Source organism: Fibrella aestuarina BUZ 2 (genome assembly GCF_000331105.1).
GTDB classification, from domain to species: Bacteria; Bacteroidota; Bacteroidia; order Cytophagales; family Spirosomataceae; genus Fibrella; species Fibrella aestuarina.
Window position 1 is genome coordinate 4,554,614 of sequence record NC_020054.1, and the last position, 57,671, is coordinate 4,612,284.

The 57,671-nt window shown below is 57.0% G+C and carries 45 protein-coding genes and 1 pseudogene (2 of these 46 running past the window's edge); 22 read left to right on the top strand and 24 right to left on the bottom strand.

Going from position 1 to position 57,671, the window contains the following annotated elements; translation table 11 throughout:
• Positions 1-65, top strand: partial view of a hypothetical protein gene (locus FAES_RS18680; RefSeq protein WP_015332789.1) — the 3' portion only. The gene continues 397 nt to the left of window position 1, outside the view; only the last 65 of its 462 coding nucleotides appear in the window; its start codon lies off the left edge, out of view; the stop codon is at positions 63-65.
• Here FAES_RS18680 and FAES_RS18685 read toward each other — a convergent pair.
• The 4 genes from FAES_RS18685 to pepT form a co-directional block, all read right to left on the bottom strand.
• Complete coding sequence (locus FAES_RS18685) at positions 62-922, bottom strand: M90 family metallopeptidase (RefSeq protein WP_015332790.1); 861 nt, start codon at positions 920-922, stop codon at positions 62-64. The two genes, FAES_RS18680 and FAES_RS18685, sit on opposite strands and share 4 nt — an antisense overlap.
• A gap of 581 nt (positions 923-1,503) precedes the next feature.
• Positions 1,504-1,740, bottom strand: a complete 237-nt coding sequence (locus tag FAES_RS18695) for a hypothetical protein (protein ID WP_041258102.1) — start codon at positions 1,738-1,740, stop codon at positions 1,504-1,506.
• Positions 1,741-1,787: 47 nt separating this feature from the next.
• On the bottom strand, positions 1,788-2,366 hold the full coding sequence (locus tag FAES_RS18700) for a GrpB family protein (RefSeq protein ID WP_041258104.1): 579 nt from the start codon (positions 2,364-2,366) through the stop codon (positions 1,788-1,790).
• A 148-nt stretch (positions 2,367-2,514) separates the two neighbouring features.
• A complete protein-coding gene (gene pepT / locus FAES_RS18705) occupies positions 2,515-3,765 on the bottom strand; it encodes a peptidase T (RefSeq protein ID WP_015332792.1) in 1,251 nt (416 codons plus the stop codon).
• 560 nt (positions 3,766-4,325) lie between these two features.
• Here pepT and FAES_RS18710 point away from each other — a divergent pair.
• The 3 genes from FAES_RS18710 to FAES_RS18720 are packed head-to-tail and all read left to right on the top strand — an operon-like array spanning position 4,326 to position 6,167.
• Positions 4,326-5,006, top strand: a complete 681-nt coding sequence (locus tag FAES_RS18710; protein WP_041258105.1) for a dCTP deaminase domain-containing protein — start codon at positions 4,326-4,328, stop codon at positions 5,004-5,006.
• Positions 5,003-5,536, top strand: coding sequence for a dCTP deaminase (locus FAES_RS30830; RefSeq protein WP_041258106.1), 534 nt, complete (start codon positions 5,003-5,005; stop codon positions 5,534-5,536). The genes FAES_RS18710 and FAES_RS30830 overlap by 4 nt, the downstream gene beginning before the upstream one ends.
• A 10-nt stretch (positions 5,537-5,546) precedes the next feature.
• The gene (locus FAES_RS18720) at positions 5,547-6,167 is read left to right on the top strand and encodes a hypothetical protein (protein WP_051054212.1); all 621 of its coding nucleotides are present in this window, start codon (positions 5,547-5,549) and stop codon (positions 6,165-6,167) included.
• Here FAES_RS18720 and FAES_RS18725 read toward each other — a convergent pair.
• The 9 genes from FAES_RS18725 to FAES_RS18765 form a co-directional block, all read right to left on the bottom strand.
• The gene (locus FAES_RS18725; protein WP_015332793.1) at positions 6,157-6,738 is read right to left on the bottom strand and encodes a MarC family protein; all 582 of its coding nucleotides are present in this window, start codon (positions 6,736-6,738) and stop codon (positions 6,157-6,159) included. The two genes, FAES_RS18720 and FAES_RS18725, sit on opposite strands and share 11 nt — an antisense overlap.
• A 147-nt stretch (positions 6,739-6,885) precedes the next feature.
• Positions 6,886-7,902, bottom strand: coding sequence for an aminotransferase class V-fold PLP-dependent enzyme (locus tag FAES_RS18730; protein WP_015332794.1), 1,017 nt, complete (start codon positions 7,900-7,902; stop codon positions 6,886-6,888).
• A 73-nt stretch (positions 7,903-7,975) separates the two neighbouring features.
• Positions 7,976-8,401, bottom strand: a complete 426-nt coding sequence (gene aroQ, locus FAES_RS18735) for a type II 3-dehydroquinate dehydratase (protein ID WP_041259170.1) — start codon at positions 8,399-8,401, stop codon at positions 7,976-7,978.
• Positions 8,402-8,499: 98 nt separating this feature from the next.
• Entirely contained in the window at positions 8,500-9,714 is a 1,215-nt protein-coding gene (locus FAES_RS18740) for a DUF3179 domain-containing (seleno)protein (protein ID WP_041258108.1), read from the bottom strand.
• A gap of 30 nt (positions 9,715-9,744) precedes the next feature.
• Complete coding sequence (locus tag FAES_RS18745; protein ID WP_148289400.1) at positions 9,745-11,919, bottom strand: TonB-dependent receptor family protein; 2,175 nt, start codon at positions 11,917-11,919, stop codon at positions 9,745-9,747.
• Between the two features lie 86 nt (positions 11,920-12,005).
• A complete protein-coding gene (locus FAES_RS18750; RefSeq protein ID WP_015332798.1) occupies positions 12,006-13,541 on the bottom strand; it encodes a phosphatase PAP2 family protein in 1,536 nt (511 codons plus the stop codon).
• An 80-nt stretch (positions 13,542-13,621) separates the two neighbouring features.
• Positions 13,622-14,512: a hypothetical protein gene (locus FAES_RS18755; RefSeq protein WP_015332799.1), complete on the bottom strand. Its 891-nt coding sequence runs from the start codon at positions 14,510-14,512 to the stop codon at positions 13,622-13,624.
• A gap of 169 nt (positions 14,513-14,681) precedes the next feature.
• On the bottom strand, positions 14,682-15,806 hold the full coding sequence (locus tag FAES_RS18760; RefSeq protein WP_015332800.1) for a hypothetical protein: 1,125 nt from the start codon (positions 15,804-15,806) through the stop codon (positions 14,682-14,684).
• Between the two features lie 277 nt (positions 15,807-16,083).
• Positions 16,084-16,641 (bottom strand): hypothetical protein, encoded by a 558-nt coding sequence (locus FAES_RS18765; protein WP_015332801.1) that lies wholly within the window; start codon positions 16,639-16,641, stop codon positions 16,084-16,086.
• Between the two features lie 78 nt (positions 16,642-16,719).
• Between FAES_RS18765 and FAES_RS18770 the strand changes: the two genes are divergently transcribed.
• Both FAES_RS18770 and FAES_RS30650 read left to right on the top strand, forming a co-directional pair.
• Positions 16,720-17,529, top strand: a complete 810-nt coding sequence (locus FAES_RS18770) for an SDR family oxidoreductase (RefSeq protein ID WP_015332802.1) — start codon at positions 16,720-16,722, stop codon at positions 17,527-17,529.
• Positions 17,530-17,544: 15 nt separating this feature from the next.
• Complete coding sequence (locus FAES_RS30650; RefSeq protein ID WP_015332803.1) at positions 17,545-19,044, top strand: hypothetical protein; 1,500 nt, start codon at positions 17,545-17,547, stop codon at positions 19,042-19,044.
• Between the two features lie 6 nt (positions 19,045-19,050).
• Here FAES_RS30650 and FAES_RS29650 read toward each other — a convergent pair.
• A pseudogene (locus tag FAES_RS29650) lies at positions 19,051-19,563 on the bottom strand (NTP transferase domain-containing protein); the annotation flags it as partial.
• A complete protein-coding gene (gene moaC, locus FAES_RS18780; RefSeq protein WP_015332804.1) occupies positions 19,466-19,948 on the bottom strand; it encodes a cyclic pyranopterin monophosphate synthase MoaC in 483 nt (160 codons plus the stop codon). The gene moaC and the pseudogene FAES_RS29650, both read right to left, overlap by 98 nt.
• Before the next feature lie 185 nt (positions 19,949-20,133).
• Between moaC and hisC the strand changes: the two genes are divergently transcribed.
• The 7 genes from hisC to FAES_RS29155 all read left to right on the top strand — a co-directional run bounded on the left by hisC (position 20,134) and on the right by FAES_RS29155 (position 28,946).
• Complete coding sequence (gene hisC, locus FAES_RS18785) at positions 20,134-21,204, top strand: histidinol-phosphate transaminase (RefSeq protein ID WP_041259174.1); 1,071 nt, start codon at positions 20,134-20,136, stop codon at positions 21,202-21,204.
• 92 nt (positions 21,205-21,296) lie between these two features.
• Positions 21,297-21,830 carry a hypothetical protein gene (locus FAES_RS18790; RefSeq protein ID WP_041259175.1) on the top strand — a complete coding sequence of 178 codons (534 nt, stop codon included), beginning with the start codon at positions 21,297-21,299 and terminating at the stop codon, positions 21,828-21,830.
• 123 nt (positions 21,831-21,953) lie between these two features.
• On the top strand, positions 21,954-25,409 hold the full coding sequence (locus tag FAES_RS18795; RefSeq protein WP_015332807.1) for a UvrD-helicase domain-containing protein: 3,456 nt from the start codon (positions 21,954-21,956) through the stop codon (positions 25,407-25,409).
• A gap of 47 nt (positions 25,410-25,456) precedes the next feature.
• Positions 25,457-26,317: a phosphatase PAP2 family protein gene (locus tag FAES_RS18800; RefSeq protein ID WP_015332808.1), complete on the top strand. Its 861-nt coding sequence runs from the start codon at positions 25,457-25,459 to the stop codon at positions 26,315-26,317.
• A 178-nt stretch (positions 26,318-26,495) separates the two neighbouring features.
• Positions 26,496-26,714: a glycoside hydrolase family 97 C-terminal domain-containing protein gene (locus tag FAES_RS29655; RefSeq protein WP_083891525.1), complete on the top strand. Its 219-nt coding sequence runs from the start codon at positions 26,496-26,498 to the stop codon at positions 26,712-26,714.
• Positions 26,715-26,740: 26 nt separating this feature from the next.
• Positions 26,741-27,700 (top strand): methylenetetrahydrofolate reductase, encoded by a 960-nt coding sequence (locus FAES_RS18810; RefSeq protein ID WP_015332809.1) that lies wholly within the window; start codon positions 26,741-26,743, stop codon positions 27,698-27,700.
• Positions 27,701-27,911: 211 nt separating this feature from the next.
• The gene (locus FAES_RS29155; RefSeq protein WP_015332810.1) at positions 27,912-28,946 is read left to right on the top strand and encodes an AlbA family DNA-binding domain-containing protein; all 1,035 of its coding nucleotides are present in this window, start codon (positions 27,912-27,914) and stop codon (positions 28,944-28,946) included.
• Between the two features lie 271 nt (positions 28,947-29,217).
• Here FAES_RS29155 and FAES_RS18820 read toward each other — a convergent pair whose 3' ends face one another.
• The 5 genes from FAES_RS18820 to FAES_RS18840 all read right to left on the bottom strand — a co-directional run bounded on the left by FAES_RS18820 (position 29,218) and on the right by FAES_RS18840 (position 38,659).
• Complete coding sequence (locus tag FAES_RS18820) at positions 29,218-30,591, bottom strand: curlin associated repeat protein (RefSeq protein ID WP_015332811.1); 1,374 nt, start codon at positions 30,589-30,591, stop codon at positions 29,218-29,220.
• A 63-nt stretch (positions 30,592-30,654) separates the two neighbouring features.
• Positions 30,655-31,056 carry a curlin repeat-containing protein gene (locus tag FAES_RS18825; RefSeq protein WP_015332812.1) on the bottom strand — a complete coding sequence of 134 codons (402 nt, stop codon included), beginning with the start codon at positions 31,054-31,056 and terminating at the stop codon, positions 30,655-30,657.
• 435 nt (positions 31,057-31,491) lie between these two features.
• On the bottom strand, positions 31,492-32,253 hold the full coding sequence (locus FAES_RS18830) for a response regulator (RefSeq protein ID WP_015332814.1): 762 nt from the start codon (positions 32,251-32,253) through the stop codon (positions 31,492-31,494).
• A gap of 49 nt (positions 32,254-32,302) precedes the next feature.
• Entirely contained in the window at positions 32,303-34,381 is a 2,079-nt protein-coding gene (locus FAES_RS18835; RefSeq protein WP_015332815.1) for a tetratricopeptide repeat-containing sensor histidine kinase, read from the bottom strand.
• A gap of 225 nt (positions 34,382-34,606) precedes the next feature.
• Positions 34,607-38,659, bottom strand: a complete 4,053-nt coding sequence (locus FAES_RS18840; protein ID WP_041258111.1) for a hybrid sensor histidine kinase/response regulator transcription factor — start codon at positions 38,657-38,659, stop codon at positions 34,607-34,609.
• A gap of 379 nt (positions 38,660-39,038) precedes the next feature.
• Between FAES_RS18840 and FAES_RS18845 the strand changes: the two genes are divergently transcribed.
• The 9 genes from FAES_RS18845 to FAES_RS18885 all read left to right on the top strand — a co-directional run bounded on the left by FAES_RS18845 (position 39,039) and on the right by FAES_RS18885 (position 51,796).
• Positions 39,039-39,293: a hypothetical protein gene (locus FAES_RS18845; protein WP_015332817.1), complete on the top strand. Its 255-nt coding sequence runs from the start codon at positions 39,039-39,041 to the stop codon at positions 39,291-39,293.
• A 19-nt stretch (positions 39,294-39,312) separates the two neighbouring features.
• Positions 39,313-40,317, top strand: a complete 1,005-nt coding sequence (locus tag FAES_RS18850) for a purple acid phosphatase family protein (protein ID WP_015332818.1) — start codon at positions 39,313-39,315, stop codon at positions 40,315-40,317.
• Positions 40,314-42,182 carry an alkaline phosphatase gene (locus FAES_RS18855; RefSeq protein WP_015332819.1) on the top strand — a complete coding sequence of 623 codons (1,869 nt, stop codon included), beginning with the start codon at positions 40,314-40,316 and terminating at the stop codon, positions 42,180-42,182. The genes FAES_RS18850 and FAES_RS18855 overlap by 4 nt, the downstream gene beginning before the upstream one ends.
• Positions 42,183-42,491: 309 nt before the next feature.
• Positions 42,492-43,178, top strand: coding sequence for a potassium channel family protein (locus FAES_RS18860; protein WP_015332820.1), 687 nt, complete (start codon positions 42,492-42,494; stop codon positions 43,176-43,178).
• A gap of 6 nt (positions 43,179-43,184) precedes the next feature.
• Positions 43,185-44,192 carry a bestrophin family protein gene (locus FAES_RS18865; protein WP_015332821.1) on the top strand — a complete coding sequence of 336 codons (1,008 nt, stop codon included), beginning with the start codon at positions 43,185-43,187 and terminating at the stop codon, positions 44,190-44,192.
• A gap of 20 nt (positions 44,193-44,212) precedes the next feature.
• Positions 44,213-44,956 (top strand): LCIB family protein, encoded by a 744-nt coding sequence (locus FAES_RS18870; protein ID WP_015332822.1) that lies wholly within the window; start codon positions 44,213-44,215, stop codon positions 44,954-44,956.
• A 326-nt stretch (positions 44,957-45,282) separates the two neighbouring features.
• A complete protein-coding gene (locus FAES_RS18875; protein ID WP_015332823.1) occupies positions 45,283-48,471 on the top strand; it encodes a SusC/RagA family TonB-linked outer membrane protein in 3,189 nt (1,062 codons plus the stop codon).
• A gap of 56 nt (positions 48,472-48,527) precedes the next feature.
• Positions 48,528-50,315 (top strand): RagB/SusD family nutrient uptake outer membrane protein, encoded by a 1,788-nt coding sequence (locus FAES_RS18880; RefSeq protein ID WP_015332824.1) that lies wholly within the window; start codon positions 48,528-48,530, stop codon positions 50,313-50,315.
• Positions 50,316-50,542: 227 nt separating this feature from the next.
• Positions 50,543-51,796 carry a polysaccharide lyase domain-containing protein gene (locus FAES_RS18885; RefSeq protein WP_229364502.1) on the top strand — a complete coding sequence of 418 codons (1,254 nt, stop codon included), beginning with the start codon at positions 50,543-50,545 and terminating at the stop codon, positions 51,794-51,796.
• A gap of 111 nt (positions 51,797-51,907) precedes the next feature.
• Here FAES_RS18885 and FAES_RS18890 read toward each other — a convergent pair whose 3' ends face one another.
• The 4 genes from FAES_RS18890 to FAES_RS18905 all read right to left on the bottom strand — a co-directional run.
• Complete coding sequence (locus FAES_RS18890) at positions 51,908-52,987, bottom strand: pectinesterase family protein (protein WP_015332826.1); 1,080 nt, start codon at positions 52,985-52,987, stop codon at positions 51,908-51,910.
• 38 nt (positions 52,988-53,025) lie between these two features.
• Positions 53,026-54,087: an alpha/beta hydrolase family protein gene (locus tag FAES_RS18895; RefSeq protein ID WP_148289401.1), complete on the bottom strand. Its 1,062-nt coding sequence runs from the start codon at positions 54,085-54,087 to the stop codon at positions 53,026-53,028.
• Between the two features lie 132 nt (positions 54,088-54,219).
• The gene (locus FAES_RS18900) at positions 54,220-56,553 is read right to left on the bottom strand and encodes a glycosyl hydrolase family 28 protein (RefSeq protein WP_015332828.1); all 2,334 of its coding nucleotides are present in this window, start codon (positions 56,551-56,553) and stop codon (positions 54,220-54,222) included.
• Between the two features lie 96 nt (positions 56,554-56,649).
• Positions 56,650-57,671 carry the 3' portion of a LacI family DNA-binding transcriptional regulator gene (locus tag FAES_RS18905; RefSeq protein WP_015332829.1) on the bottom strand. It continues 7 nt past the right edge of the window, so only the last 1,022 of its 1,029 coding nucleotides appear in the window; the start codon falls outside the window, past its right edge; its stop codon occupies positions 56,650-56,652.

Genomic DNA, 57,671 nt, shown 5'->3' on the forward strand with positions numbered 1-57,671 from the left:
CCATGACCCGTCAGCGGCACATTTCGGACGAAGGAAAAGCGCGCACCAACGCAAGCTCCCGTTAGCGTTCGTCCGGTTCCTCGTTTAACGATGGTTCCGCGGTTTCCTCCACGACTTTTTCGTCGGTGAGCGGGTTTTGCCGGAAAATCTGTTCGAGTTGGGCAAATAGCTCGGGGTGCTTCGTTTTTAGCAGATCGGGCCGTTTGAAGAAATACTCTGATACCACCGCGAAAAACTCCGCTTCGTTAGTCAGCCCGTAGGGGTTGATGTCGGATTTATGACTTTCCATCTCCTGCATGGTCCGGTGAATCAGGCGAAGCCAGGGTTGCAGGTGTTCTTTGGGCATGAGCAGGTCGGGAGCGCCATCGATTTCGCCATCCACTTTGTCGAGCAGGTGTACAAACTCGTGGATGCCCGTGTTCTCCTTGCTGGTTTTATTCATGAAGCCGTTGCGTAGCGCCGATTTCGACAGGGCCATCGTGCTCTGCAACGCCCCACCCGTACCAACCTGCCCCATGATGCGCCGGTCGTCACCCTCGGTCTGATAAGCTTCGTTGAATGTCGACTCGTACAGCACCACCGTCGTCAGGTTGGGATACTGCCAGTCGTCGAAGGCGAACATTGGGATTACGGCACTGCTCGCGACCAAAACCCGGTCGATGTCATCGACGTCGGTGTCGACGCCTTCTACCTGCACCTCAGCCAGAAAGAGACTCACACGATCGGCGAACACCGCCTGCCGATCGGCGGGCAACGTGGCGTAATAGGGTACATTCTCGGCCAATAGCTCCACCAGACTCGGCGGCAGCGGCTCGGCCGGTTCAGCGGGCGTTGACCGACGCTTCCGGTTGAGAAACCACCACAGTAGTGCCGCAATCGCCAGCCCCAACACCAGCCCGAGAGCAATAAACAGATTATCCATAGCCCCTACAACCGGCTTGATGGGGAAAGGTTATCCTTCTACTGCTCTAAATGAGAATGCTCTACTCCCTTTTCACGGCAAATAAGGTTACGAATTTGGCTTTACCCTATGAGCTCTTGCCTTATCCCATAATTTCCGATTAAGCTCGTTGGCGTAAGAATCAGGATCTGCTTTGAATACCAACTTTAAATCTTCTATCAATAAGTTAAAATAAAACTCTTTACCATCTTTAAACCTGATTGAATACCCAGAAAAGGCAGTACTGTAAATCCGATCAAACATACTAATCTCATAAACTTCTCTATAGAAAAGGCTATCAAGATATATCTTTCCATCTTCATAATATACATTCCTATGCTTGGTCTTAATCAGTACGTAAAAACCTATCCCAACGGACAAGCATAGTAAAAACAATCCAGTTAGTGAAAAATCAACAATAACAATAAAAAGACAAATCACCGAAAAGAACGCATAAGCTATCAGACCTATCGTTTGAGTCACTAGGCTATTTAGCTTACTTATTTGAACACGATCGCTCACCTATATATTAATTGATTTAAAACAAGGCATTCCGGCTAAAATTAGATACTAACTTCATCTTGTTTCGCAAAACAGATTGCGCCAATTTTTAAAAATGCGTCAACTACCTCTTCCGCGTCTTGGCTTTCACCTAATGAAAAGGTAAAACACTCTCCATCAAGTAATTTATCCGTTGTTTCCTTTGCTTGCTTAAGACCCAAACTAAAATATGTTCTAAACATATGAGTGGATGATATCTTGGCAAACCCTTTCCGACAACCACAGAATTCTATTAGCATAAATTTTTCTAGTTTGTCTTCAAGTCAAAAACCCATACAAATAAACGTTAAAGCACATAATACTGCTTTGCCTCCTCCGTCTTTGTTTTGACAAAATCAGTTTTAGCAAGTCGATAAGCTACCCGGTCATTGCGATATACTTTAGCCAATTCATTTTTTAACTCAGCATATGCTTTGGCTAGCATTGGTTTCTCACGCAGGTAGTCCCGAAAGTAAAGTCGATCCCACAAAGCGTGTGTTTGCGGTCCCATGTGAATGTGGTAGGTCTGCTGTTTGGCGCCGGTCACGTTGTAGCCTTTAACAAAGACCATATACGGTGGCTCGGCATCTGTTTGCCACATAAAGTCATAGTTCTGCGCGACTAGCTTTGTGATAATATCATCATGCAGGCGCTCATCAGTCGGAATCTCGACCAGTATGTCGATCGTTGGCTTCGCTGGTAGTTCAGGGATAGACGTACTGCCAAAGTGCTCAACGCGCAGAGCTAGCTGCTCGCCCAGCGTATTGAGAATAAGTTTTCGCTCTTGATCGAACAGATCGAACCAACGTGGATCGAAAGGCACGATCTCTACGGGAAAACGCATCCCAATTTCTTCCCGACTCAGTTCATTTATCCCTTGCTTCATCTGTTGCAGACAATCACATCAATTTTACGATCGAACTATGTACAACAGCGTCTTAATACAGAGCCAAACTCGGCTAAGAGGCGGCTCTACAGCGCAATGGTCGTCTTTGTAATCAGAACTGTAGCTGTTGATTCATACCCGAAGGCAATCACTTACCCGCCCAAATCTGGGCCAAGTGCACGATCACCTCGGCGGCTTTCTGCATGTCCTGCACCGATACCCACTCTTCCCGCGAGTGAAAGGCGTGTTCACCGGCGAAGATATTCGGGCAGGGCAAGCCCATAAACGACAGCCGCGAACCGTCGGTGCCGCCCCGGATGCTGCGCCGCTGCGGCGACAGGCCCGCCCGCCGGATGGCTTCCAGCGCGTGTTCGGCCACGGCGGGGTGCTGGTCGAGTACCTCTTTCATGTTGCGGTATTGCTCCCGCACCGTCAGCGTCGCCGTCGAATGCGGGTAATTAGCCAGCACCTCATCGACGAGCGATTGCAGCAGGGCTTCGTGTTCGTGTAGGCCGTCGGTGGTGAAATCGCGCACGATAAAGTCCAGCACCACGCGGTCCTGATTGCCTTCCATGTGGGTCGGATGCACAAAGCCTTCCTTGCCCTCGGTGGTTTCGGGCGACAGGCCCGTGCGGGGCAGACCCGCCAGGATATCACCCGCGATTTTCAGCGCGTTTTCGAGTTTGCCTTTGGCGAAGCCGGGGTGCGTGCTCACGCCCTGAATCACGATCTGTACGCCATCAGCCGAGAAGGTTTCGTCTTCCAACGTACCCAGCGATTCACCATCGATGGTGTAGCCGTAGGTGGCATCGAGTTTCGCCATGTCGATGTTGGCCGTGCCTTTGCCCACTTCTTCGTCGGGCGTAAACAGGATGCGGATGCGCCCGTGGGGTACGTCCGGGTTGGCCATCAGGTAGTCGGCTGCCGCCATGATCGCCGCCACACCCGCTTTATTGTCGGCGCCCAGCAGCGTATCGCCGCTCGCCGTGATGATGTCGTTACCCACCTGCTGCGCCAGATCGGGGTGGTCTTTCTGACCGATCACGATGGGCGCGTCGGCGGGCTCGGGCAGGATAATGTCAGTGCCGTTCCACTGCCGGTGAATGATCGGTTTCACGCCCGCCCCCGTCACGTCGGGCGAGGTATCCATGTGCGCACAGAAGCAGATGGTGGGTACGGGTACGTCGCCAGGTACGTTGGCGGGGATGGTGGCGTAGACGTACCCAAATGCGTCCAGTTCGGCGTCGGTGATGCCGAGCTCGTGCAGTTCCTGCACCAGCACGCGCCCCAGGTCTTTTTGTTTCTCCGTGGTCGGGCTGGCCGTCGATTGCGGGTCCGATTGGGTGTCGATCTGTACGTACCGAATAAAGCGGTCGGTGAGCGTCTGGGCGTTGATCATCACTTAAAAAAGGTCTTAAATACAAAGTTTGAAATAATGATTTTAAGAAGATATCGAACAAAAATATGACCGATTAATAATAACCGTTTGCCTCATCGGTAAACCGTCGCTCAACAGTAAACCACAACTTAACCTCTACTGATCCTAAATATCAAAGTAACGCCGACCCAAAGTACATGATACAATATTCATGTTAATAACTACTGATTATCAACAACATGATAGATCACCCTTTTGTACCATAATCAGGATTCATATATAGTTTAACCTCCCTTAATGAAAGAATTGAGTATTAAATTCATCTCTTACCTTTGGCCCATTTGTGGACTGTATAATACAACCGACAGTTATATAGATTGATTTCTCCATCCGAATTGGAGAGAGTCACGGATATTCTATACTATCTTTGGTTTTTACTCAGAACGCAAATTGACACATAATCAATTTATAACCAACAACATGCATATTTTCAGTGAATCATGCAAGATTGTGAACAAGAAGACAGTCTTTGTAACTAAAATTTATATTTTTCATACTTAAGACACTACGAAACAGGCGAGATGGCTGTAATCGATCTAGAAACAAGGCTCACTAAAGATTGGGATAGTTATAATAGCAATCTAAAATCTAGTGACAGCTTAATTTTTATTAGTCCGCACAATTACAACATTGAAGATGGTCCTGCTTCGTTAGACTTGACCGTTGGAAACAGGTTTTTCTTTCATGATCGTGGGCAACACTACACAATCACAGATGATGGCATATATATTGAACCATTCAACTCTCTGTTGATAGAAACAGAACAAAAGGTGTGTCTGCCTTTAAACATATTTGGCATTGTAATTGGGAAGGGTCATCAAATATTTCAAGGCACATTTATCTCTTCAGGTAAGATCAACCCAGGTTTCAATGGAAAACTCAATATAGGCCTATATAATGGGAGTAGAAAGAGGATACATATAAAAAGCGGGCACCCTCTGTGCTCCTGTGTGTTTTTCCAAATGGAGTCGAACATGAATAGCCCTTTAAAAAATTATGACGCAAACAGGCAAATAAACAAGGTTTACTTAACCAGAACTCAAAAATTATTTAATGCTTACAAGGGTAATATGCAATTAGTGACTCATATTATTGCTATTATAGCCTTTCTCGTTGCTTTATTCGTTGGGTTAACCAATAGAAATTCAATCTTTAGCGCTATCGAATCTGATAGTAAATCAGGTAAAATTGACAAGAAATGATTATTGTCGGGGACAATTTAAAAAGTTTAATCACTCAACATAATATTGTTGACGATTTAGCCAGTGGATTTGATAACACCTCAATAGGTCTTACACTTGACTCTTTGATAATAAAAATCATTCCTAATGACGAAAGTGTAATTTTGACATATGGCACCGAAATTCCTGAAGAATGGATACAAGAACAAGTTATAAATATAAACGACGGTGTAGTTCTAGAACCTAAGCAATCTGTTCTCGCGTGCTCGTATGAAACTGTAAAGATTCCGATTGGCTATTTCGGCCTATTACAAACTAAAGGGTCTTTGGCACGGCTTTTCGTGTCATTACATTGCAATGACTCTCAAATTGAGCCTGGATTTAAAGGTAAAATCACTTTTGAGATATGTAATCTTTCTAATATGAGAATTCGTCTATTGCCAAGACAGAAAGTAGGAGATCTCTTTATCATCAAGGCTTCGACTAAACACGTAAATTCGTATAATGGTAGGTACCAAAACGCGACCAAACCAACGATTCAACTCCCTTAATATTAGCACAATGTCAGAAGAAGTAATTATTGCGGTTCCTAGGAAGGTCATCAATGAAACTTTGTTAGATAACCCTTTTGGCTTTATCAGCGATAATGTCGAAAATTTGTATATTAAAATACTAAGTAATTGTATACAAATGATCAGAAGCCACGCAGAAAATGACAATTCCCACAAGCAGATAATTCCATATGTTCTAATCAATTACAAAGAAAAGTTTTTTTTGTCTAGAAGAAAAAATACTCAAACCGAGAAACGACTTCACAATAAGATGTCGATTGGTTTTGGCGGACACATTAATCCAGTCGATTATTCTAGTGATTATGACCTTATCATAGGCGGCCTAATAAGAGAAATAAGAGAAGAAATTAACATAGGAGATTTTTCAATTCCGCAGTTGATTGGCTTTATAAACGATGATGTTTCAGAAGTAGGGCAGGTACATATTGGACTTCTTTTTGAAATCGAGCTAAATTACTCAGAAATAGAAATTATAGAGAAAGACAAGATGGATGGTCGCTGGGTAACTATTGCTGAAATGGAAGAAAACTACGAGTATCTAGAATCGTGGTCAAAAATCGCTTTTGACTCTTACGTGAAGAAGAAAAATATATGGCCGTTTAAAAATTAGCTGGGAGCAGGTTGCTCTTGAGCAGTTTGATGGAAATGGCGAGCAAAATTATGCCGAAAACCTTTCGCAGCACATTCAGCCCGCCCGGTCCGATCCGGTCTTCGAGCCAGGCGGCCGATTTGAGCACGATGTAAATCAGGATCAGGTTCAGGATGACGCCCACCACAATGTTGCCGATCTGGTATTCGGCCCGCAGCGAAATCAGGGTGGTGAGCGTACCGGCCCCGGCAATCAGTGGAAAGGCGATGGGCACGATATGGGCCGCACTGTCGGCCTCGATTTCCGACTTAAAGATGGTCCGGCCCAGAATCATTTCCAGCCCGATCAGAAAAATGATGATGGCCCCGGCCACGGCAAACGACTGCACGTCTACGCCGAACAGTTTCAGAATGCGTTCGCCCACAAACAGGAACGTGAGCATGAGCACACCCGAGGCCAGCGTCGCTTTCTCCGACTCGATTGTACCAACTTTCTGGCGCAGGTCGATGATCACGGGCAACGAACCCAGCACGTCGATGACGGAAAACAGAATGAGCGTGACCGAGATGATCTCTTTAAAGTTGAGTGGCATAGCGGGAAGGGGATGAACAATGTACGATGAACAATGTACGATGTACAATGCACCACAGCGGCGGACCGTAATGGGAATGAAGATGAGGTGAGTTGCAAAGGTAGCGACGCCTACACCCATTGTGCATTGTACATTCTACATTGTACATTACCCCCACCCCCTCAACCACGCCTGTAACCGGGCTACGTCGTCGTCGGTAATGGCGGGGAAGTTGGCGATGCGGAAGGTCGTGGTTTTCCAGTCGCCGTAGCCATTGCCCAGCATAAAGCCAGCGGCTTTAGCGGCCCCTTTGACCGCTTTAATATCGGCCTCGCTTCCCGTCACGGCAATGACCGTATCGGAGCGGCGTTCGGGCTCATCGATCAGCAGCCGAAAGGGTGAGCCGGCCATCGCTTCCTCAAAAAACTGATACCAGTCGGCGGCGCGCTGCCGGATATGGGCGTCGGTCTCGGCGATGGGCGGTACGGTCTGCATCACGCGGTCGAGCAGGTAGATACCCAGTCCGTTGGGCGTATAGGGTGTCTGGAACTTGCTGAAGTTTTCGTGCAGAAACAGCAGGCTGTTGTAATGATTGTTCTCGCCGATTGCCTCGGCACGGGCCAGCGCCCGGGGCGAGTAGATCAATACCGCCAGCCCCGCTGGCAAGCCGAAGCATTTTTGTACCGACGCAAACCACACGTCGGCCAGCGTCCAGTCGAAAGCAATACCCGCCATCGACGATACGGCATCGACGGCAATCAGCGCGTCGGGGAATTCCTGCCGGAACGTACCCAGCGCCGGCATACGTACCTGGGTTCCGTTGGACGTCTCATTCTGGACCACGCACAGCACATCGGCTTCGTCGGGCTGCTGCGGGGGCTTGATCCGGTGGGCATAGTCCATCCATTTTTTGCCAAAGGCGCCGCTGTACGGATGCAGGCTCGTCTGTGCCGTCAGCGATTGGGCGACGATCTCCCAGCACTCCGTGGCCGACGAAACAAAGGCCAGGTGGTAGCCCTCAGGTACGTTCAGTTTGTCGCGCACCCCGCGCATCGCCCCTTCCGTAACGGCCATAAACTCCGGGCTGCGGTGGTTCATGCTGACGATGCCCGACGTGCAGGCTTCCGCCGCCCAGGCTGCCACCTGCGGGTAAATTTTGGATGGACCGGGATAGAAGGTGATCATAGGGATGGGGGAGTAAACGATGAGTGGTAAGTGGTAAGCAGCAAGTGATGCCCGGCCTACTACTTATCGTTTATCATTCATCACTGATTAAGTAGCGTACGGCCAGTTCGTAGCCTGTCAGGCCGAGGCCGACGATGACGCCTTTGCATTTGGGTGAAAGGTAACTGTGATGCCGGTAGCTTTCGCGGGCGTGGACATTGCTGATGTGCACCTCTACGGCGGGCGTAGTGACGGCCCCCAGCGCGTCGGCAATAGCGATGGACGTGTGGGTGTAAGCCCCAGCGTTGATCACGATCCCGTCGAAATCGAAGCCATGCTCGTGAATCTTGTCGATCAGTTCGCCTTCGTGGTTCGACTGGAAATAATGCAGTTGTACGTCGGGGAATTGGGCCTCGATCGTTTTAAGGTAATCGACAAACGAGCGGTTGCCGTAGATGGTCGGTTCGCGCTTGCCCAGCAGGTTGAGGTTGGGACCGTTCAGGATCAGGATCTTTTTCACGGCGGCAAAGATACGCCCAAAGCGCACGGTGCGCTCATCAACTGAACACAGTGTCTGATCGCCAATCAACGCGTTGGTCGTCTGGTCTATCGCTACCGTTACTCGCCTTCCGTTTTTTGGGTGGTGGGGTGAAATGACCGCCACGAGTGCCAGAATTCCTGATGCGCGGGTACGTTGGTCAACTGCTGCCCCGCCAACGTACCGGTGGTAGCCAGCCCCGCTTTGCTCCAGACGCTCTGGGTTTCGCGGTCGGTAAATTGCCCGTCGGCGAGGGGCGTAAACGTGAGCACGCGCCCCGCCACCCTGCGGTCAAACGCGCGGTAGGTGAGCCGATCGGGTGCCAGCGTTAGCAACACCGGTTGCGCACCCAGCCGGGTGTTGATTGTCCGCTTTTTAACCAGCGCATTCCAGTCGACAGCGACGGCGGTTTGTTTGTCGGCCAGCCCGACTACCCACGATTTGGGGTGCCACGATGCCGAATCGCGGCCCGTCAGTTTACCCCGGCGTACCCCAAGGTCATACGTAGCGAGGCTGTCGGTCTCTTCCCGAAAAGCCGGGTCAGGCTGCATTACGAGGGTGTTGGGGTGTTCGGCGGCCCATTCGGCCAGCGTCATTTGCCGGGCGGTCAACTCGGTCAGGGTTTGGCCTTTGAGCGGTCCCAGAATGGCCTCGCCCGTCGCTTGCCGCCACCAGGAGCCCGTGCGGTCGTCTTCAAACATGGCGTTGAAATGGTCCATCCCGACCAGCCGGTAGGTCATGGGTTGCCTGCCCACGATGGGGTCAAACACACGCCCGGTGCGACACACCGTGCAGTAGGTGATCATCAGGGGTTTACCGCCCACCGTGTCGCGCACCTGATGGTGGTAGCCAATGAGTTGAATCGGGTACGCCCGCGCTTCGCCGTTGGCCACGACGCCCAGCACCAGCTTGTTGGTCCCAATTTTGTTCTGCGCCATCGACAGCATACGCTTGGTGGTCGGCTGCAAAAACATGTGGTCGGCCATCATGGTCTGGTTCACCACGTACAGCACCAGCCCGTAGGCGATAGCCAACCCACCCGCTACCCACCGGTCGCTGGGCCGGGCGGGCCGCCACAGAACCCGAACCAGCGGGTAGGCCACGAGTAGCAGCCCCATTCCCCGCAGCCAGCCTACGTGCTGATGCAGCCAGTACGCCACCGATACACGACTCAGGTTGGCGGCATCGTCGAGCTGACTACCGGGGAACGGCATGATAAAATACACCCGCGCCGCTTCGAGTAGTATCAGCAGCACCAACCCAACGCTCGCCCAGAGAAGCAGATTACGGTTCATAAAGTATGGAGAAATACGTTCACTCATTACTCACAGCCTGTACCCCACCGACAGCATGACGTTGCGGCCATCCGACGACCAGACGCCCGGCCCCGGATAGAATGTGGGGCGTTTGGTGAAATACGACTCGTTGGTCAAGTTATTCAGGCTCCCCCGCAGCGTCAGGTGCGGCCCTACGCGCCAAGTGGCGTTCAGGTCGAGCAGGCCATAGGCGGGAACGGGGCCCTTGGCGCCATTGGCCGACGGCACGGGCGTGTTGAGTGCATCGGCGTAGGTCATGCCCACGTAGCTGTACTGCACCGTCAGGCTGGCAGTTCGGTAACGCAGCGTCAGGCCGTTGCGGCTAGTGATCTGTGGAGCCGACTCGACCCGGTTACCATTTACGCTGACATTCTCCCCATTGACCGACACCCGGGCGTTGGTATATCGCGCGTCCAGAAACGACGTCGACGTAAAGCCGCTGAGGCTCCCCCCTTTCCAGCTGGCCAGTTGTCCTTCCAGTAAGACCTCTATACCCTGATTGCGGCTATCCCCGATGTTAGTACGGAGGGTGTAAGGCTGGTTGTTGCCGTCCATCAACACCAACGTACCCATGCGGTTGCGGTAGAGCAACTCAAACAGGCTGATGTTCAGATGCCCGCCCGACCAGTGCGTTTCCAGGCCCAGTTCGGCATTGTAGCCGGTAGCGTCGCGCAGGTTTTTGTCGATCTGCTCGTACACCGACGTCGGGATAATGTCTTTAAACAGCACGGGCCGATACGCCTGCGACCAGCCGCCATAGAGTCGCATCCGGTCGTTGAGCCGGTACTGCCCGTTCAGGCCCAGCAGCGCAAACCGGTGGCGGATGGTCGTAGGCAGTTCGGCCGCGTCGTAGTAGCTGATGCTGCCGCGCAGTTGCGTGTCGCCCTGTTCAACCCGCACACCAGGCGAGAGCGTTAACCGCCCCACACGGAGTTGCCCTTCCACGAATGCCGCGCCGTTGCGGGTATGATACCACAAATCGCGGGCGAAGGGGGTGGTCAGGCTGAGGTCAAAATCAGTGCCAGTGGTACCCTTTCCCAGTTGCCGCCGGTGGAGGTCGTTGTGCATCCATTGAACCCCCGCGACCAACGTACCTGCGAGACCATCTATCGTAAATTGCTGTAACAGCCGCGCCTCGGAGGTATAGCTGTTAAAGTTGTCAATGTCGACCTGCCGCGGCCGGTACTGCCCCGTCGGATCAGGCAGATCGGTGACGGTGGCAAAGGCGTCGATCTGCACGCTGTTGCGGTCACCCAGCACGGCCGACGTTACCCATTGCAGCCGCGTTTGGGGCGTCAATTGCCAGTCGAGCCGAAGTGACGGCACCCAGATAGCCGGGTTGAAGAAATTACGGCCGCGGGTTGCCTGCCGAGGGTTGGCCCGGAACATCGAGTCGGTAAGCGGACCGGGAATCTGATAGACGTAGCGCGAACGCCCGACCTCGGCGGTCAGACCCATCCGGGGATTGACCTGATACTGAAGGCGGACCAACTGCGCCTGTGCATCCGACCGGCTGTTGTCGCGGTAGCCATCCGAATGCCGCCAGTAGGCATAGCCGTAGTAGGTCAGCCGACCCACGCGCCCGCCTAGGGCATTGTAGGTGCTGCGTGTGCCGAACGACCCAATCGAGTTGACGGTCTCGAAACCAAGGTGGCGCGTAGTGTCAGCCTGCTTGGTCACGTAGTTGAGCATCCCGCCAAACTGCGCCCCATATTGCAGCGACGCCGTACCACGCACGAGTTCGATCCGCTCGATGCTTTCGGTCGGGGGTGAGTAATGGCTCGCCGGGTAGCCATACATATCCGAGTTGGTGATGATCCCGTTCTGGCGCAGGTTCATCTCCCACGACCGGTGCGGGTCGAGGCCGCGCGTGGCCACGTTGAGTTGATTGCCGGTGCCATCCATGTCGTACACAAACAGGCCGGGGATCCGCGCCAGCAGTTGCCGGGGGTTCTTCTGGGCAATGTCGGCGTCGATATCGGCCAGCCGGATCACTTCGCTCCGCCGCCCAGCCAGCAGGTACGTGCCGTGTACCTCGGGGAGGGGTAGCGTCACGCGGCTCCGGTTGGCCGTCACTTCCAACGTATCGAGGGTCGTCGTGCGCAGGGTATCGGTCTGCGCCTGAGCTACGCACGCACCACCAGCCAGCAACACGGCCGGCAGGAGGAGTCCAGTAAAATGCATGTTGCTTGTTGAGTAGGCAGACGAATACCCGCCCGGCTCCCGACGTCGATTCGTCAGTGGCATACCGGGCAGGTACTACGCCTGAATTACAGGCCTGAGCCGTCGGCTTTCCCTCTAGCTACGGCGTAATTGCCGATGTTTTTCCCGCATTTCAGTCCCATCGTGCAATCAGAGCGGAAGTGAATCAGGCCATACACGCGTGAGTCAGACGCTTCCTGCGCTTTGGCCCAGAACTCGTCGGTGCGCTCAGGGAAAATGCTGCCCAGCACGGTTGCCGCCGCGGCCGAAAACGTCGAGTGCCCCGAGGTATAACTCGGGAAGTTGGGCAGGCCGACCGACGTTTTCACGCCGTACTGTTGCGGGCGGGGGCTGTAGTAGTAATACTTTGTCTCCCAGCAGCATACGCCCGCGTCCATGAGTGTGGTACCAACCAGTGCCAGCGTGCGGGCCATGCGTACTTCGCTATATTTGGCTTCGTGGGCGGCGTTGGCGGCCGTGCGGTGCCAGTGGCCCGGCGGGGTGTAGCTACCGGCGCCATCGGCCCAGTAGTTGGCGATGCGGGCCTGCTCGCGGGTCTGGTTTTTCTGGATGTCGCGGAGTTCAGCCAGTTCTTTGTTGAACTGCTCACTACCTGGCACCGGGCCCATTTCGGGACGTAGTTTCACCTTCGTTGCCGCATCGAAGTTCCAGTTCTGAACGGCCCCGTAGTTCGGCAGCATCGGCGGCCGGGCAGGCGTTTCCTGGCTGACCCACACCTCCTTCATACCCAACCCTTTGGCCTTCTCGACCATCCCCGCCGTAAGCGTCTGGTTGTTGGCAGCGCTCATGCCGTCATTCTTGGCGCGGCCCATCACTTTCGCGCCCACCTGAGCACCCAGATCGGCACCGGCGGCCAGATCACTGGCTACGTTCATACCAGCCCACAGCCGGGCGTTGCGGTGCTCGGCCACTTTGGCGTCGATATAAGCCACTTCGCCGGGAAACATGGCTTTCAGCACCACGGCCGATGCCGCCGCCACCACCGCGTCTTCCGACGGGTAGGCGGGCAGGGCCGATACGGGCAGCGCCACCCGCACCGCCGCGTCGACTTTCGAGGGGGCCACCCGGTTGAATTTGTACTTGTAGTTCCAGGCCAACACCAGTGCGTCGTACTGCGCCACGCTCAGGTAGGCCAAGGCACGCGCCGTGTAGGGCGGGTTGGCAAATGGAAATTTCGGATCGGCCAGCGGGTTGGCTGCGTCGGGAACGGGGTACTTGCCTTCGGCATTCGAGGCGGGCGCCAGGTTGTAGCGGGCCGACAGCTCGCGGGCGATCTCGTTCCAGCGGTAGGCGGCACCTGCTCCCCAATACACGACCGCCTCCTGCTGTTGGGCGTTGAGGCTGGCCGATAGTGTTTTCAGATTCGCCAGTTCAGCCTGATACTCCGGCGAAGTCGTCAGGGCGGGCGTGGCAACGGTTACGTCGGTAGGGCTAGTCAGCACGTAGGTTTTCCACGTACCGGCTTTTTCGTCCACGCTGGCGGGCACGTACCCAAGCCGCTGTGGTTCGTCAATGGTCTTGTCGCAGGCCCAGACACCCGTCAACAACGCACTCACAATTCCTAATTTATACGCAAGTTTCATAAGTCAAAAGCTATTTAGTCTGCTCGTCACGAATCGATAATCAACCAGTAAAACACAGATTATCAAGGGCGAACGGCAAACTAGTTGAGGTTAATCTGATACAGTAGCCCCAGCGTAAACGCCGTGCTTTGGCCCATATTGAGGCCATTGGTTACGTAACCGACGCGCGCGTTAAACCCGACGTTATGGGGTTGGTATTTGCCGTACCAGCCCACCGTTGTCGCCTGCATGTTATTGGTCGGAAAGGGCATGTCGTTGCGGCGGATGTTGTCGCCCGAGAGGCAGGTAAACCGCTCCACAAACACTTCGGTCTGAAACGTACGCCGCAGGATACCCAGCCGCAGCGCCGCATCGGCCGCGTTAGGAACAGCCACTTCATTGGTGTTGTACACCCGATTGTCGGCCTGATACGAATCCTGATCGATGCGGATGTTACCCCGCCAGGTATAGGTGCCGTGCGCCGTGGCATACAGGCCCGTTTTGGTATCCCGATAGTTGGCCAGCAATCGCCCCGATACCGTGCGCGCACCCATCCCGATCGACATCGGCAGGAAGTTGGGTACGTAGCTGGACAGGGGCGTCGAGACACCCGCGATACCGTGCAGCGAGAATTCCTTCACCCGCACCGCCTCGACCTTGAGCCAGCCCGACAGATCCTGAAACCCACGTTGCCCCAGCAGGTTACCCGCGCTCGCGCTCGTCCAGACGTACGGTACGTTGACGATGAGGTTGACCCGGTTGCTCAGGCCCACCGCCGCCATCAGCGAGGCGCTTTGGGTGGTGTGCGTACCGATGTTGTAGTTTTCGCGTTTCAGCGTGTTTTCCCAGTACCAGTTCCAGTCGCTCTTGCCATACATGGCGGCTACGCAAATGGATTTTTTGGGCATGTAAATCGCGTCCTGCGGCATTTGCGCCCAGGCCCCAACCGTGCGGCTCACCACCAGCACAAGAATAAAGAGATATCGTTTCATAAAAAGAGGGAGAAAAGTCAGTTGGCTTCGCCGTCATTGGTGGTCATTGGTGGTCATTCAATTGTCATTGATCGTTTTTTACAATGAATGACCACCAATGACTATGAATGACAATCAATGACCACCAATGACGCCGAAGGCAAATGACCACACCGCCAACTGACCTTACTTAAAACCAGCGGCTTACGTTGAAGGAAATCAGGTAATCGGCAAAGGCGGCATCCCCCTGCCGCACGCCCAGCGGGTCGAGGCGATCGGAGTAGCTTTTGGTCCGGTTGCGGTAGGCAGCCACGGGTACGGTCAGGGCGGCCGCGTACTTGTGCCGCATGTAGGCCAGACCCGGCTCGACCGATACGATGTAGCCCGGCCGACGGAAGCCACTGCTGCCGCCGAATGCATCGATAGCCGGTACGCCTTCCACGCGCCCGCCCAGCATAACAGACAGGCCCGGCACCAGCCGGATCGACTCGCTCACGCCCAGGCGCGCCGCAAACTGATCGGCCACAGAGAACGTACCCGTCACCAGATCGATGGTGGTGGCTTCGGGGCTGCGCACCACGCCGTTGGTCTCGCGCGGGTTGAACAGGTAAAAGCCGTTGGCGTACACTGCGAGCTGTTTGCCCACCTGCCAGTAGCCCTGCGATTCGAGGCTCACGCCCACGCCCCCATCGCCCAGCTGAATCGACTGATCGACGGGTTTGTTGATGGTATAGTCAGCCCCTTCCTTCGTCCGTTTGTGGAAATCGTCGGTCACGGCGTAGTTCCCAGTAGGCAGCTTCACGCCCAGGCCGATGGCCAGGTTGGCTTTGGGCAGCGACGCGGGGTTTTTGAGCCAGTAGCTGCCCGAAATCCGCAGGTCGCCGATGCCCTGCGACCCCGTATGGAAGCGCTTCTGCTCGGGGTTGGTCGACACCGCGTTGCCGTAGTGTTCGTAGAGCGACGACCGGTCGTTGTATTGCAGCGGCAGATTGACCGATACCTGCCAACGCAGCGACGGCATGTAGGTAACGCCCAGGTCGATACCATGCGAAATGTTGACCACTTCGGTGCCCTGTTCGTAGCGTTGCTTTTGCTCTACATCGCCCACAAAATGCCGGTGCGAGCGGAAATACCGGTACCCCGCCGACACCTGCCAGCGGCCCGACCGTTGCTTAAAATAATCGGCTGAATTGGCCCCGCCCGGAGCCGCGCAACTCATGTGCCGAACGGCTACACAGCCCTGTGCCGTAGCCAATTGGGTAGACAGGCCAAGGCCCAATACGGCCAGCCCAATGTACTTTAGAGATACTGTCATGGAGAAAACAGCCCGAAACGCTTTCCCGCCTTCCGACAATCGATCCGTACGCTTTCAGAGTCGCCACGTGCCAAACGGAGCAACAGACACTGTAAAGCGTAGATAATCAAGCGCATAACACTAGCCGCAGACTCGCCAATAGCGGTCAACAAAGCGGCGTAGGCAAGCGCACAACGTACCCAGATCGTCGAAAAAAGAAGCGGAAACGCCTTTCCTGGCGTAAAGGTTGGTGAATGAAATCGTGTGTGTCTGACAGCCGTCAGACACCGGGATTCAGTCAACCACGTGGCGGGGGAGCCACCACCGACAGCGCGCGCGTAACCAGTTGTACGGACGTGTCGGGAATGCGTAAGCTGACAAGCCAGCTTACCAGGGAGGGCGATAACGTAAAGGGGGTTGCCAGATGGTACTCCTTCAACAGGAGCTTGAGCCATTGACCGGCTTTCCGACTCGACTCGTCGGTCGGTTGGCTGATGGTTTTCTTGACGAACGAAAGCAAATCCTGCTGCCAGAACCGGGCGGCTTTGTCTTCCATGCCGGCAATACGGAGGGTGTCGCCGTGCAACTCAACGCTGATAACGTCGTAGAATTTGTCGTGATAGGCAAAGCCATCTTCCAACGTCTGCGCCGTCAGTTGCTGCGCCTGCCCGGAGGCGGGGTTTGTGTTGCCCAGGACCACCTGAAACTCGACCATGCTATCCACCGACGAGTAGACGGTCAGGTGTTTAGACAGGTCGCGCTGATCGTGCCACCACACGCCAACCGCCACCCACACCGTTGCCAGCGTGTGGTAAAGCAGCAGGGCCAGTAAGCTCAAACTCAGCAGGCGTTTCATTGAATTCGTGTTGATTGCAGAATAGCAGGAACAAATATAGAAAAATATAGTTGCTCACTGGACTTATATCCGCAAAATATGCCTGAGTCTTTTTTTCACCAAAAAGTTGTCTGGATTACCGGCGCCTCATCGGGTATTGGCGAAGCACTCGCGCTCGAACTGGCCCGGCAAGGGGCACGGCTGGTACTGTCGGCCCGGCGGGCTGATGAGCTACAGCGCGTGGCGTCGGCAACCGGCCTTGCCCCTGCCGACGTACTCGTGCTTCCGCTCGACATAACCGACGAAGCGTCTATGCCATCGCACACGCAGGCCGTCCTACGGCGGTTTGGCCGTATCGATGTGCTGTTTTTGAATGCGGGGATCAGCCAGCGCAGTTTCGTGAGCGAGACCGATCTGAGCGTGTACCACCGGCTGATGGCGGTCAATTTCTTTGGCGTCGTGGCGCTGGCGAAGGCCGTTCTGCCCCACTTTCTGGCGCAAAAAAGAGGTCAGTTCGTGGTTACCAGCAGCGTTTCGGGCAAGATCGGCGTTAAGCAGCGGTCGGGCTATTGTGCGTCTAAACACGCGCTGCACGGCTTTTTCGATTCCCTCCGCGCCGAAGTGGCCAATGAGGGGCTGCGCGTCACGATGATCTGCCCCGGCTACATCCGTACCCCCATTTCGGCCTCGGCCCTCGACGCCAGCGGCAAGGCGTATGGCCGGTTCAACAAAGCCCAGGCGGAAGGCATGCCCGCCGACGACTGCGCCCGCCGCATCCTGCGCGCCGTCGCTACTGGCCGGGAAGAGGCCAACATCGGCGGGAAGGAATTACTGGGTATTTACCTGAAACGTTTCGTTCCCGGCTTGTTATCGCGTATTTTACGGCAACGGCCCATCGAGGCCGTCTAGTCCCGAACGTAGCCGATGCAAGAGACCAGCGTACCCCAACCTGATACTGACGTACCCACCGACACCACGCTTACATCCGACGAGCAAGCCAAACTCCGTGAACTAACCGCCCAAAGCTGGAACCTCGAACTGGCCATTTCGGGCGTGGCGATGTATGCTATCCTGCTCCTGCCTGACCTTATCGCCTCGGCCTACGGCTTCATTCTGTATAACTACCAGACCCATGCCGAGGGGCTGTTAGCCATGCTTCCCACGATGGCCTACAGTTTGTTGAAAGTGATGTGCTACGTACTGTTCGGGGCCTTTCTGGTCAACTTCATCATGCGAGCGTTTTGGGTGGGTATGGTTGGCCTGCAGGCCGTGTATCCGGCAGGCATCCGCTACGATAATTTACCCTTCATGTCGGAACAGGCCAGAAGGGAGCTGTCCAGGCAACTCGGCCCACTCGACCGCTACATCCTGAAGCTCGACAAGAAGTGTAACATCGTCTTTGCCAATGCCTTTTTCATGGTGTTCATCATGGCCATGACGATGGTGTTTTTTTTATTTATGCTGTTTCTGCTGCTTTACGTGCAGCCCAACGTACCGCCTCCGGTGTGGCTGGGCATCAAGCTTATCGGTGTATTGTTGGTTATAGCCCTCTACACGGTTATCGCGTTGCTGTCGGTCAAAAAGATAAAGGAATCGTCCTTTGGCTACCAGGCTTCCAAGAAAATGTCCGGGCTGGGGAAGGTCATGTACCTGGGTTTTTACGTACCGATGTCTTTTTTGGCAAACACCATTTCCAGCAATCAGCAGCCGGGCGAGCGGATGCGCGGCATGGCTATCTTCATGGGCATCTTCTTCGTGATTTTCTTCACCGAGTATACGGCCGACTTAAAAGCGATTGAGAAACGATCTCAGTATCTTAACGACCGACATCTGTTCTCGGCCCGCGTTGATAGCCTCTATGCTGATGCTAACGCCTACGATAACCTCCGCCCCGACGGAGAGTACGTCGATGCCGCCGCCATTCAGGCCAAGGTAGTGCGGGAACCGTATCTGATCGTATCTGTGGCTTATCCCAAGGCCCTAGACACCCTGCTAACCCGACTTGCTACTGAGCCCAACTGGTCCGATACGCTATCGAGAGGAGTGCGTAGGCAACAATACGCCAATTGGAGTAACCAGCAGATCAATGCACTTGTGTGCTTCCGTGTCAATGATTCGCTCTGTGCCAACACCGGCTTGGTTTTCACAAAGTTGGGCAGTCAGGAACAACACGGCCTGCAAACGGTACTGATTCCGGGCAATCTTCAAACCGGACGAAATACGCTTCGGGTCGGCGTTTTCGACCCAAAGCACAACACGACCGAAACCATAGCTACCATCCCTTTCTGGTACGTACCGGAATCACAACGAGCTGTTTATGTTGAGGAAAACAGAAGCGTTGGGGCTGGTCAACAGCGTAACTCCGTTGACCTGGAGAAAGCGGCGCGGGCTGCGCTCACCGCCCAAAAAGGCCGTTTGCAGTAACGTACCGGCGGCAGGTTCCCACACACTTACGAGCGGTTCGGGGCCACTATGATGGCTGTCCCAGAAGGCTGTCGCTACAGACAGCCGGTTTCGGCCGGCCAGCAACGTACCCAGCGTGTGGCTGTCGAGCCGGGGCAGGTCGCAGGGAACCATGAGCCAGGCGGCGGCTGGGTACGCGGTCATGGCCGTCAGCAGGCCACCGAGCGGGCCCGCCTGTGGGTACGTATCCAGCAGCATCCGGGGGTACGTTAGGGCGTCGAACTGGGTCTGATTAACCGACCAGTAGACCGATTCACAGAACGGGCTGAGCAGGTCGGTAAGGTGGTCACGCTGAGGTTGGCCGTGGTAGATGATCCCCGATTTATCGCGGCCCATCCGGGTACTTTGCCCACCCATCAGCACCAGTCCGTAGAGTGGTACCTCAGCCGTCATACCGGAAATCACGTTTGCCGCCCGTCTTTTCGATGAGCCGGGTTTCACGAATGACGATGTCGTGCGACAGGGCTTTACACATGTCATAGACCGTCAGGGCCGCCACTGACGCCCCCACCAGCGCCTCCATCTCGACGCCCGTTTTGCCTTCCGTCGACACGGTGCATTCAATGATAACGTCGCTGCCGTCGGTGCGGATGTCGAACGTACAGCCGTCGAGGCCCAGCGAGTGGCAGAGCGGGATAAGGTCGTCGGTGCGCTTGGCGGCCATCGTACCGGCAATGCGGGCCGTCTGGAACACGGGGCCTTTGCGCGTCTGAATATCGCCCCCGTTCAGGCTGGCGTCCAGATGGCTCAGAATCGACTCACCCAGTGTGACGATGCTGCGCGCTTTGGCCGTTCGTTTGGTAACTAATTTGGCGCCTACGTCGACCATCGACGGGTTGCCTTCGGGTGTGAGGTGTGTGAGCATGTCGGAACCTTATCGCTTCCAGAGCAACTTACACAGAAAAGAAAGAGTTTTCCGTACCGTATCTTTGTGGAGGCTTCGCGTCATTGGTGGTCATTGGTGGTCATTCATTGTAAAAAACGATCAATGACAATGAATGACCACCAATGACCACCAATGACGCGAAGCCAAATGACCCCCAATACCCAATGACGACGTTCTTATCATCGGTGCTTCGGCCCCATATTGCCACGCTGACGCCCTACTCCTCGGCCCGCGACGAATACACGGGAACGGAAGGCGTTTTTCTGGATGCCAACGAAAACGCGCTCGGCTCGGCCACTTCGTCGGGCCAGTACAACCGGTATCCCGACCCGCATCAGACGGCAATCAAGGCGAAACTGGCCCCGCTGAAGGGCGTGCAGCCAAACCAGGTTTTCCTGGGCAATGGCTCCGACGAACCCATCGACCTGCTCATTCGCGCCACCTGCCGCCCCGGTATCGACAACATTGTGCTGCTGCCACCCACCTACGGCATGTATGAGGTATCGGCGCGGCTCAATGACGTGGCCGTGCGGAAAGTGTCGCTCACGCCTGATTACCAGCTTGACCTGCCCGCCGTACTGGCCGCCATCGATGCGCAGACGAAGGTGGTCTGGATCTGCTCGCCCAACAACCCCACCGGTAACCTGATCGACCCCGCCGCCATCCGGCAGGTGCTCGACGCCGCCAAAACCGCCCTGGTGGTGGTCGACGAGGCGTACATTGATTTTGCTGGCCCCGGCTACACGTCGTGGACGGCGCAGTTGGGTACGTACCCCAACCTGGTGGTGCTGCAAACCTTCTCGAAAGCGTGGGGGCTGGCGGCGTTGCGCCTCGGCATGTGCTTTGCCTCGCCCGAGCTGATCGGCGTGTTGAACGTGATCAAACCGCCCTACAATATCTCGGCCCCGACGCAGGCGCTCGCCCTCGACGCCCTCGACCATGTGGCCGAAAAAGAGCAGATGGTGGCCGACACGCTGATTGAGCGCGCCCAACTCGCCGATCAACTGGGTACGTTGCCCAACGTGCAGCACATCTTCCCGTCGGATGCCAACTTCCTGCTGGTGCGCTTCGACGATGCCGACGCCGTTTTTGAGCAGTTGATCGAGCAGAAAGTCATCGTCCGCAATCGCTCGTCGGTGACGCGTTGCGAAGGCTGTCTGCGGATCACGGTTGGCTCACCGGCCGAAAACGCCCGTTTACTCGACGTTTTACAAACTATTGCTGTCCTGAACTGATTTTTTTAAGGCAGGCTCGCCGAATTGGCCGGATGCTGACGTTTAGAAAGCGCCCTGCCAATTCGGCGAGCCTGACCCAGAACTCCGTTTTTATGCGCCGTACTCTCCTTTCCTTCTCTTTTTTCGTGGCATTGCTGGCCGTTGCCCAGACGGCGTCTGCCCAATACAACAACTTTGCCTTTGGCTTCCGGCTGGGCGAACCGGCTGGTGTAAACGTCCGCAAGTATTTCGGTGAAAACCATGCGTTCGACCTGAATATCGGCACCTATGGCGGGTTGTATGGCACGACCCGCGATTACCGGTCGGGGCGCTACAAAAGCATCGGACTGAGCATTCAGGGACACTACCTGTGGCACGACCGGCTGTTTAGCAGCGAAGCACTCCGAGCCTATTATGGCTTCGGTGGGCAGATCAACAGCCGCCGTTACTACCCCGATCGGCTCGCCGCCATCAACGAATACGAAAGCACCATCTCGCTGGGAGGCTCGGGCGTGGCGGGTATCGAATATTTCGTTCCCAACAAGCCCTATTCGATCTTCGCCGAAGTCGGTGTGTATGCCGAAGTCATCCCTGCCCCCCTGTTTCTCAACGTCAGCACAGGGTTGGGCATCCGGTTTAATCTGTAAGAATGATGTGTTGTAAATGACGATTATGGCTTATGAAATAGATAGCTGGCTAGTGAGTACCATTTCATAATTCATAGTTCATCAGTCACGGCGCATCATTCCTCATTCACAACCCGTGTTCTCTTGTTCAAAATCTACAGCGCATCGGCCGGGTCGGGCAAAACGTATACCCTGACCAAAGAATACCTCAAACTCGCGTTGGGGGAAGGGCAGCCGTTGGCGGATACAACATACCGAGGCACGTATTTCCGGCACATCCTGGCCATCACGTTTACCAACGCGGCGGCCAACGAGATGAAAGACCGGATTCTGCGCGAACTGGCCCAGATCACGCAGATTGACCTGACCGAAGCGGGCGACATCGCGGCGATTCAGGCCCGGAAAGACGCCCAGTTTTTGCTGGTCCTGACGACCGAACTGGCGAACGTACCTGACACGGCTCAGCTGACGGTAGCGCAGGTGATAGAGGTGCAGCGGCGGGCCAAACGGCTCTTTCAGGCCATTCTGCACCGCTATTCCGACTTCTCGGTTACCACCATCGATGCGTTCACGCAGCGCCTCGTGATGGCCTTCACCGACGAACTGGGTCTTCCCTATTCGTTTGAGGTGGAAATGGAAACCGACCTGGTGCTGGAAGTGGCCGTCGATAACCTCATCGAACGCGTTGGCACCGACGAAATGGACGACATTTCGGCCATCCTGCACCAGATCTACGCCGAAACGGCCCGCGACGGTAAAAGCTGGAACATGATCGCCGACGCCCTGCGCGACTTCGGCAACGTGCTCACGTCTGATCAGCACTACGAAGCCATCGGCCGCATTGCCGAGCTCACGCCCGCTCAGCTGCGCACCATCCGGCAGCAACTGCTTCAGTTTGGGGCCGACGTCAAAAAACGCATTCAGGACGCTGGCCAACAGGCCTGGACGGCCATCACCCGCGCGGGGCTGGGCGTCGATGATTTCGCTCAGAAGTCGAAAGGGATCGGGGCGTTTTTCAAGGCCGTGGCGGAGGGTGACACCGACAAGGAACCGAACTCTTACCACCGCGCCGCCATCGACGAGGGCAACTGGATGGGCAAGAAGCCGCTGCCAGGTACGTTGGCGATCATTGAAGGCATTGCCGACGAGCTCTGCGCCTGTTTTGCGCTGATCGAGCAGGAGCGTACCGCCAACGGCAAGCTGCTGACGCTGTTCCGGGCCATCGACCCGCATTTGCAGAAAATGGCCCTGTTGCAGCAGATTCGGGCCGAGTTTGTGGAACTGCTGCGCAAAGACAACCGGGTGCACATTTCGGAGTTCAACAAACGCATCAAGGCGATTGTCGAGAGCGAGCCGGTGCCGTTTCTATTCGAGAAGCTCGGTAGTCGCTACAACCACATCCTGATCGACGAATTTCAGGACACCTCGCAGTTGCAGTTTGCCAACCTGCTGCCCCTGATCGAAAACGCGCTGGGCAGCAACTATTTCAACCTGGCCGTGGGCGATGGCAAGCAGGCCATTTACCGCTGGCGGGGCGGCGATATGGACCAGATTGTGGCACTGCACCGCAACCAACTCACCGACCTGCAACGCATTCACGGCCCCGACACCTGGACCGCCGAACGCATCGACACGCTGGGCGGGCACATTCAACCCCAGTTGCTCGACACCAACTGGCGGTCGGCGCGGCCCATCGTGCAGTTCAATAATGACTTTTTCGACTTCGTGGCGCGCCGCTACGCCGCCGACAACCGGCGCATCGACGAGGTGTACGACGAACTAAAGGCCTTTCAGCAAAAACCGTCGCCCCGCGCCGCCGACACCGCGCACCTGCAACTGAACTTCCTCAGCGCCGACGACGCGGCACTGGCCGGGTTGGGTTCGCAGGCGGGCCGCAGCCTGGCCGACGAGGTGGTGAAGCAGACGGTGGCACACATCCGGCAGGCCCGCGCCGATGGCTACGACTACGGTGATATGGCCGTGCTGACCCGCAGCCGCAAAAACGCGCAGCTCGTCGCCAATGAACTGAACCGCCTCAACATCCCGCTCGTTTCGGCCGATTCGCTGTCGTTGCAGTTTTCCGAGCCGGTGCGTTTTCTGGTGTCGTTGCTGACGATGCTGAGCCGACCCGGCCAGAAAACGCTGCATTACGAGGTGCTTTACCTCTACCACAGCGTGGTGCACAACCGCGTGCCCAACGACGAGCAGACCGAAGAGCTGCGTCAGGTGGCCGACACCACCGAAGACTGGCCTACGTTCGACTACCTGGCCCGCGAAGGCTACGCGCTTGACGCCGGGATGCTCGTGCAGCTTAGCGTATATGAACTGGCCGAAAAGCTGACGCACGGCTTCCGCCTCTTCGACCGCACCCACGACCAGCCCTTCCTCTTCCGGTTTCTCGACGAAATCCTGACGTTCTGCGGCCGGCAAAGCGGGCACCTGGCCGATTTCCTGCTGCATTGGGAAGCCGTCAAAGGCAAGGTGTCGGTAAGCGAGGGCCTTACCCGTAACGCCGTTACCATCCAGACGATCCACAAATCGAAGGGGCTGGAATACCCCGTCGTGATCGTGCCCTTTGCCGACTGGACGGTGGAGCCCAGCGCCCGCGACACGATCTGGGTCGATCTGGACGGCATCGACGCCGAGGCGCTCTACGTGCAGCTCCCCGATGGCGGCACGGCCAAACTGCCCAACGCGCAGGTGACGCTGAAGAAAGAGCTGGACGGTGCCCCGCAACAGGTCGCGGCCCAGTATGCCGAGGAAAAAAGCCGGGCGTTCATCGAAAACATGAACCTGCTCTACGTGGCCTTTACCCGCCCCACCGACCGGCTGTATATTATTGCCGAAAGCAAGAAGTTCAGCGACGCGCGGGCGCAGGCTACGGCGGCCTACTGGCTCCACAGCTTCCTGCGCGACAGCGACGTAGCCCAACAGGCCGGTTGCTGCTGGGAAGACGGGCGGCAGCAATACATCCTCTGTCAGGATGTGTCGACCATGAGGCCGTCGAAGCACGCGCTCGACTCGGCCGCGCCTGACCGCATCGACTTTCGAGCCGTCAACAGCGGCTCGCGGGCGCAGAACCTGCAACTGCGCCGCCTGGCCGAGCGGGTGTTCGACACGCGCACCTTTGAACAGCACCGCGAGCGCGACCGCAAGCTGTGCGCAGCGCTGAGCCTCATCAAAGGCATCGGCTGCATCGACAAAACGCTGGCCCGGCTCATCCGCGAAGGGGTCATTCGCGCCACCGAGCTGCCCGACCTGCGCGACGGGCTTACCGCCATTGTGACCCACCCCGACCTGACCGACGCCTTCGGCTATGACCGCCGCATCGACACCGACCGGAGCATCCTGACGCGCAACCTCGCTAAAGAGGCCCTCAAAGGCGCCCCCCACCGTGTGGTGCACCGGCCCGATGGGCACATTGTGCTCATCCAGTACGAAAGCGTCGTTGGCCCGTCGGAGTCGCACCTGGAAACGTTTATCGAACTCTACCATCAGATGGGGTACCCACAGGTCGAAGGCCGGATTGTCTGGCTCGCCAACGAACCGACCGTCGAACGAATCAGCGTGTCGGTAACGCAGGTCGTCAGCCCTGTCTAACTACGTCTCACCAATTTCGCCAGGGCTTGACCCACTGGCTATTTGTTATGAAAAACCTGCTTCTCTCGTTCTTTACGTTTACCTCGTTTACCCTCTTTGCCCAGACGCCCTATTCCCTCAAAACCGGCCGTGAGGCCGTGTTGCTGGGGGCGGGAGTCGTTTCCTACGGCGCGGCCTATGCGTTCAACAAAAACCTCGACCCGCTCACGCCCGCGCAGATTAGTCAGCTCAACCCCGCCAACGTACCCAGCTTCGACCGCAGCGCCACCACCAACTTTTCGGTGGGGGCCGATAAACTGAGCGACGCCACGCTCATTGGCGGAATTGGCCTGACGGGCGCCGTCATTGTCACTAGCCACTCGCCCAGCCGACGCAACGCATCGTTTACCGACAGCGACCTGTTTACCGTGGGTATGATGTACGCCGAGACCATGCTGCTGACCAACGGGGTGAAGAGCGCCGTCAAAAACGCGGTGGAACGTACCCGGCCCTACGCCTACAACCCCGTCGCGCCCCTGAGCGACAAGCTGGAGAAAGATGCGCAGCGGTCGTTTTATTCGGGCCATGCGGCCAACGCCTTTGCCACGGCGGTGTTTGCGGCCGAGGTGTTCCGGCATTATCACCCCAACTCGGCGGCCAAACCGTGGGTCTGGATCGGCTCCCTGGGACTGGCGTCCAGCACGGCCTACCTGCGCTACCATGCCGGGCAGCACTTCCCGACCGATCTGCTGGCCGGGGCGGCCATTGGCTCGCTGGCGGGCTGGGGCATCCCCAAGCTACACCAGAACCGCACGGGGGCATCAGCGGCGCGCTGGCGCGAGGTCACCGTAACGCCCTGGAGCAACGGACTGGCCAGCGGGGTATATTTGCGCTGGACGCTGACGAGCCACCCGACGGCCGTTCAGTAAGGTCCTGCCCACACGATGCGTAAATCACTACCCTTTCTTTTGCTGCTGTATCTATTGCGGCTGCCGGTACTGGCGCAACCCGTCGCCTCGATTCAATCGCCCAACCGCCAACTGACCCTTCAGGTACAGTCGGCCCTACCGGCAAGCTTACCTACCGGCTGCGTCATAAGCATAAGCCATCTCCGACGAAAACAGCCACGAGCTGCCGCTATTCCTCGATTTTCTGGACCCCAACCATACCTACAAAGCCATCCTTTACCGCGACGCTGATAACGCCGACTGGGCAACTAATCCGGCTGCTTACGTTGTTGAGAAGAAAACGGTAACGGCCCAGACCAACCTCACCCTGCGGCTGGCCAAAGGCGGCGGCTGTGCCATCCAGCTGGTGCGCCGCTAACTCCCTCCCCGGACTTACAGAGACCAATGACCAAGATTACCGAACACATTCGCCGGGCCAACGGCAAACCCATTTTTTCGATTGAAGTCATTCCGCCCATCAAGGGTGATACGCTCAAGAACCTGCTCGACAACATCGAGCCGCTGATGGAGTTCAAGCCGCCGTTTATCGACGTGACCTACCACCGTGAAGAATACATCGAGCAGCCCCAGCCCGACGGCACCATCCGCAAGATCGTGACGCGGCGGCGGCCCGGCACGGTGGGTATCTGTTCGGCGATCATGCACCGCTTCAATGTCGACCCGGTGCCGCACGTGCTCTGCGGGGGGTTCAACCGCGACGAAACCGAGGATTTTCTCATCGACCTGAATTACCTCGGCATCGACAACGTGCTCGTGCTGCGGGGCGATCCGGCCAAACCCTTCAAGACGTTTAAGGCAAAAGAAAACGGCTACGCCTACGCCAGCGAACTGGTGGAGCAGGTGGCCAACATGAACAAGGGCACGTACCTGCACGAGGAAGACAAGCCCATGGCCCCCACCGATTTCTGCATCGGCGTGGCGGCCTACCCCGAAAAACACTTCGAGGCCATTGACCATGACATCGACTTCGAATACCTACGCCAGAAGATCGCCCGCGGGGCCGATTACATCGTGACGCAGATGTTTTTCGACAACGCCCGTTACTTCGATTTCGTGAAGCGGTGCCGCGAACACGACATCCACATCCCGATCATCCCCGGCCTCAAGCCCATCAGCACCCGCAAACAGTTGGAAGTGCTGCCGCGCCTGTTTCACCTGCAAATGCCTGATGACTTGAAGAAGGCCATTGAGGCCTGCCAAACCGACGCCGACGCCCGGCAGGTCGGTATCGAGTGGAGCATTCAGCAGGGCCGTGAACTCATCGCCAACGGTGCGCCCGTGCTGCACTTCTACACGATGGGCAAGGGTGATAACGTTCAGAAGATCGCGCGGGAGTTGTTTTAGAATAATTACTTTTCTAATGACCTAGTCTTACAGATAGTGTATCATTCACTCTTGCATACAGTATCTGTAAGATCTAGATTCTATTCGCGCAGTTACAAAAGCTCATCCTCTACAGGCTACTCCATCAAAGTGAAATACAATAATTTGATAGTCATATTTTTTTGATATTTTTCCATAGGTAATACATGACTCACCTTTAATAATAAGTTTTATGAGTATCAGCATAGATCATATTATAAGATATGAATCTGAGAGTTCTAGGTTCGAATTTAAAAAGGAGGAGTACTTTTTAGGTAGAGATGGCAAGAAGCATGAGTTAATAAAAGATATATCTGCCTTTGCTAATCACCTTTCTGACGATGACAAATTTATCATTGTAGGGGTTAAAAATACCTTAGGCAATTACAATGAAGTATTTGGCATCCAAAATCCAACAGATGATGCACAATATCAGCAACTTATAATTGATAACATAGAACCCAAAGTTAACTTCGAATATAGAACTATAAAGCACAAAGATTATACTATATGCTATTTTAGAATATTTGATAATACTAATAGACCCTATCTAATAAAAAAAGACATCATAGGCCCTAATGGCAATAAAATAATTAGCTATGGTGATGGATTTGTGCGTGTTGGAACATCAACAAAGAAGATGGGCAGAACTGAGCTTGATGATTCCTACAATAGTATAATCAATTATATAGATAGGCGCAACGATATAATTATTTCCCCAATCATTAAGGAGGCAAACCTTGATTTGCCAAAGGCTTTATCAAAATTTAAAGAAAAGCTTTCGCTAAAACACCTTGATATTTCTATAACCAATAATTCACATAAATCAATCAATCTGAACCCTGAGATTAGAATAAAAAAGAAAGACGACTTGTCTATCATTTCCAGCTACAAATACCATAGAATGTTGTATGAAGAAAAGATAGAATCAAAATCTCAATATTCTCTATTCCAATCACCTAGTCTACAAATCCCACCAATGCCCGACATGTTTGTCAACTTTGAGGAGAACGAATCCGAGTTCATTTTTCAGAGAAACCGAATGAGTCACCAGACGTCAGCTATCAGAATAGACCAGAAAGACTCCCAAACTTCCGTTTTTGGAGATTCAATTATAGCGTTTTCTGGAAAAGGCTATAATACCATTCTATGCGAAGTTATAATTCGTAGTGATGAATTTGTAAAAGGGCCGCTGATTCAAGAAGTTTGCTTTAGTACAACTCAATAAAAAATGTAATTATCAATAATTCTGTTTAAAATCCTCAGCATACGAGAATCCAAACACTAATCAACATCGTTCTACGTACAATTTTAATTGATAAACATATGCCCGTACTGCACTTCTACACGATGGGCAAGGGTGATAACGTCCAGAAGATCGCGCGGGAGTTGTTTTAACCCGTTATAACGACAAAGCGCCCGGCCATCACAGCCGGGCGCTTTGTCGCTATGGGTACGTAGTCATCGATTCGGCTGTTCAATTAGCTGACCGAAGCCGATTAGTTGCGGCCCGTCTGCATGATCGAGGCCGAGTTGCCCGAACCCAGCTGGCTTACATTGGCGACGTTCTGTACGAACCCGCTGGCGCTGGTACCCGAATCCTGGGTGATCATCAGCGTGTTGTTGTTACCCCGTTGCGTCGCGAAGCTACCCGCGCTGCCATCGACCGACTGGATCAGGTTACCGTTGCCGACCTGCGACAGCGTCGCCGAGTTGCCGTTCCCAACCTGCAGCAACCGGGCCTGGTTTTCACTGTTCTCCTGCGTGATCAGGGCCGTATTGTTGCGCGATTGGGCACCACCCTGCTCGCCCTGGTTGATTTGAGCCGTATTGTTATCGCCATCCGTAGTCATACCCTGCCGGATCGTTGCCTGGCTACCATCTACGTTGAACTGGTTGATACCCCCGTTGTTGAAGTAGCCTTTCTGCTGAATCGTCGCCTCGTTGCTTGTTGCGTTGTATTGCTGATAGATAGACGCTCCGTCGCTTCCCAAACCCGTCTGCTCGATCGTTGCGCTGTTGCCCACGCTGTTGTCCGTCTGGTACACGTTCACAACATCGCCACGCCCGGTCTGCGTGACAGAGGCCTCGTTATTACGTGAGTCATTGCTCTGCCGCACGAAGGTATTTTCGTAGGTAGCGCCATCAATCTGCGTGATTGTGACTTCGTTGCCGCGGGAGTTGTTGTTCTGTTCAACCGTACCAACGCTTCCCTCGCCGGTCTGGGTGATGGTCGCCAGGTTGTTTCGGCTATTACCACTCTGCTGAATGTTAGCCGCTGTTCGGTACGCTTCTACATCCGGATTTCCCTGGAAGATACGGGCTTCGTTGTTTACCGAAAGATTCGCCTGTTCGATCTGTGTTTGCCGAGTCGAACGGGAATACTGGGTGATCTCGCCAAAGTTTTTACGGCTGTCGTTGCTCTGGTTGATCGAGACGTCCTTGTTGTCGGTTCCATTCTGGTAGATGCCCCCCCAGTTACCGCCCGCACCCCGGACAGCGTCGGATGAGGTACCCTCCGTAACTTGAAGCGACCCGTCGCCGCTGCCATTACTTTGGGTAATGAGCCCGAGGTTGCCCGTTCCTTCCACCTGCGTGACGTAGCCCCGGTTGCCCCGCGACCCTACATCCTGGCGAACGATCGCTTCGTTGCCCGCCGAGCCGGTGCTCTCCTGCCGCGTGGCGGCAAAGCTACCGACGTTGGTCTGGGTGGTCTGGTTCTGACTGATCGTCGATTTCAGGTAACTACCCGTTTGCTGTTGCTGAGCGGTCTGGCGTGAGCCGTTCTGGGTAAGAGTGGCCGTGTTGGTCTGGGCGAATCCGGCGGCGGCGAAGGCCATCAGGCTGGCGCCGGTAAGAAATAGCTTTTTCATGGGTTTGATTGACAGTAAGCGTTGATTGGGTGAAACGTTGATTATGCGATTGGTAAAAGCGGTTTATTGACGCCGTTTGCGCCGGTTTGGCGAAGGGGTCTTGTCGCCGTCTGGCGGCGCGCCGGGCAGGACGTTGATGGTGTTGTCGTTGGTGGCCGACGACTGATTGATGGTGGCCGTTGCCTGCCCTTCCTGCGAAATCTCGACGACGTTGGGGCCAGGGTTGGTCTGGTTGACGGTCGTTTCGGTGCCCTTGGGTACGTGCAGGCTCACCCGGTTGCCCGCCTTCCGGCCATTGGCCCCAGCGCTGCCCTGTTGGCTGATGCTCACGCTGTTGCCCTCACCCGACTGCGAGACCGACGCGGTGTTGCCCGCCCCACCCGACTGGACGATGGTCACGCTGTTCTGCCCGAATGCGGTGGCGGCCGAGAACGTAGCCAGCATGGTTAGAAGGAGTTTATCCATGACGAATTGTTGATTGATTGGGTTATCAGGTACGTGTCAAGCTGTCGGCGACGCCGCTGCCCGGTTTGCTCTGTTGCCGGGCATAACCGGCAGGAACAGCGTGTCGTACTGACCGGGGATTGGCGAATCGACGGATCAAAAGTATCCGGCTCTTCAGCGCCGTGCCGGGGAAGAGCAGTGAATGACGGTCAGGCGTATGTGAGCCGACGGGATTTGGAAGGGAATGGAAATGGGCCGTTTTCCGATAGGTCAAAACGCCGGATCGGTGGCCGTCTGGGAGCGGCAACGAACGTACCTACAGCTTGGCCGGAAGGCACAGGCAACAACAAAATTGGCCCACCCCGGCAGGGCAGGCCAACAGCAACATAACATACTCTTTGTCAAAAACTTAACCCTTTTTCGTGCGAGAAGTACACGCCCTGAAACGGCCTGCGCTTACCGATACGAAAAGCGGCGCATGAAATCATCTTTACAACTCCGGCTCAGGGGCAGCAATTGCTGGCCAATGCTGACTTCCACGTCGTTGAACGACTCGACCGAATTGATGTTGATGGCGTATGACCGGTGAATCCGGACGAGCCACGGCTGGCTGATCCGCTCCAGGATGTTGCTCAACGTCAGGCGCAGAATGTATTTGCGCGTCGCCGTCACCAGCTTGGTGTGCGTGTTGTCGGCTTCCAGGTAGAGCAGATCGTTCATGTCGAACCGTACGAACTGGTAATTCTGCTTGATGTAGAAGTAGTTGTTGATTTGCAGCAGGGCTTCGCGGCCGCCGCCGTCGCGTTCGGCGGGTGTGGGCGTTGCGCGCAGGGTCGCGTTGTGGATCGCCAGCTCCACCGCCGTTCGCAGGCTGGGCAACTGGCAGGGTTTGGTCAGGAACGCGGCCGGGTACGTTTGCTTGGCCCGTTCCAGCGTATCCCGGTCGTTGAGGGCGGTCAAATACACCACGGGCACGGGTCGCTCGGCCGTTAGCTGCCGGATAGTCTCGATGCCATCCCAGTCGCCTTTGATCCGGATATCACAGATGACCAGATCAACCGGCTGGCTCTGGAACAATTCGAGGGCTTTGCGGCCATTGTTGGCGACACCAATCACGCAATAGCCTTCGGCTTCCAGGCTATCCGACAGGTCCATGGCCAGAATGGGTTCATCTTCAACGATGAGGATATGCATTCGCTCAGGTACGTTCATGGTCATACAAAATCAGTACGGTGGCGGTCGATGGTTGCAGTCGTGTTGGTGACTGTTAGGCCGCTGCCAGCCGGGTATGTTGAATAGATAGTCGGAAAAGGGTGCCATTCTGCTGAAGCCACTCCCCTTTGCCATCGAGTTGTTCACTAAGCGACATGATCAGCCGTTTGCCAAACGAGTCGCGCCGGCTGAGTTGAGGCCAGTCGGCAATGCCGGGTCCATTGTCCTGCACTTCCAGGGTGATCCCCGTCTGCCCTTTTTGCTGGTGTTGCTGAAGCTCTATGCGCAGCAAGGGCCGCCGACTAGTCTGGTATGCGTATTTGAACGAGTTGGTCGCCAGTTCGTTCACGATCAGCCCCAGCGGAATGGCCATATCCACGTCCAGTTCGGGCAGATCGACGTTCAGCTGAAGGTCGAAGGCTTCGCGCTGATACCCGTAGGCCCGAATCAGGCTATTGGCCAGATCATCGAGGTATTCAGCCATGTTCACTGTGGTCAGCTGATCGGTCTGGTACAGGCGCTGGTGGATGAGCGACATGGCTTCGACGCGCTGCTGCCCCACCCGTACCGCCTGAATCGCCTTTTCGTCATCGAGCCGGTTGAGTTGCAGTTTCAGCAGGCTCGACACGATTGCCAGGTTATTCTTGACGCGGTGGTGCAATTCCTTCATCAGCACGCGCAGCTGATCGGCCTGGCTGATGAGTTGCTGGCTGTTGGTGGTGATGATGCCGTTCTGAACGGATAGGCGGCGGTTGGTCTGGCGGATGGTCGAATACTGAACGATCAGCCCACTCACCAGCACCAGTAACACACCCAGCCCGGCCGTCATGTACTTGATCTGCTGCGCCCGTTGCTGGTTGTGCTGATCGAGCTGGGCAATCCGATGGCTCTTCTTCTGGGTTTCGTACTTCGTCTGGATATCGGCCACGGCTCTGGTCTTTTCCACTTCCGCCGTGGCTTCGATCTGCGCAATGCGGCGGGTCTTTTCCGCCTGAATGAGGGCAATCGCGCGGGCCTTTTGCGCTTCGACCAGGGCGATTTCCCGCGTTTTGGCCAGTTCCAGATTGGCTTTGATCGTCGCCATGGTGTTGGCCTGCTGGCTTTCATACTGGCCCTGTAGCTGCGCAATCAGCCGCGTCTTGTCGAGGGTCATCAGCGAGTCTTCCACCTGCTTGTGCTTGGCCACCGCTTCGTAGGCTTTCTGGTAGTGCCCCGCGGCGGCATGCGACAGCGCCAGTTCGCCGTATACCGAGCTGGTCAGGGGCGACTCTTTGGCCGACCGCACGGCAGCCAGCGCTTTTTCGGCAAAGTAAACGGCCGAATCGGGTTGTTTCAGCCCCCGGTAGGCACTCGCCAGATTCCGGTAGTTGTGCGCCAGGCTGCTCAGCTTCTTCATCGACAGGTTGATCGCCAACGCCTGTTGCAGGTAGCCAATCGCCAGTCGGTATTGCCCCGTTACGTGGTAATTCTTGCCGAGGTTGTTGAAGAGCACGCGGTAGTCGGCCGGCGGAGCCCCCACCTGATCGTTGATGGCGATGGCTTTGAGAAAGTAGCTCCGCCCGAGTTCGGGCTGCCCTAGGTCTTCGTAGAGAATACCCGCGTTGATGTAGTTATCGACCAGTGGGGTCGAGGGGCGAAACCGCTGGTTGATGGCGATGGCTTGTTGAACGTAGCCCAGCCCTTGTTTGGTGAGGCTAAGCACGTGCTGGCTGTCGCCCATCATTTTGTAGAGCCAGCCCATGTTGTTGTATACCTGCGCGGTGGCTTTGGGCATGGCGGCTTTGTTGTAGTTCGTTATGGCCGCCTGATAATAGACGAGCGCCTCCCGGTAGAGCCCCCGGTGCATATGCAGAGCGCCCTGCAACCGGTTGTAGTCGCCCAGACCGGGCTGGTAGTTAAGCTGTCGGCTACGCTGCAACAGGTGGCTCAGGTAACGCCCGGTGGAGTCGGTCTGTCCCAGTTTGTAAAAGGCGTTGGCGATATCGTAGAGGGTGTGAATCCGGGTGGTATCCGCTATGGGCAGGGTCAGTACGCGCCTGAGGCTGTCGAGCTGTTTCTGCTGCGCGGACGCGGTCGACGTGGCCATAGTCAACAGCAACAGCGCGCTGGCGGCACACGTAAAAATGAATTTCATGCGTAGGTAACGGTTGCGAAAGTGGTCCGGTCAATGCCCCCGCCCAACCAATTCTTACCTGGGCGAGCAGTAGCAGCGGACTGCCCGAAATAAGCCAACATCATCTCCATGAGCGTGTCAAAAGACAGCACGAGCGTGCCAAAAAGGTCCGTTTGAGCCTTTTTCGGCCCTACAGGGTTCCTCCGAGGCAGTCGCTAACCATCGCTGACTATTTGGCCGGTAACGTTACAGGTAATCGATGGGGGCGCGGCCGAACCGCTGGTTATAGAGCTGGGCAAAGTGGTTCACCTGCCGGAGGCCCACCTGATGCGCGACCTGCTTGACGGTCGACACCTGACGCGTTTCGAGCAGCAGCCGGGCCTGCCGGAACCGGGCCTCGGCCAGGTACTGGGCGGGCGTCAGGCCCGTGAGGCGTTTGCACATCCGGTAAAAAGTAGACCGGCTCATCGCCAGTTCCGCGGCCAGTTCGTCGGTGGTCAACTCAAAATCACTCAACCGGGCCTTCGTTCGCTCCTCCAGTTGCTGGAGCCATTTCAGTTCGTCCGGCGTGTAGAGTGGCCCGGCGGCGGGGGCCTCCTGCGCTATGGTCGCTTCCCCCTCACCAGCGGCCAAAGCGAAGGCGGCCGCTCGCTCGCGCTGATTGTGCAGCAGGGTTGTGACACGCGCCGTGAGTTCAGCCTGCTCAAACGGCTTCAGCAGGTAGTCGTCGACGCCCAGCCGCAGCGCCCGCAGTTTGTCGGCCAGCTCAGCGCGGGCCGTGAGCATAATCACGGGAATCTGGCGATACTGAGGGTGGCTTTTCAGGGCTTCCAACAGTTGAAAGCCATCCATCGTCGGCATCATGATATCGGAAATGAGCAGGGCCGGTAGCGTGTCCATCGCCCCCAGTGTCGTCAGCGCTTCCTGGCCGTTGGTCGCCGTTTTCACCGTCAGCGATGCCGAGAGGACCGTGGTCAGGTACGTTCGCAGATCGGGGTGGTCTTCGACAACCAGCACGGTGTCGGTGGGCTGACCCGCTGATTCTGGTACCTCGGTCGGCCAACTGTCCGGGAGTTGGTCCCTTAGTGACGTGGCGTCGTGATGTTGGTCGGTCTCGGTCGGCTGAATGGGCCCGCGTTCGGCGGCGGGGATAAGCAGCGTAAATGTGCTTCCTTTCCCCCATTCACTATCAACCCACAGGCTGCCGTTCATCAACTGCACCAGTTCCTGGCACAGCGCCAGCCCAATGCCCGTTCCGCCTTCGGTGGGGGCGTCGGCCGCCTGCGACTGAAAATACGGGTCGAACACGTGGGGCAGGTCGTTGGGGCTGATACCCCGGCCCGTGTCCGACACGGCCACCCGCAGTTGGCCGTTTTCATACTGAGCCAGCACCCGCACGGTACCACCAGCGGCCGTAAACTTAAGGGCGTTGGTCAGCAGGTTGGTCAGTACCTGACTCACTTTCCGTTCGTCCAGGTCCAGGGTGAGTTGGGCTGGTATGGGCAGGTCGCCCGTCAGCGTAATTTCCTTTTGCTGGGCGTAGGTCTCAAAGCCAGCGATCTGGGTGCTCAGCAGGGCCTTCAGCGGAACGGGTTGCGGGTACAGCGCCAGTTTGCCTGCTTCCAGCTTGGTCAGGTCCAGCAGGTCGCTCACCAGCACCAGCAGTTGCCGCGCATGGCGACGGGCCAGCTGTACCAGTTGGTCGTCGCGGCGGGTCAGTTGCCCGTTGGCCAGCACGCTGTCCAGCGGCCCCAGTATCAGGCTGAGGGGCGTCCGCAATTCATGCGACACGTTGGCAAAGAACCGGCTCTTCGCCTTGTCGAGTTGCCGTAGGTCATTGGCCTGCTGCTCCCGTAGCGCAATGGTCTGTTGTTCCTGCGCCCGACGGATCCGGAACCGCACCAGCCCCAGTAGCAGTGCCAACGTACCGGCAACGTAGAAGCCGTAGGCCCACCCACTCGCCCAGATCGGGGGCGCTATCGTGATCGCCAGTTCCCGCACCTGCCCACTCCACTGCCCGAGCCCGTTGGCGGCATTGATACGCAGGGTGTACTGCCCCGGCGGCAGTTTGGTGTAACTGGCTGTTGGCTGGCGGCTCACGGTCCACCGGTCGTCATACCCGGCTAATTGGTACCGGTAGGTCACCCGGTCGGGCTGATGATACCGCAGGGCGGCAAACCCGACGGTCAGGTAGTTCTGTTCGTGCGTCAGTGGCAAATCGGCCAGCGTCGTCATCAGCGGGGCGTCGGTTGTCGGCTGGCCCCTCAAGTCTACGGGTTCGTTGTTGATCGTCAGGCCGGTCAGCGCCACCACGGGCTTCGTCGTATCGGGCCGAATGGCGTCCGGCTGAAACAGCACCCAGCCGTCGACCCCGCCAAACGCCAGCCGCCCATCAGGCAGGGTCAGCCGGTGAAACCGGTTAAATTCTTCGCCCGGCAGGCCATCCGACCGCCCGAAGGTGACCACCTCGTGCGTCGTGGTATGAAACCGGCACAGCCCCCGATTGGTGGTCAGCCACAGATACCCGTTCGAGTCAGACAGGATGGCGTATATGGTGTTGTTAGGCAGACCCTGCGCGGTGGTGAAGCGCCGAAACCCGCCCGTTCGTTTGTTGAACCACAACAGCCCCTGATAGCTGCCGATCCACAACCAGTCGGGGTGGCGTCGGTCCTGGTGGATGTCCATCAACTGGTCTTCCTGCCGGTCGGCGGTATGCGCCCGAAACCGGACCGACCAGTGGCGACGAGTGGTCTTATCGAACCGAACCAGCCCGTTGCTGACGGTCGTGACCCACAAGGCGCTGGCGTCGGCTACCACCTCGTTGGCTTGCATCGCCAGCTTGCCGAAAGGCTGCGTCCAGCGGCGCGTCGTCTGGTCGTACTGCATGGGCGTACCCGCGTTCGACACGACCCACGCCGTGCCAGCCGAATCAACGGCGATGCCCTTCAAAAAGCCATCGGTGTAGCCAGATCGGGCGGCCTGAAGCGGCGCGAGCCGGGTAAACCGGCGGGCCGCGACATCGTAATACCCCACCTCGTTATCAATCCCCATCCAGATCCGCCCCTGCCGGTCGTAGGTATGGCGAAAGATGTAGGATGAGGGCATTTTGAGGCTCTCGAAGGGCCAGTGAAACAACTCACTCAGCGAGAGCCCAAGCGCCGAACGAACCACGTCGGTACAAAACATGGTTTGGTAGCGATACGCATACAGCGGCGGGGCAGCCAGATCAATCCGAAACAGCCCCTTCGTATTGGCGCCGAGCCAGAGTACGCCCGACCGATCGATGCTCAGGCTGGTGGGCAGGAAATCGTTGAGTTTGGTTTCGATCGGTGCTACGTACTGCCAGATGGGCGTGAACCCTTTCTCCTCCGTGTAGCGGTACAGCCGGCCGCCGACGATGATGTACAGCGTGCCATCGGTATGCCGGTACAGCATGGATTCATCCGCCATTGGTGGCGACGGAAACGGCACCGATCGAACGCTGTTCCCGGTTGGATCGATGAATAACAGCGCCGTCCGGGTGTTGAGCAGTATCGTGCCGTCGGGACGAACGTAGGCCTGCATACCGGCCCCAACGAGCGCCAGCGCCTGTAACGGCATCAACGGGCTTCGGAACCGAACCGAGCGCAACGGCCCCTCGTCGGCGGCGATCGACGTAAGACCGGCGGGGGTAATGGCCCAGATACGCCCCTGCGGGTCTTCGGTGAGCACGTTGACGGTATCGCTAACCAACCCCGCCCGGTACCGGCCCGACCCGACACGCCCCCCGGCGGCGCGGCTCATGTGGGTAAATTGCGCCGACCGAACATTGTAGTGAAAAATGCCGTGGTTGAGCAACACGCCCCACACGTCGCCCCGGCGGTCTATGTGGATCTTCCGGGCGGGCGGCAACCCATGAAGCGCCCGCACCAACTGGGGGAAATAGGTACTCTGGCCCGTCTGCGTGTTCATCCGGCCCACCTGCGTGTTTATCCGGCTTCCCTCCCCGCTTTCATAAATCAGCCAGAGTTCGTTGGTCTTGCCTTTTGACAGACTAGTGATGGTGCTGTTGAGCGGCGAAGCCGGGTTAGTCGCCTGGTGATAGAGGGGAAGGATCTGCCGACCGTCGTAGCGGGCCAGCCCGCCCAGGGTGCTTATCCAGATAAAGCCATCATCATCGTCAACGACGCTGGAAACAAAGGCCTGGGGCAAGCCACGATCTACGTTAAGAACGGTCAGCGGCGGGTAGCCCACCGACGACTGCGCCCGGGCCACCGTTAAGCCCAGCCAAACGCCTAAAACAGCAAATAGCCAACTCAACCAACGAAACGGTATGGGTACGTTTAGAGACAAAAAACGACACGGTGGGCTACTGGTAGGCATATAAGCAAGCTAATATACCGGCTTAATGGATTATAAGCCTACACTGGCCCAAATCGATTCGTCGGCTTTTCTAGAAGCAGCCGCTCTTTCGTTTGTTTCCATTTGGTGCGGATATTGATTGGGCGTGGCGCAACCCAAAGACGAGGTTGGGTAGCTCTCGTGGCTGGCTGGTTACGTTGGCAACAGACAGCCAATGGCAAAGTGGGAGCCTCTCCCAACCGGTTACGAACCTTAACCTTGCCTTAACAACCCTTATAGAGCAACCCGCTAGCTTTGCGGTCGCTAATGGCGCCCGACTTCCGCGCCCTTCCGACCGATGGGACACCCTGTCTTACGACTCACTACCGCGAACATTATCAGACTCTGGTTTGGCGCCGATACGCCCATTCGGCGGTACAAAATCCGGATGAATCCCCGCTTATGGGCTGCCTGCAAACAGGTGGCAGCCGACTTCACGCCCCCATCCGGCGCGCCGTCGCCCGATCGGTACCGAAAAGCTGACCGCGTCCGGTTTGCGCAGGTTGTGCAGCAACGCGTAGAAACCAACGTACCTGACGCTTCACTCGCTTAGCCACGCCCCACCCTGTTTAATGCGTTCACTTCGACCACCGCTCCAACTCCTGCTTCTTTTTCTGGTCTTCGTAAGTCGTCAGGCGCAGGCACAGCGGCCAGCCGATTACAGTGCCCAGCTTGCCGCCGGTTACGAACTCGGGGTGATCCCCAAGCTGCAAACGCTCGACAAGGCGTTGCACTTTGCCGTGGTTGGCGATTGGGGACGGCAGGGCGAGTTTCATCAGCGCGACGTGGCCCTGCAAATGGCCAAAGCCATGGCCGGACTGGGTGGTAGCTTCATCATCTCGACAGGCGACAATTTCTACCCCAGTGGCGTGAGGAGCACGCAGGACCCGCTCTGGCAGGGCAGTTTCGAGCAGATTTACCACTACGCCTGGCTCCAGCGCGACTGGTACGCCATTCTGGGCAACCACGATTATGCCGGGAACGTCGAGGCGCAGATTGATTATTCGAAGATCAGCCGCCGCTGGCACATGCCCGCGCGCTATTACTCGCTCAAAAAGAAACTGGCGGGCAACGGCTGCGTGCAGTTTGTGTTTCTGGATACCAACGGCCTGGAACCGGATTACTATACCAACGACGAACTGGCCCCGGCCCTGAGCCAGCAGGACACGACGGCACAATTACGCTGGCTGCGCGAAACCCTCAGCGACCCCGACCCTACGATCCGCTGGCGCATTGTGGTGGGGCACCATCCCGTCTACACGGCGGGGAAGCGAACCGCCATCACCGGCCCCGTTCGGCGCAGCCTGGAACCGATCCTCAACCAATACAACGTCGACCTGTACATCTGCGGGCACGACCACGATTTACAATACAACAAGCCCGCTGGACCGACGCACCATTTTCTGTCGGGGGCGGGTTCCGAGCTGAGCAACGTACCCCACAAGACGCCCGAGAATGTCTTTTATCGGGGGGTCAATGGCTTCATGACGTTTTCTGTGCAGCCCACCCAATTTCTGGTGCAGATCATCGACGGAAAAGGAGCCATTCTGTTTTCACGCCTCATTCCCAAGTCATGATCCGCTTCCCGATTACGGTCCGCCGGAGCTGGCTGATCGCCCTCACCGGGCTGATCGGCTACTCGGCTGGGCTGGCGCAGCCCGTTGGCCGCTACACCACCGCCCAAGCCCATTCGCACAACGATTACGAGCAAAACATCCCCTTCTGGACGGCTTATTACGCCCGGTTTGGCTCCATCGAAGCCGATGTGCACGCCCAGCAGGGAAAGCTCTACGTCGCCCACGATGCCTCGGCCATCGACAGCAGCCGCACCCTCGACAACCTGTATATTCAGCCCATTCTCCAGAAAATCAGGGAGCACAAGGGGCAAATCTACGAAGGGGGCGAACCGCTGCAACTGCTAATCGACCTGAAAACCCCGGCGGCTCAGACACTGCCCCTGTTGGTCAACGCGCTGGCGGCACACCCGGCGGTGTTCGGCCCCAACGGGCCCGTGCAGGTGGTGGTCAGCGGCAACGTACCTGCGCCCGAGCAGTTGGGCCAATACCCCGACTGGCTGCGCTTCGACGGCCGGCCGGGCGTCGCCTACACGCCCGAGCAACTCCGGCACATCGGCCTCATCAGCCAGTCGTTTCTGGCCTTCAGCCGCTGGAACGGGAAAGGCCTCGTCGTTAAAAAAGAAGCCGAGGCGCTGCGGGCGTTCGTCGCGCAGGGGCATCGGTTGGGCAAAAGGGTTCGGCTTTGGGCTACGCCCGACAACATTAATACCTGGAAAGCGCTCATCAACCTGGGTGTCGATTACATCAATACCGACCAGATTGGGCCACTCGCGGCCTTCCTCAATACCCGGTCGACGGCGGACTATGTACAGCCGGCCCCGCACCCGCTCTACCAGCCGACGTACCGCAACAACGACGCCCGCAGCCGGGTCCGCAACGTGATTCTGCTGATTGGCGACGGCATGGGGCTGGCCCAGATTTACGCGGGCCTCACCGCCAACCGGGGTCAGCTCAACCTGAGCCGGATGCTCAACATCGGTTTCTCGAAAACCAGCGCGGCCGACACTTACATCACCGATTCGGCGGCAGGTGCAACGGCCATGGCGACGGGGCAAAAAACCAATAACCGCGCCATCGGTGTCGACACGCTGAACCGCCCGCTGCGGGCCATACCGGCGCTGGTGAAGCCGTGGGGCATGAAAAGCGGGCTGATCTCGATGGGTAGCGTGACCGATGCCACCCCGGCGGCGTTCTTCGCACACCAGCCCGACCGCGCCTTCGAGCGGGAAATCGCCGCCGATTTTCTGGCCAACAACACCGACATACTCATTGGGGGTGGGTTACGTCATTTTCAGGAGCAGCACCTGCTCGATTCGCTGCAACGGCGGGGCTACCGCATCGGCACCCAGTATAGTCAGCTGGCGCAGTTGAAAGCGCCCTTCGTGCTACTCGACGATAAAGCCGTAGTATCGGTCGAGGCTGGCCGGCCGCAGGTGCTGACTGGCAGCCTGCAAAAAACGCTGGCCGAATTAAGCCCCAACCCGGCCGGTTTTTTTATCATGGCCGAAGGCGCCCAGATCGACTATGGCGGTCACGCCAACAAGCTCGGGTACGTGGTGCGCGAACTGCTCGATTTTGACGAAGCCATTGGCGCGGCAATGCGCTTCGCCGACGCCGACGGGCAAACGCTGGTGGTCGTGACGGCCGACCACGAAACCGGCGGCCTGACCTTGCTGGATGGCAACCTGCAAAAGGGCTACGTCGACGGGCAATTCAGCACCAACGACCATACCGGCGTGATGGTGCCCGTTTTTGCCTACGGCCCGCACTCGCTGGATTTTCGGGGTGTCTACGAAAACACCGACATCTTTGCCCGGATCATGGCCATTCTCAACCAATACAAGATAAAGCCCGCTCAGAAATAGACGTTTCGGCGTCGGTTGGTTCCGTGCGGCTCCCCATAGCGGGCGGTTCAGTCCGTCCGCTATGGGGAGCCGCACACTTTTCCTACGGTTGACACCCGGCGATAGCCTCTGCCTACTCGCGCCGGTCTGAGTATGTTGCTACCGCGGGGGGCATTGCGAGGCTGCAACGCTTTCGTATATTTACTTATACTTTTTCTATAGAATAATACCGATTCATCAAGTTTTTCTTATCCTTATGCACTCAGGCTTGGCGATGAGAGGATCAGCAGGCCTTTACCGCTACCAATCGGTATCTCCGTTTCTGCGACCATGCGTTCTACAGCTATCATGACTGTGCATCAACTGATACAGCCCAGAAAATATGAAGTTCTGCTGGCAGCCCTGATTCAACATTTGTTCGTCGGTATTTTTCTGTCCAACTTATCCATTTACACGCGCATCATCTGGCCCATCAATATGTTGGTACTCGGCATTGCCAGTATTGGCATTTTTAGTGAAAAAAGGCGATGGAAAAACCGCGTCAGAGATATATTATTCCTGTTTGTTTTATTGTTACCCATTGGCCTGCCTTTTTTCGGCTACATACCTGCCTACTTTTTCGCGCTAAATGGGCTTTACGTAGCCTTCTTTATCTTCATTTTTCTGGAGGTTATTAACTTCCTGATCAGGCCCAGTTATATCAATACGGATATCATATCGGCGGCCGCCTGTGGCTTTTTTCTGTTGATTGAAATGGCTGTTTTTCTTCTGCAAGCTTTTCAGTACGTCAACCCAGGCTCATTTAGAGGGATTGATCGCAGTAGCCCAGCCAGCACGTTCATTGATCTGGTTTATTTCTCCTGCATAACCATTACCAGTATTGGGTTTGGCGACATTACACCCAATACCTACCAGACCAAATTAATCACCTCGCTTTTTGGTGTAGTCGGGCAGTTTTATACCGTCGTTCTGGTAGGTATTCTGATTAGCAAATTCACCTCAAAAACCACAGAATAACGAAGTATGCATGCAGGACGATCGTACCGCTTTTCGGAGTTTCTACGCTGGACCCGCCGCACCATCTATTGGTTATTAGGAATCGGAATACTACCTACTTTATTGTATCAGGTAGCGGGGCTGAAGTGGCTGGCCATTCCCTGGACGGTGGTTGCCCTCTTGGGTACAGCTACGGCCTTTATCGTTGGTTTTAAAAATACCCAAACCTACAATCGAACCTGGGAAGCCCGACAGATTTGGGGTGCCATCCTGAACAGCAGCCGGTTTTGGGGCACCATGTGCCGTGATTTTCTGCACGACCCCGACGCCTCTAAAGAGCTGATTTACCGTCATTTTGCCTGGCTCACCGCCCTTCGCTATCAGATGCGGGACAGCCGTATCTGGGAAACCACCAGCAAGACATACAATGCTGAATATCAACAGTTCTATTCAGTTCCGGAAAGAGAAACACCGCTGCAAACGGAACTGTCCAACTACCTGCCACCCGACGAGTTAGCGTATATCCTGACGACCAAGAACCGAGCAGCCCAGCTGATGAGTTTGCAGAGTAAAACCACTAAACAGCTTTTCGACGACGCTCGAATAGACAGCTACCAGTTTGTGGAAATGCAACGGATGATCAAGGATTTTTTCGATCAGCAGGGCCGCAGTGAACGTATCAAAAACTTTCCATATCCACGCCAGTTCGCGACGATCAACGCGCTGTTCATCAAGCTTTTTTGCGTCCTGCTGCCTTTTGGTATGCTGAGGGAGTTTGACAAACTGAACGATGGCATGACGGGTATTATGCAGGGTCACATGGTCTGGCTGGTGATTCCGTTCAGTGTGCTTATTTCGTGGGTATATACCTCGCTGGAACAGGTAGGCGAAAGCACCGAAAACCCGTTTGAAGGTAGCGCCAACGACGTACCTATCTCGCAATTGAGCCGCACCATCGAAATCGACTTGCGCGAGATGCTCGGTGAAACGGATCTGCCTCCCGCTCTGCAACCCAAAAACGATATCATTCTCTAACACGATTACCAGCCAATACCATGCTAAAAAAACAAAAACTGGCCATCATCCGAGCGTGGTACCCGAACGCGATGACGACCATCGACAGTGTAAACAGGCTCATTGACTTTGTCGAAGAAACGCTCGAACTCGAGCCTACGCAGGTTATGCTCGCCGATAGCATTTGTAGCGATGATGTCAACAGCATCCAATATCCGGCCAGAGCTATGGAGTTTTTGGGGCCCTTCAAAATGGGTGGGTTGGATGGTTTTCCCTTTACAGGACTGACCGGCATGGGCGCTTTTGCCAGCCACGTACCTGACAGTGGCGCCGTATTTATTTATTATGGCCCGCATATCGGCATCACCAAGACGGGTGTTATTGGCGAAATTCACCGGCTGGGGCAGCACCAGAATAGCGGCTGCTGCGGGGCCGCCAAAGGTGCGCTGGCCAAATTATTGACCAACCAGATCGTGGAGGGCAACATCACTGAGCTGGACTATCAGATGAACACAATCGAACAGATTCTGTGGAAACAGAAAGACCGGATTGTACAGGCCGAAACACCGCTTTTTGAAGCCACAGAAGTCATCTACGAAGCCATTGACAAGCGCATCAACGAGTTGGTAGCACAGACCAGCTACACCTGTAAATATGTCATCCTGATGGGTGCCGTACTGGTCAATAGCGACAGCGACATGGGTTCTTATACATCAGCCAAACGCTTTGATGTCATCGACCTGACCACTAACGAACGGCAGGATCTACTGGCTCATTTCAACTAAGCGGGTTCCATTAGCGGGCGGTTTAAACCACCCGCTAATGGAATAAGTCAATTTTTCCTACGGATAGCCACTACTCGACACTGGCCTGCCGAAATGCCCAACTGCCCGCTTGCAGCCCCTTTGTAGGCCGATCGGTATTCGGAGTCTTTCGTTGATAACGTTCCCGACAACGATTGCGTAATTAATCTAGCGTGTTCGCTTGGTAATCCTCCGGTTGCCCGGCTACTTCCCCTACCGATATCGGCAGGGGTTTATTTTTTTTATGCCGTGCCCTCTTCGGATAGTGCAATTCCAATACCCTGTCACGTCTTCCAATCCGTTTCTTTATGAAGTACTTCTACCTGTATCTGATGTTGCTTGGACTCACAATGGCGGCTCAGGCACAGTCGACCCGTCAGCTCACGGGACAGATCAACGACGGGAGTTCCAACAGCGCCCTGCCCGGTGTCAGCATCGTGGTTCAGGGTACGTCCGTCGGCACCACCTCCGATGGCTCGGGGAACTTCAGCCTGCGGGCACCCGATCGCGACAACCTCACGCTGGTTGTCAGTTTCATCGGCTATACCTCTAAACAGGTTAAAGTGGGTAACCAGACCAACCTGACGATTGCCCTCGACGCCGACACCAAAGCGCTCGACGAAGTGGTCGTGGTCGGCTACGCCACCGTCAACAAGCGCGACGTGACGGGGTCGGTATCGTCGGTGAGTACCAAACAGCTGCGCGATATCCCGCTGACCAATGCCGCCGAGGCACTGACGGGGCGGTTGGCGGGAGTGCAGGTCACCACCTCGGAAGGGTCGCCCGGCGCGAACATTCAGATCCGGGTACGTGGGGGTGGCTCCATCACGCAGGACAACTCCCCGATCTACGTTGTCGATGGCATACAGGTCGAAAATGCACTCAATTTTTTGTCGCCACAGGACATTGAGAGCATCGACGTGCTGAAAGACGCCTCCACCACGGCCATTTACGGGGCTCGCGGGGCCAACGGTGTCGTGATCATCACGACCAAATCGGGCCGGGGTGGCAAGACCACCGTCAGCTACAACGGCTCGATGGGTTTTCGGGAAATCACCAAAAAAATGGGCGTGCTCGACCCCTACGAGTTTGTGCGCTGGCAGTATGAACGCAGCCGCGGCGATGCTACCCTCGAAAGCTCCTTTGCCGCTCAGTATGGTACCTGGGACAACATCAACCAGTACAAAACCGCCGAGCCCATCAACTGGCAGCAGGAAGTGTTTGGGCGGCGGGCACCCTACCAGAACCACAACGTCGTGGTCAACGGCGGCTCGGCGCAGACCAATTTTAACCTGAGCCTCACGGCCAATAAGGAAGATGGCGTGCAACTCGAATCGGGTTTCGACCGCTACCTGGCCACCTTCCGCCTCGACCATAAGGCGTCCGACAAACTGAAGGTGGGCCTGAACGTGCGGTACCTGAATCAGACGATCCGGGGTGCGGGCACCACCACGAGCGGCACCAAAGCCACCAACCGCCTGCGTCACTCGATTCAGTACCGTCCGCTGCTGGTGGGCGTCAACCCGACCGTCGATGATTTCGACGAAAACCTGTACATCTCGTCGGGCAACCTGGTCAACCCCATCCTGATGACGCAGGCCGAGTACAGCCGCAACTACACGCGCGCCCTCAACCTGAGTGGGTACGTTAATTACAACATCACCAACGACCTGACCTTCCGCTCGACAATTGGCCTCGACGACAACGACAACCAGATCAATCAGTTCTGGTCGAAGGTGACGGGAACGGCCCGCAACTATGCCTCGCTGCCGGTGGCGTCGATCTACCAGCAGAACGCCATCACGATCAACAACGCCAACACGCTGCAATACCACAAGCTGCTGGCAGGAAAGCATGACCTCACGGTGTTGCTGGGGCAGGAGATTTATGATTACAGCGCGAAGAACACCACCATGGAAACGCGCTACTTCCCCGCCGACATCGGCCCGGAACCGGCGCTGGCCAATATGGGGCTGGGCTCAGCCCCGACGGGGGCGGCCCAGCCGCGCAACATCTCAAACGAACTGCCGCCCAACCGCCTGTTTTCGCTCTTCGGGCGCGTGAGCTACAACCTGTCCGACAAATACCTGGCGACGGTATCGCTGCGCTCCGACCGGTCTTCGAAGTTCAACTACGAAAACGGCGCGCTGGTGTTTCCATCGGGCACGGCCGCGTGGCGGTTTTCGAAAGAGCCGTTCCTGAAAAACGCGACCTGGCTCACCGACGGTAAGCTGCGCATCGGCTACGGCGTGGCGGGCAACAACCGGATCGGCGATCTGCTCTACCAGCAGTTGTATGGCGTAACGGGCGAATATGCGCTCAGCCACTCGGTCCTGCCCGCCTACGCGCCCATCTCGCTGGCCAATCCCAACCTGAAGTGGGAATCGACGGTATCGGAGAATATCGGTCTGGACCTGGCGTTCCTCAACAACCGCTTCCAGCTGTCGATCGACGCCTACCAGAACACCGGCCGCAACCTGTTGCTCGCCGTCGCCATTCCGCCAACGTCGGGCTATTCGTCGCAGATTCAGAACCTGGGTTCGACGCAAAACCGGGGCCTGGAATTGCAGCTGACGGCCTATCTGGTGCAGAAGCGCGACTTCTCGTGGACATCGAGTTTCAACCTGTCGGCTAACCGCAACAAGGTGCTGGATCTGGGCCCGGTCACGCAGCAAACGCGCAACTCGGGCTGGCAGGGGTCGGATGGCACCGACGACTACCTGGTGAAGGTGGGCGAGCCGGTGGGGCTGATGTATGGCTTCGTCACCGACGACTATTACAAAGTGGACGACTTCACCTACAATGCCGCCACGCAGACGTACACGATCAAACCGGGCATCGCCGTCAATTCGGTCTACGGCGTGCCGCAGCCGGGGATGCTGAAATGGAAAGACCTCAACGGTGACGGCGTTATCACGGCCGACAAAGACCGGACGGTGATCGGCAACGCGAACCCGAAGTTTATCGGCGGCTGGAACAACCAGTTTACCTACAAAAACTTCGACGCCAGCATCTTCGTCAACTGGGTCGTGGGCAACGATATCTACAACGCTAACAAAATCGAGTGGACCGACGGGGCCTTCCCGAACCTGAACCTGCTCGACATCATGAAAACCCGCTGGACCAACATCAACGACGCCGGGCAGGTGGTTACCGACCCCGACGCGCTGAAGGCCCTGAACACCAACGCGACCATCTGGACGCCCGTTCGGGTGCAGCGGTACTGGCTGCACTCGTGGGCGGTCGAAGATGGCTCGTTCCTGCGGATCAACAACGTGACGCTGGGCTATACGCTACCGACCAATCTGCTCAGTAAAGTGGGCGTATCGCGGCTGCGGGCTTTCGCCACGGTCAACAACCTGGCTGTCTTTACGAAATACAGCGGCTACGATCCCGAGGTGAGCACCCGCCGCACCGATCCGCTCACGCAGGGCGTCGATTTTGCCGGGTATCCCCGCTCGCGGGCGGTCGTCTTTGGTGTGAACCTGACTTTCTAAAGCCTTAACCCTGATAGGCTTTTAAAGTCTATCAGGATGATTATCAGCTAGTTTACATGAAAACCATTTTTTCGAAATTCACCCTCCTTGCCAGCACCCTGGCGCTTTGCCTGCTGGCGGTGACCAGTTGCCGGGAGTATCTGGAGGTACAGCCCAAGTCGCAGATCAGTCTGGACGACGCCTTCTCGAACCTGCCCAACGCCACCAACGCCGTACTGGGCGTGTATGACGAGTTGATGGGCGACAACGGTTACGGCATCCGTATCAACATGTACTACCCCTACGACTCCGACGAGATCATCGTATCGGGTAACCTCGACAACGGGCGCCGGGGCATTGGCCGCTACCAGTTGCTGCTCACCAACACCGAGATTCGGAACCCCTTCCTGCAACTGTACCGGGGCGTCGAAAAAGCCAACCTCTGTATCGAGCAGTTGCCGAAGATGGCGCTCTACACCAACGGAACCGACGCCGAAAAGAAAGAGCTGCGGCGGCTGCACGGTGAAGCCCTGACCCTACGGGCGCAGTTTTATTTCGAACTGATGCGCAACTGGGGCGACGTACCGGCACCCATGCAGCCGTCCTACACGCAGGCCAATCTGTTTATTCCGCAAAGCAACCGCGACGACACCTACGCCAAGCTGATCGACGACCTGAAAACCGCCACCGACCTGGTGCCCTGGCGCTCGGAAGTGGCCGTGCGCAACGAACGCATCACGAAAGGAGCCGTGAAAGCCCTGCGGGCGAAGATGGCGCTCTTCCGGGGTGGCTACGCCCTGCGCAGCAGCGGGCAGATGGAGCGCAACGCCGATTACCTGACCTACTACAAAATTGCCCGCGACGAGTGCGCCGACCTGATGGCCAAGCGGGGCGAGCACACCCTCAACCCCAGCTACGAAGACATCTGGCGCAAGGTGACGTCGTTTCAGTACGACCCGGCGGGCGAGATCATCTTTGAAGCGGGGGCCGGGGGCGCCAACTCGACCTCCGACAGCCGGATGGGCAACTACAACGGGCCGGTGGTCAACGCGTCGTCGCGCTACGGCACGGGCGGCGGTGGCCTGGTAGTGCTGCCCAATTACTTCTACGCCTTCGATTCGACGGACGTTCGGCGCGACGTAACGGTGACGCTTTACTCGGTGGCCGCGACCAACATCAAAGCCCCCCGCCGCCTGGGTGAGCTGACCGACGGCAAATTCCGTAAAGACTGGCGGGTGCCCCTCCTGCCCGGCACCGCCCTGAACCCCGGCTACAACTGGCCGTTTATCCGGTTTGCCGATGTGCTGCTGATGTTTGCCGAAGCCGAAAACGAACTGACCGGCCCCACCCCGGCGGCCATCGCGGCCTTCGAGGAAGTACGGAAACGGGCCTTCCCGAAAGGATCGGCGGCCGTGGGCACCACCCCGGCCACGAAAGCGGCCTTCTTCGACGCGCTTGTCAACGAGCGCTACCTGGAGTTTGGCTCCGAAGGCATCCGCAAGTTCGACCTGATCCGGTGGAATCTGCTGGCGCAGAAAATCGCCGAAACCCGCCAGAAACTAATTCAGCTTCGGGATGCTACCGGCCCCTACGCCAACGTACCCCGCTACCTGTTCTGGAAAAATAACGGCGAGGAAATCCAGTGGGGCAACTCGTTCTACAAACCAACGGCGCTTACCACGGCACCCACCGGCTTCACCCGCCTCGACTGGCGGCAGCACCTGACCACCAACATCATCGACGGGCTACAACTCGACGCCGCCATTGCCCGTTTCTTCGTAGCGGGTAAAAGCGAACTCTTCCCCTTCGATCAGGCCACCGTCGACGCCTATCAGGGCAAAATCAAGCAGAACCCGGGGTATTAATGAATAATGAACGATGTACAATGGATAATGGGCATCGCCTGCGAATAGCTTCTCATCTACATACGCTTTGGTCAAACGGCCTGACGAAGAGGGCACGGGCTGCCTTGGTCCTTATTCATTGTACATTATTCATTATACATTGTGCATGCTCTCAACCCCTTGCGTTTCCGGGGGCCGAGGGGGCCGGGCGGTTCACCACGGGTGGGCGCGGCGGGGCGGTGTATGTCGTGGATAACCTGCTCGATGCCGCGAAAAACCCGCCCGCAGGTTCGTTGCGCTGGGCCATTGAGCAGCCGGGTACGCGCACCGTCGTGTTTGCCGTATCGGGCACGATTGCGCTGGCGGCCCCACTGCGCATTCGGCAGGGCGACCTGACCATTGCGGGCCAAACGGCGCCCGGCGACGGCATCTGCCTTAAAGATTACGTGACGAACGTCGAAGCGTCCAACGTCATTATCCGCTACCTGCGGTTTCGGTGCGGCAACGAAAAACTAACCAGCGACGCCCAGGATGCCCTCAACTGCGTGCGGCAGCACGACGTCATCATCGACCATTGCTCCATGAGCTGGTCAGTCGATGAAGTGGGCTCGTTTTATGATAATCAGCGCTTTACACTCCAGTGGTGCCTCCTGAGCGAGAGCCTCTACGCCGCCGGACACAAAAAAGGGGATCACGGTTTCGGCGGGATCTGGGGCGGGCAGGGCGTATCGTTCCACCACAACCTGCTGGCAAGCCATACCAGCCGCAACCCGCGTTTCTGTGGTTCACGCTACACCCGCCGCCCCGACGACGAACAGGTCGATTTCCGCAACAACGTAGTGTTCAACTGGGGCTTCCAGAGCATCTACGGCGGTGAAGGCGGCAACCAGAATGTAGTCAACAACTACTTCAAGCCCGGACCCGCTACCAAAAAAGGAGCCGTTCAGTACCGGATCATGGAGCTGACGGCGATTTACTACGATGCCACGGTTCGGCCCGACACGCTCGGGGCGGGTCGCTTTTACGTAGCGGGCAACGTGGTGGAAGGTTTCCCGGCCGCCACCAACGACAACTGGGGGGTAGGCGTCCAGACGAAAGACCTGACCGCAAAAGCCCATGCGAAGGCCGAACAGGCCTTCGTCGTTGCGCCGGTCAACACGCAGTCGGCTAACGATGCCTACGAATCGGTGCTGCAACAGGCGGGTGCCCGGCTTCCGCGCACCGATGCCGTCGATGCGCGGATTCTGGCGCAGGTACGTTCCGGGCAGTGCACCGTGGGTGGCAAGTGGGGTGCCAATACCGGTATCATCGACGCCGCGACGCAGGTAGGCGGCTGGCCCATCCTCAACACCGGCACGGTACCGCCCGACACCGATAAAGACGGCATGCCCGACACCTGGGAAACGGCCCATCACCTCAACCCCAACAACCCCACCGACGGCGCACAGATCGCCAAGGGATCGGCCTACACCAACTTAGAATTGTATTTGAACAGCCTCTAAAGACGCAAGAGAGTGCCGCGCCGACGGCAATCACGCGTCAGCAACGTACCTGACAAGCATCCCCTTGGTTTCTATCGGTTATGAACAGGTAAGACGCAAGCAATGGCATCTCTACGGGCGCGGGTGCCATTTACCCTCGAAGGTCCAGGCGACGGTAATGTCGCGGGCGGGAATGGGCAGGTTGTCTTTGTGCCAGGCGTAGTCGCCGCCGCGGCGGTGGCAGTCGTAATAATAAACGCGGCGGCCCCACTTCGGCGGGGCGGGTGAGCCCGTCACCCAATAAATGTCCGCGTCGGCCATGTTCTGAGCAAAGCGGCAGCCGATGAGGTAGAACTGCGCGTCGCGGTGGTAGCGGCCGAGCTTGAAGCCATCATCACCCACAAACGTGCAGTTTTTCAGCACCGTCCTGGCCGATTCGGCGCCCGACCCATCGTGCCAGATAGCGGCGTTGAGGTTGTGGCAGATAAACCGGCACCCCTCGGCATAGGCCCAGCCGCGCGGACAATAGAGATCCACGGCCCCCTCCATCGTGCAGTCTTTGAAATAATACAGCCCATTGACCACATCCCAGGGGCTGACGGTGTCGCCGCCGAGCGCCCGCAGTGTACAGTTTTTGAACACCAGCCGGATCGCCCCCGGAAACGATCGCATGGCAAACTGATGCCCATCTTTGCGCACCCGCTTGGTACCCGGCGTTTCGCCCGCTTCCCGGGGCAACGCAAACCGATCCGTCCGCGGTGCCATGGCGGCCCCACCCGATTCGTTGGTGCAAGCAATGACCGTGTCACCTTTGGCCCGGAACCCGTAGTCGTTAATGAGGGTGAGCCGCTCGAAACGCAGGTCGTGGGCGTTTACGTTGAGCGTGGCAGCGCCGTTATCGTCGGGGTGGTCACAGCGCCACATGTCGCGGGCCTGCGAACACACAATCTGCACACCTTTTTCGCTTTCGCCGCGCAGGGTCAGGAAGTGCCGTTTGTCGATGAACAGTTTTTCGGGATAGCGGCCATTTCGGATAAAAATCACCCGCTCGCCCCCCGACGAATCGGCTTGGGAAACGTGGTCGATTGCCGCCTGAATGGTCGTAAAATCGCCCTTTCCATCCGCCGACACGACGATGGGTTTGGGGGCTTTGCTGGCAGCAAGCGCCAGCGTCATCGAGGCCAGAAGCGACGTCCAGAAAGCTGTTTTCATAGAACGAAACCCGACAAGTCTGTTGAGAACGAATCGGTTTATGGGTAAAGGGTTTGGGCCAGAAAGCGGAGTGTTTCCTGCCACATGGCGGGGGTGTATTCGTGTTTTACGCCGGGGTATTCAACGTACCTGAACCGGCCAGGCGCGCGCATGATCCCATACACCGATTCGACCGCCCGGTTGATGTACTGCACTCCGGCGAAAGGCGCGTTCTGATCCTGATCGCCCGAGAGCGACAGCAGCGGACGCGGCGCAATGCAGGCCAGAATACTCTCATTATCAAAATGCTGAAGGAGCGCCGGTACATAGTAGTAGATGCCATGCGCCCGCAGCCGCCCCGCCCGGATTAGCTCGGCGTTGCGGGTGATGCAGGCCACCGCGACCGTGGCCCGGATGCGGTCGTCGAGCGCCGCCAGCCAGAACGACCGCAGGCACCCCATGCTCATGCCCACGGCGGCGATGCGGCGGGCATCCACTTCGGGGCGAGTGCAGAGGTAATTCAGGGCCATCTGATCGTCGCGGACCATCATGCCCCAGAAACTACGGCCTTTCCACATGTTGATTTTGGCCCAGGTCAGTTCCTCGTTACTGCCTTTTTCCGACGGCCCGTTGGGGCCCATCCCCGACCGTTCGCCAAAGGCGTAGGCGTCGATGGCCAGCACCACGTACCCCTGCTTCACCAAGTCTTCAGCGGGACCGTTTTCGTTCACCCAGTTTTTCTTGAACAGTTCGTCTTTGCCGTGGCTGTACTCGCCGCCGTGGTAGTGGTGGTAGAGCACCGCCGGGGCCTTGCCCTTTAGGCCGTCGGGAATCAGCAGCAGCCCCGGTACCTGCGCATCGACGCCATTGAAAAACGTGAACGACTCCACCGTGTAGCCCACTCGTTGCTCGCGCTGACGTACCTGAACGACGGGCTTTGCCAGCGCTGGCGGAATAGCCCCGAACAGTTGCCGGATGGTTTTCCGAATCTGGGTACGTCGGTTCACCCACTCAGCCTGGCTCGTTGGCCGTTTGAATACCGGCAGCCGGAAGGTGCTATCGACGTAGGGCGTCTGCGCCAGCGTAGCCAACGGCAGCCACAAAAAGAGAAGGTAACGCATGAAAAAACGGCAACGCGGATGACACGGCTTCAACGGATTTACACAGATTTTTTCATTCCTCTTATTGGTGGATCGTTTCATAAAATCCTTTCTAAAAATCCGTTGAATCCGTGTCATCCGCGATTCTATCAACTACCGGATGAGCGCGCCTTTGGGTACGTGGTTGCCCAGTTCGACCAGTTGTTTTTGGTCAGGTACGTTGGTGTTCGTCAGGCGAATGCCTTTCGTGCGGTCGCCCGAGATCTTGAGCAGCCGCTCGGCGGTTTTTGGGTACGTTATGCCATCGAGTGTGATCTGTTGACTGTTCTGCACCTGCATGACGGTCGGTTCGGTAGCTAACAACGACACATTTTTCAGGCGGATGTCCGACGCTTCGATGCACACCAGCCCTTTGCGGGTTTGCAGCACGGCATTTTCGATCAGGATATTACTGACGGGCATTTCGGGCAAACCCCGGATCAGGATGCCCGTTTCGGCGCCGAGGCAGCTGACGTTGTGTACGAAAAATGACCGGAACCGGGGCGTACCTTCGTTGAGCGGCTTACCCTCAATTGTCGGCAGTTCGTTTTTGTCGCCCGCCTGCGGCACCGGGTCTTTGGCGGCATAATACATATCGAACAGGATGGCCTCGCCCGCAATCTGCGTCATGCTGATGTTGTTGACGTAAATATTTTCGACGACGCCCCCCCGGCCCCGCGCCGTTTTGAACCGCAGCCCCACGTCGGTACCCATAAACTGGCAGTTGGAAACGTACATATTCCGCACGCCGCCCGACATCTCGCTGCCGATCACAAACCCGCCGTGGGCCTGATAGACCCGGCAGTCGCGGATGATGAAGTTCTCCGTCGGGACGCCGCGTTTGCGCCCTTCTTCGTCGCGGCCCGATTTGATCGTGATGCCGTCGTCGCCGGTATCGAAGGTGCAGTTTTCGAGCAGCCCGTTGCGGCACGACTCCAGGTCGACACCGTCGCCGTTCTGCGCATACCACTGGTTTTTGACGGTTACGCCGCGCATCGTGACGTGCTCACACAACAGCGGGTGGAGTGTCCAGGCCGGTGAGTTCTGGAACGTAACGCCGTCGAGCAATACATACTGGCAGCGGGTGAGGCTCACCATGTTGGGCCGCAGAAAATCGCGGATTTCAGTCAGCTCGGCGGGGGTTTTGCCGTTAGCGATCCGGGCCAGATCGGGCGACTGCGCGCCTTTCATCGACCCCGCCGACGGGTACCACGTTTCTTTCTTGTCGTCGAGTACCCCGCCCGACGCCACCAGTTTGGCCCACTGCGACGCTGTCTGTTTGCTTTTCTTCACCGCCCGCCAGACCTCGCCGCCGCCGTCGATCACGCCCGAACCGGTAATGGCTACGTTGACCAGATCGACGCCCCAGATGGGTGCCTGACAACGGTAGGCATCCTGCCCTTCCCAGGTGGTAGCCACGATGGGGTAGTCGTCGCGGTTGCGGCTGAACTGAAGCAGCGCCCCGCTCGCCAGGTGCAGGTTTACGTTGGACCGCAGCACCAGCGGTCCTGTCAGCCACAGCCCTTCCGGAATGAGCACGGTGCCGCCCCCCGCCTGACTACAGCGCGTAATGGCCTGATTGATCGCCTGCGTGTTGAGCGTGATGCCATCCGCCTTCGAGCCGTAGCGGGCAATGTTGAACGTGTCTTTGCGGAAATACGGCTGGTACACCTTCGGCAGTTCGAACGCCAGCTTTTCGGGAAAATCGGAGCCTTTCAGGAAGTTCCGCAGCGGCAGCCCCTGCTCAACCAGGCTCTGCGCCACCAAACTGGCCATCAGCGCCGCGCCGTAGGGCGAAAAGTGCGTATCATCGGTAATGCCTTTGACGTGCTTCGGAAACATACCCGGCGGGTAGTGCATGAACAGCACCTTCGAGCCTTCGGGGCCGTGCTGCTCGATCACCGCCTGACTTTTGGCGTGCAGGTCGATGAGGGGCACACCAAGTTCCTTGGCGACGGCCTTCACCACGCCGGGGTATTCGCCGTGCTGATCGACAAACTTGCCGTTGGCGTCGAATTTGCGGCGCATCACGGGCGTTAGTAGTACCGCGTTACCGCCTTTGGCCTTCACCTCGTTGACGAAGCGCGTGAGGTTCTGCCGGTAGGTCGTTTGTGGGGCAGCGTAACGCGTGCTGTCGGTGCTTTTCTGGTCGTTATGCCCAAACTGAATCAGCACCCAGTCGCCGGGACGTACCTGACCGATCACGTTGGCCCAGCGACCTTCGGTAATGAAACTTTTGGTGCTCCGGCCATTGACGGCGTGGTTTTGTAGCGCCACCACCGACGTAAAGTAATCGGCGAAGGGCATACCCCAGCCGGTTTCAGGTACGTCGATCGGGAGCTTGGGGGCCATCGTCGAATCGCCGCAGAGAAACACACGGACACGCTCGTCGGCGGGCCGGAGCGCCACCAGCAGGCCAGCGATCAGGAACAGGAAAACGGGCTTCATAGACTAAAATTTAGACCAAATTGGACCAGACCGAGGGATAACCGGCGGGCGGGGCACGGGTTTATTTATGCAATCGTTCCCGACAACGATTGCAGCTTACTCCGCTACAGTTACCGATCCCGTCGATGCCCGGACGACCAGCCGGGTGGGTAGTTTCTGGACACCCGTCGTGGTTTTGTGCTGCGGCCGCTCAATCAGGTCGATGAGTCGTTCGGCGGCCAGCTGCCCGATCTCGATGGCCGGCTGCTCGATGGTGGTGAGCGCTGGGGCCAGCAGGTGGGCCACCGTCACGTTGGTAAAGCCGACCAGCGCCACCTGCTCGGGGATACGAACCCCCAGCAGGCGCAGGGCCTCCATGCACCCAAGCGCCAGCCGGTCGCTGGCGGTAAAGAACGCATCGGGCGGGGGCGACTGGCCCAGCAACTCCCGCACGACCGGCGCCATTTCATGTTGCCCCAGCCCCATGTGCCGCACCAGCGTTTCGTCGTAAGGCAGGCCATGTTTCTGGAGGGCGTCCCGGTAGCCGGCCAGCCGTTCCTGCGTGATCGACACGTGGGCCGGAATGCTGATGTGCGCAATGCGGCGGCGGCCCGTGCGAATCAGGTGCTCGGTGGCGGCAAACGCGCCTTCGTAGTTATCGGCGGTGATCTTGGGTACGTTGAGCGAAGGTGCCACCCGATCGAACAGCACCATCGGAAACTGCTTGTCGTGCAGCGTCTGCAAATGCGACACGTCGACGGTCTGACTCGACAGCGACAGCAATAGCCCGTCGACCTTCCGGCTCACCGCCTGCTGCACGGCAATGGCCTCGCGCTCGTAGTTCTCGTGGCTCTGCATGATAATGACGTGGTAGCCCCGGTTGTAGGCGATGGCCTCGATACCGTTGATGGCCTGCGAGAAGAAATGGTTGGCGATCTGCGGCACCACCACCCCCAGCACCTTGCTTCGGTTGGCCTTCAGGCTCAACGCAATCGGGTTGGGGCGATACTCCATCCGCTCGGCATACTCCATCACCAGACGCTTCGTTTCGGGGCTGATTTCGTAGCTGCCCCGCAGGGCTCTCGACACCGTCGAGGTAGACAGGTTCAGGGCCCGGGCAATGTCTTTTATGGTGATAG

Bases quoted from the DNA above. Each gene is read 5' to 3' on its own strand.
- FAES_RS18800 (WP_015332808.1), top strand. From the start codon at position 25,457: ATGAAAAACCTGCTTCTCTCGTTCTTTACGTTTACCTCGTTTACCCTC.
- FAES_RS18855 (WP_015332819.1), top strand. From the start codon at position 40,314: ATGATCCGCTTCCCGATTACGGTCCGCCGGAGCTGGCTGATCGCCCTC.
- hisC (WP_041259174.1), top strand. From the start codon at position 20,134: ATGACGACGTTCTTATCATCGGTGCTTCGGCCCCATATTGCCACGCTG.
- FAES_RS30830 (WP_041258106.1), top strand. From the start codon at position 5,003: ATGATTATTGTCGGGGACAATTTAAAAAGTTTAATCACTCAACATAAT.
- FAES_RS18870 (WP_015332822.1), top strand. From the start codon at position 44,213: ATGCTAAAAAAACAAAAACTGGCCATCATCCGAGCGTGGTACCCGAAC.
- FAES_RS18745 (WP_148289400.1), bottom strand. From the start codon at position 11,919: ATGCATTTTACTGGACTCCTCCTGCCGGCCGTGTTGCTGGCTGGTGGT.
- FAES_RS18710 (WP_041258105.1), top strand. From the start codon at position 4,326: ATGGCTGTAATCGATCTAGAAACAAGGCTCACTAAAGATTGGGATAGT.
- FAES_RS18880 (WP_015332824.1), top strand. From the start codon at position 48,528: ATGAAAACCATTTTTTCGAAATTCACCCTCCTTGCCAGCACCCTGGCG.
- FAES_RS18700 (WP_041258104.1), bottom strand. From the start codon at position 2,366: ATGAAGCAAGGGATAAATGAACTGAGTCGGGAAGAAATTGGGATGCGT.
- FAES_RS18770 (WP_015332802.1), top strand. From the start codon at position 16,720: ATGCCTGAGTCTTTTTTTCACCAAAAAGTTGTCTGGATTACCGGCGCC.
- FAES_RS18725 (WP_015332793.1), bottom strand. From the start codon at position 6,738: ATGCCACTCAACTTTAAAGAGATCATCTCGGTCACGCTCATTCTGTTT.
- FAES_RS18790 (WP_041259175.1), top strand. From the start codon at position 21,297: ATGCGCCGTACTCTCCTTTCCTTCTCTTTTTTCGTGGCATTGCTGGCC.
- FAES_RS18850 (WP_015332818.1), top strand. From the start codon at position 39,313: ATGCGTTCACTTCGACCACCGCTCCAACTCCTGCTTCTTTTTCTGGTC.
- FAES_RS18760 (WP_015332800.1), bottom strand. From the start codon at position 15,806: ATGACAGTATCTCTAAAGTACATTGGGCTGGCCGTATTGGGCCTTGGC.
- FAES_RS18755 (WP_015332799.1), bottom strand. From the start codon at position 14,512: ATGAAACGATATCTCTTTATTCTTGTGCTGGTGGTGAGCCGCACGGTT.
- FAES_RS18765 (WP_015332801.1), bottom strand. From the start codon at position 16,641: ATGAAACGCCTGCTGAGTTTGAGCTTACTGGCCCTGCTGCTTTACCAC.
- FAES_RS18900 (WP_015332828.1), bottom strand. From the start codon at position 56,553: ATGAAGCCCGTTTTCCTGTTCCTGATCGCTGGCCTGCTGGTGGCGCTC.
- FAES_RS30650 (WP_015332803.1), top strand. From the start codon at position 17,545: ATGCAAGAGACCAGCGTACCCCAACCTGATACTGACGTACCCACCGAC.
- FAES_RS18875 (WP_015332823.1), top strand. From the start codon at position 45,283: ATGAAGTACTTCTACCTGTATCTGATGTTGCTTGGACTCACAATGGCG.
- FAES_RS18750 (WP_015332798.1), bottom strand. From the start codon at position 13,541: ATGAAACTTGCGTATAAATTAGGAATTGTGAGTGCGTTGTTGACGGGT.
- FAES_RS18830 (WP_015332814.1), bottom strand. From the start codon at position 32,253: ATGACCATGAACGTACCTGAGCGAATGCATATCCTCATCGTTGAAGAT.
- FAES_RS18890 (WP_015332826.1), bottom strand. From the start codon at position 52,987: ATGAAAACAGCTTTCTGGACGTCGCTTCTGGCCTCGATGACGCTGGCG.
- FAES_RS18895 (WP_148289401.1), bottom strand. From the start codon at position 54,087: ATGCGTTACCTTCTCTTTTTGTGGCTGCCGTTGGCTACGCTGGCGCAG.
- FAES_RS18820 (WP_015332811.1), bottom strand. From the start codon at position 30,591: ATGAAAAAGCTATTTCTTACCGGCGCCAGCCTGATGGCCTTCGCCGCC.
- FAES_RS18740 (WP_041258108.1), bottom strand. From the start codon at position 9,714: ATGAACCGTAATCTGCTTCTCTGGGCGAGCGTTGGGTTGGTGCTGCTG.
- pepT (WP_015332792.1), bottom strand. From the start codon at position 3,765: ATGATCAACGCCCAGACGCTCACCGACCGCTTTATTCGGTACGTACAG.
- FAES_RS18860 (WP_015332820.1), top strand. From the start codon at position 42,492: ATGCGTTCTACAGCTATCATGACTGTGCATCAACTGATACAGCCCAGA.
- FAES_RS18730 (WP_015332794.1), bottom strand. From the start codon at position 7,902: ATGATCACCTTCTATCCCGGTCCATCCAAAATTTACCCGCAGGTGGCA.
- FAES_RS18695 (WP_041258102.1), bottom strand. From the start codon at position 1,740: ATGCTAATAGAATTCTGTGGTTGTCGGAAAGGGTTTGCCAAGATATCA.
- FAES_RS18720 (WP_051054212.1), top strand. From the start codon at position 5,547: ATGTCAGAAGAAGTAATTATTGCGGTTCCTAGGAAGGTCATCAATGAA.
- FAES_RS18810 (WP_015332809.1), top strand. From the start codon at position 26,741: ATGACCAAGATTACCGAACACATTCGCCGGGCCAACGGCAAACCCATT.
- FAES_RS18685 (WP_015332790.1), bottom strand. From the start codon at position 922: ATGGATAATCTGTTTATTGCTCTCGGGCTGGTGTTGGGGCTGGCGATT.
- FAES_RS18835 (WP_015332815.1), bottom strand. From the start codon at position 34,381: ATGAAATTCATTTTTACGTGTGCCGCCAGCGCGCTGTTGCTGTTGACT.
- FAES_RS29155 (WP_015332810.1), top strand. From the start codon at position 27,912: ATGAGTATCAGCATAGATCATATTATAAGATATGAATCTGAGAGTTCT.
- moaC (WP_015332804.1), bottom strand. From the start codon at position 19,948: ATGCTCACACACCTCACACCCGAAGGCAACCCGTCGATGGTCGACGTA.
- FAES_RS18865 (WP_015332821.1), top strand. From the start codon at position 43,185: ATGCATGCAGGACGATCGTACCGCTTTTCGGAGTTTCTACGCTGGACC.
- FAES_RS18825 (WP_015332812.1), bottom strand. From the start codon at position 31,056: ATGGATAAACTCCTTCTAACCATGCTGGCTACGTTCTCGGCCGCCACC.
- FAES_RS18845 (WP_015332817.1), top strand. From the start codon at position 39,039: ATGGGACACCCTGTCTTACGACTCACTACCGCGAACATTATCAGACTC.